Origin of the sequence: Rhizobium sp. BK602 (assembly GCF_014195095.1) — a bacterium.
Lineage (GTDB): Bacteria > Pseudomonadota > Alphaproteobacteria > Rhizobiales > Rhizobiaceae > Rhizobium.
In genome coordinates, this window is the sequence record NZ_JACIBC010000002.1 from 391612 (window position 1) to 445729 (window position 54118).

Annotated in this window: 61 protein-coding genes (2 of these 61 running past the window's edge); 36 read left to right on the plus strand and 25 right to left on the minus strand. The window is 62.4% G+C overall.

What is annotated here, in order from left to right; genetic code table 11:
* A protein-coding gene (locus FHX11_RS07275) for a winged helix-turn-helix domain-containing protein (protein WP_184356525.1) crosses the window boundary here: on the plus strand, positions 1 to 173 show its 3' portion. 1018 nt of this gene lie to the left of the window's left edge; the window shows 173 of its 1191 coding nt (coding positions 1019-1191); its start codon lies off the left edge, out of view; it ends in the stop codon at positions 171 to 173.
* Between the two features lie 234 nt (positions 174 to 407).
* On the opposite strand, the gene ribB is transcribed toward FHX11_RS07275, so the two are convergent.
* Together ribB and aroC are read right to left on the minus strand one after the other, a co-directional pair.
* A complete protein-coding gene (gene ribB / locus FHX11_RS07280; protein ID WP_184356527.1) occupies positions 408 to 1511 on the minus strand; it encodes a 3,4-dihydroxy-2-butanone-4-phosphate synthase in 1104 nt (367 codons plus the stop codon).
* A 10-nt stretch (positions 1512 to 1521) separates the two neighbouring features.
* Positions 1522 to 2619 carry a chorismate synthase gene (gene aroC / locus FHX11_RS07285; protein WP_184356529.1) on the minus strand — a complete coding sequence of 366 codons (1098 nt, stop codon included), beginning with the start codon at positions 2617 to 2619 and terminating at the stop codon, positions 1522 to 1524.
* Between the two features lie 307 nt (positions 2620 to 2926).
* Between aroC and FHX11_RS07290 the strand changes: the two genes are divergently transcribed.
* Complete coding sequence (locus FHX11_RS07290) at positions 2927 to 3187, plus strand: DUF1344 domain-containing protein (protein WP_184356531.1); 261 nt, start codon at positions 2927 to 2929, stop codon at positions 3185 to 3187.
* Between the two features lie 25 nt (positions 3188 to 3212).
* Here the strand turns inward: FHX11_RS07290 and FHX11_RS07295 are convergent, their stop codons facing one another.
* The 4 genes from FHX11_RS07295 to FHX11_RS07310 form a co-directional block, all read right to left on the minus strand.
* The gene (locus FHX11_RS07295; protein ID WP_184356533.1) at positions 3213 to 3809 is read right to left on the minus strand and encodes a histidine phosphatase family protein; all 597 of its coding nucleotides are present in this window, start codon (positions 3807 to 3809) and stop codon (positions 3213 to 3215) included.
* A gap of 19 nt (positions 3810 to 3828) precedes the next feature.
* Positions 3829 to 4647, minus strand: a complete 819-nt coding sequence (gene fabI / locus FHX11_RS07300; RefSeq protein WP_184356535.1) for an enoyl-ACP reductase FabI — start codon at positions 4645 to 4647, stop codon at positions 3829 to 3831.
* Positions 4648 to 4768: 121 nt separating this feature from the next.
* Entirely contained in the window at positions 4769 to 5899 is a 1131-nt protein-coding gene (locus tag FHX11_RS07305; RefSeq protein ID WP_184356537.1) for a DnaJ C-terminal domain-containing protein, read from the minus strand.
* A gap of 295 nt (positions 5900 to 6194) precedes the next feature.
* Positions 6195 to 6653 carry an RT0821/Lpp0805 family surface protein gene (locus FHX11_RS07310; protein ID WP_184356539.1) on the minus strand — a complete coding sequence of 153 codons (459 nt, stop codon included), beginning with the start codon at positions 6651 to 6653 and terminating at the stop codon, positions 6195 to 6197.
* A gap of 64 nt (positions 6654 to 6717) precedes the next feature.
* Between FHX11_RS07310 and pdxH the strand changes: the two genes are divergently transcribed.
* Positions 6718 to 7338 (plus strand): pyridoxamine 5'-phosphate oxidase, encoded by a 621-nt coding sequence (gene pdxH / locus FHX11_RS07315; protein WP_184356541.1) that lies wholly within the window; start codon positions 6718 to 6720, stop codon positions 7336 to 7338.
* A 12-nt stretch (positions 7339 to 7350) separates the two neighbouring features.
* On the opposite strand, the gene FHX11_RS07320 is transcribed toward pdxH, so the two are convergent.
* Entirely contained in the window at positions 7351 to 8403 is a 1053-nt protein-coding gene (locus tag FHX11_RS07320) for a polysaccharide deacetylase family protein (RefSeq protein ID WP_184356543.1), read from the minus strand.
* 225 nt (positions 8404 to 8628) lie between these two features.
* On the opposite strand from FHX11_RS07320, the gene FHX11_RS07325 reads away from it, so the two are divergent.
* Both FHX11_RS07325 and FHX11_RS07330 read left to right on the plus strand, forming a co-directional pair.
* A complete protein-coding gene (locus tag FHX11_RS07325) occupies positions 8629 to 9918 on the plus strand; it encodes a D-alanyl-D-alanine carboxypeptidase family protein (protein ID WP_184356546.1) in 1290 nt (429 codons plus the stop codon).
* 229 nt (positions 9919 to 10147) lie between these two features.
* The gene (locus tag FHX11_RS07330) at positions 10148 to 10456 is read left to right on the plus strand and encodes a pyrophosphatase (protein ID WP_184356548.1); all 309 of its coding nucleotides are present in this window, start codon (positions 10148 to 10150) and stop codon (positions 10454 to 10456) included.
* Between the two features lie 81 nt (positions 10457 to 10537).
* Here FHX11_RS07330 and tldD read toward each other — a convergent pair whose 3' ends face one another.
* Positions 10538 to 11953 carry a metalloprotease TldD gene (gene tldD, locus FHX11_RS07335; RefSeq protein ID WP_184356550.1) on the minus strand — a complete coding sequence of 472 codons (1416 nt, stop codon included), beginning with the start codon at positions 11951 to 11953 and terminating at the stop codon, positions 10538 to 10540.
* A gap of 66 nt (positions 11954 to 12019) precedes the next feature.
* A complete protein-coding gene (locus tag FHX11_RS07340; RefSeq protein ID WP_184356552.1) occupies positions 12020 to 12631 on the minus strand; it encodes an invasion associated locus B family protein in 612 nt (203 codons plus the stop codon).
* A 441-nt stretch (positions 12632 to 13072) separates the two neighbouring features.
* Here FHX11_RS07340 and coxB point away from each other — a divergent pair, with 441 nt between their 5' ends.
* The 8 genes from coxB (at position 13073) to FHX11_RS07380 (ending at position 19812) form a co-directional block, all read left to right on the plus strand.
* The gene (coxB, locus tag FHX11_RS07345) at positions 13073 to 13963 is read left to right on the plus strand and encodes a cytochrome c oxidase subunit II (RefSeq protein ID WP_184356554.1); all 891 of its coding nucleotides are present in this window, start codon (positions 13073 to 13075) and stop codon (positions 13961 to 13963) included.
* Positions 13964 to 13978: 15 nt separating this feature from the next.
* On the plus strand, positions 13979 to 15673 hold the full coding sequence (gene ctaD / locus FHX11_RS07350; protein ID WP_184356556.1) for a cytochrome c oxidase subunit I: 1695 nt from the start codon (positions 13979 to 13981) through the stop codon (positions 15671 to 15673).
* Positions 15674 to 15732: 59 nt separating this feature from the next.
* A complete protein-coding gene (locus FHX11_RS07355) occupies positions 15733 to 16692 on the plus strand; it encodes a heme o synthase (RefSeq protein ID WP_184356558.1) in 960 nt (319 codons plus the stop codon).
* A complete protein-coding gene (locus tag FHX11_RS07360; protein ID WP_184357549.1) occupies positions 16689 to 16829 on the plus strand; it encodes a hypothetical protein in 141 nt (46 codons plus the stop codon). The genes FHX11_RS07355 and FHX11_RS07360 overlap by 4 nt, the downstream gene beginning before the upstream one ends.
* A gap of 9 nt (positions 16830 to 16838) precedes the next feature.
* Positions 16839 to 17453: a cytochrome c oxidase assembly protein gene (locus FHX11_RS07365; RefSeq protein WP_184356560.1), complete on the plus strand. Its 615-nt coding sequence runs from the start codon at positions 16839 to 16841 to the stop codon at positions 17451 to 17453.
* A 63-nt stretch (positions 17454 to 17516) separates the two neighbouring features.
* A complete protein-coding gene (locus tag FHX11_RS07370) occupies positions 17517 to 18395 on the plus strand; it encodes a cytochrome c oxidase subunit 3 (RefSeq protein WP_184356562.1) in 879 nt (292 codons plus the stop codon).
* 149 nt (positions 18396 to 18544) lie between these two features.
* On the plus strand, positions 18545 to 19354 hold the full coding sequence (locus FHX11_RS07375) for a hypothetical protein (RefSeq protein ID WP_184356564.1): 810 nt from the start codon (positions 18545 to 18547) through the stop codon (positions 19352 to 19354).
* A gap of 74 nt (positions 19355 to 19428) precedes the next feature.
* The gene (locus FHX11_RS07380) at positions 19429 to 19812 is read left to right on the plus strand and encodes a DUF4440 domain-containing protein (RefSeq protein WP_184356566.1); all 384 of its coding nucleotides are present in this window, start codon (positions 19429 to 19431) and stop codon (positions 19810 to 19812) included.
* Positions 19813 to 19815: 3 nt separating this feature from the next.
* On the opposite strand, the gene FHX11_RS07385 is transcribed toward FHX11_RS07380, so the two are convergent.
* A complete protein-coding gene (locus FHX11_RS07385; protein ID WP_184356568.1) occupies positions 19816 to 20469 on the minus strand; it encodes a chloramphenicol phosphotransferase in 654 nt (217 codons plus the stop codon).
* 144 nt (positions 20470 to 20613) lie between these two features.
* On the opposite strand from FHX11_RS07385, the gene FHX11_RS07390 reads away from it, so the two are divergent.
* The 7 genes from FHX11_RS07390 (at position 20614) to FHX11_RS07420 (ending at position 25867) form a co-directional block, all read left to right on the plus strand.
* Entirely contained in the window at positions 20614 to 21033 is a 420-nt protein-coding gene (locus tag FHX11_RS07390; RefSeq protein WP_348649688.1) for a DUF983 domain-containing protein, read from the plus strand.
* Positions 21034 to 21040: 7 nt separating this feature from the next.
* Complete coding sequence (locus FHX11_RS07395) at positions 21041 to 21787, plus strand: SURF1 family protein (RefSeq protein ID WP_184357515.1); 747 nt, start codon at positions 21041 to 21043, stop codon at positions 21785 to 21787.
* A gap of 105 nt (positions 21788 to 21892) precedes the next feature.
* Positions 21893 to 22900: a 4-hydroxy-3-methylbut-2-enyl diphosphate reductase gene (ispH, locus tag FHX11_RS07400; RefSeq protein WP_184356570.1), complete on the plus strand. Its 1008-nt coding sequence runs from the start codon at positions 21893 to 21895 to the stop codon at positions 22898 to 22900.
* Between the two features lie 34 nt (positions 22901 to 22934).
* Complete coding sequence (locus FHX11_RS07405; protein WP_184356572.1) at positions 22935 to 23900, plus strand: homoserine kinase; 966 nt, start codon at positions 22935 to 22937, stop codon at positions 23898 to 23900.
* Positions 23897 to 24337, plus strand: coding sequence for a ribonuclease HI (rnhA, locus tag FHX11_RS07410; RefSeq protein WP_184356574.1), 441 nt, complete (start codon positions 23897 to 23899; stop codon positions 24335 to 24337). Before FHX11_RS07405 ends, rnhA begins: the two co-directional genes overlap by 4 nt.
* A gap of 185 nt (positions 24338 to 24522) precedes the next feature.
* A complete protein-coding gene (locus FHX11_RS07415; protein ID WP_184356575.1) occupies positions 24523 to 25410 on the plus strand; it encodes a hypothetical protein in 888 nt (295 codons plus the stop codon).
* Positions 25411 to 25558: 148 nt separating this feature from the next.
* A complete protein-coding gene (locus FHX11_RS07420; protein WP_007693893.1) occupies positions 25559 to 25867 on the plus strand; it encodes a Dabb family protein in 309 nt (102 codons plus the stop codon).
* 265 nt (positions 25868 to 26132) lie between these two features.
* Here FHX11_RS07420 and FHX11_RS07425 read toward each other — a convergent pair whose 3' ends face one another.
* From FHX11_RS07425 to FHX11_RS30040, 4 genes are read right to left on the minus strand one after another with little or no spacing between them, the layout of a single operon-like run.
* Complete coding sequence (locus FHX11_RS07425; protein WP_184356577.1) at positions 26133 to 27035, minus strand: zinc ABC transporter substrate-binding protein; 903 nt, start codon at positions 27033 to 27035, stop codon at positions 26133 to 26135.
* A 20-nt stretch (positions 27036 to 27055) separates the two neighbouring features.
* Entirely contained in the window at positions 27056 to 27928 is an 873-nt protein-coding gene (locus FHX11_RS07430) for a metal ABC transporter permease (RefSeq protein ID WP_184356579.1), read from the minus strand.
* Complete coding sequence (locus tag FHX11_RS07435; protein ID WP_184356581.1) at positions 27925 to 28707, minus strand: ABC transporter ATP-binding protein; 783 nt, start codon at positions 28705 to 28707, stop codon at positions 27925 to 27927. Before FHX11_RS07435 ends, FHX11_RS07430 begins: the two co-directional genes overlap by 4 nt.
* A complete protein-coding gene (locus FHX11_RS30040) occupies positions 28704 to 28832 on the minus strand; it encodes a hypothetical protein (protein ID WP_281411584.1) in 129 nt (42 codons plus the stop codon). The genes FHX11_RS07435 and FHX11_RS30040 overlap by 4 nt, the downstream gene beginning before the upstream one ends.
* A gap of 179 nt (positions 28833 to 29011) precedes the next feature.
* Between FHX11_RS30040 and FHX11_RS07440 the strand changes: the two genes are divergently transcribed.
* Positions 29012 to 29257 (plus strand): type II toxin-antitoxin system ParD family antitoxin, encoded by a 246-nt coding sequence (locus FHX11_RS07440; RefSeq protein ID WP_184357516.1) that lies wholly within the window; start codon positions 29012 to 29014, stop codon positions 29255 to 29257.
* Positions 29258 to 29408: 151 nt separating this feature from the next.
* On the plus strand, positions 29409 to 29561 hold the full coding sequence (locus FHX11_RS07445; protein ID WP_246780918.1) for a type II toxin-antitoxin system RelE/ParE family toxin: 153 nt from the start codon (positions 29409 to 29411) through the stop codon (positions 29559 to 29561).
* 60 nt (positions 29562 to 29621) lie between these two features.
* Here FHX11_RS07445 and FHX11_RS07450 read toward each other — a convergent pair whose 3' ends face one another.
* Together FHX11_RS07450 and FHX11_RS07455 are read right to left on the minus strand one after the other, a co-directional pair.
* Entirely contained in the window at positions 29622 to 30107 is a 486-nt protein-coding gene (locus FHX11_RS07450) for a peroxiredoxin (protein WP_184356583.1), read from the minus strand.
* Between the two features lie 74 nt (positions 30108 to 30181).
* The gene (locus FHX11_RS07455; RefSeq protein ID WP_184356585.1) at positions 30182 to 31021 is read right to left on the minus strand and encodes a protein-disulfide reductase DsbD domain-containing protein; all 840 of its coding nucleotides are present in this window, start codon (positions 31019 to 31021) and stop codon (positions 30182 to 30184) included.
* Between the two features lie 143 nt (positions 31022 to 31164).
* Between FHX11_RS07455 and FHX11_RS07460 the strand changes: the two genes are divergently transcribed.
* Both FHX11_RS07460 and FHX11_RS07465 read left to right on the plus strand, forming a co-directional pair.
* Positions 31165 to 31770, plus strand: coding sequence for a YqgE/AlgH family protein (locus tag FHX11_RS07460; RefSeq protein ID WP_184356587.1), 606 nt, complete (start codon positions 31165 to 31167; stop codon positions 31768 to 31770).
* Between the two features lie 177 nt (positions 31771 to 31947).
* A complete protein-coding gene (locus FHX11_RS07465; protein ID WP_184356589.1) occupies positions 31948 to 33003 on the plus strand; it encodes a putative zinc-binding metallopeptidase in 1056 nt (351 codons plus the stop codon).
* Between the two features lie 298 nt (positions 33004 to 33301).
* Here FHX11_RS07465 and FHX11_RS07470 read toward each other — a convergent pair whose 3' ends face one another.
* The 4 genes from FHX11_RS07470 to thrC are packed head-to-tail and all read right to left on the minus strand — an operon-like array spanning position 33302 to position 39593.
* Positions 33302 to 36214 (minus strand): sensor domain-containing phosphodiesterase, encoded by a 2913-nt coding sequence (locus tag FHX11_RS07470; RefSeq protein ID WP_184356591.1) that lies wholly within the window; start codon positions 36212 to 36214, stop codon positions 33302 to 33304.
* Positions 36211 to 36825: a GNAT family protein gene (locus tag FHX11_RS07475; RefSeq protein WP_184356593.1), complete on the minus strand. Its 615-nt coding sequence runs from the start codon at positions 36823 to 36825 to the stop codon at positions 36211 to 36213. The genes FHX11_RS07470 and FHX11_RS07475 overlap by 4 nt, the downstream gene beginning before the upstream one ends.
* 51 nt (positions 36826 to 36876) lie before the next feature.
* Positions 36877 to 38175 (minus strand): pitrilysin family protein, encoded by a 1299-nt coding sequence (locus FHX11_RS07480; protein ID WP_184356595.1) that lies wholly within the window; start codon positions 38173 to 38175, stop codon positions 36877 to 36879.
* Positions 38176 to 38195: 20 nt separating this feature from the next.
* Entirely contained in the window at positions 38196 to 39593 is a 1398-nt protein-coding gene (gene thrC / locus FHX11_RS07485; protein WP_184356597.1) for a threonine synthase, read from the minus strand.
* Positions 39594 to 39903: 310 nt separating this feature from the next.
* Between thrC and FHX11_RS07490 the strand changes: the two genes are divergently transcribed.
* Positions 39904 to 40533, plus strand: a complete 630-nt coding sequence (locus FHX11_RS07490; protein WP_184356599.1) for a hypothetical protein — start codon at positions 39904 to 39906, stop codon at positions 40531 to 40533.
* Positions 40534 to 40687: 154 nt separating this feature from the next.
* Here the strand turns inward: FHX11_RS07490 and FHX11_RS07495 are convergent, their stop codons facing one another.
* A complete protein-coding gene (locus FHX11_RS07495) occupies positions 40688 to 41380 on the minus strand; it encodes an HAD family phosphatase (RefSeq protein ID WP_184356601.1) in 693 nt (230 codons plus the stop codon).
* 234 nt (positions 41381 to 41614) lie between these two features.
* Between FHX11_RS07495 and FHX11_RS07500 the strand changes: the two genes are divergently transcribed.
* The 3 genes from FHX11_RS07500 (at position 41615) to FHX11_RS07510 (ending at position 43440) form a co-directional block, all read left to right on the plus strand.
* Positions 41615 to 42283 (plus strand): GntR family transcriptional regulator, encoded by a 669-nt coding sequence (locus tag FHX11_RS07500; RefSeq protein ID WP_184356603.1) that lies wholly within the window; start codon positions 41615 to 41617, stop codon positions 42281 to 42283.
* Positions 42284 to 42427: 144 nt separating this feature from the next.
* Positions 42428 to 43018: a biotin transporter BioY gene (locus tag FHX11_RS07505; protein WP_184356605.1), complete on the plus strand. Its 591-nt coding sequence runs from the start codon at positions 42428 to 42430 to the stop codon at positions 43016 to 43018.
* A complete protein-coding gene (locus tag FHX11_RS07510) occupies positions 43015 to 43440 on the plus strand; it encodes a DUF1284 domain-containing protein (RefSeq protein ID WP_184356607.1) in 426 nt (141 codons plus the stop codon). Before FHX11_RS07505 ends, FHX11_RS07510 begins: the two co-directional genes overlap by 4 nt.
* A gap of 47 nt (positions 43441 to 43487) precedes the next feature.
* Here the strand turns inward: FHX11_RS07510 and FHX11_RS07515 are convergent, their stop codons facing one another.
* Complete coding sequence (locus tag FHX11_RS07515; RefSeq protein WP_184356609.1) at positions 43488 to 44207, minus strand: helix-turn-helix transcriptional regulator; 720 nt, start codon at positions 44205 to 44207, stop codon at positions 43488 to 43490.
* Between the two features lie 71 nt (positions 44208 to 44278).
* Between FHX11_RS07515 and FHX11_RS07520 the strand changes: the two genes are divergently transcribed.
* The 3 genes from FHX11_RS07520 to FHX11_RS07530 all read left to right on the plus strand — a co-directional run bounded on the left by FHX11_RS07520 (position 44279) and on the right by FHX11_RS07530 (position 46227).
* Positions 44279 to 44608 carry an NIPSNAP family protein gene (locus tag FHX11_RS07520; RefSeq protein ID WP_184356611.1) on the plus strand — a complete coding sequence of 110 codons (330 nt, stop codon included), beginning with the start codon at positions 44279 to 44281 and terminating at the stop codon, positions 44606 to 44608.
* The gene (locus FHX11_RS07525) at positions 44605 to 44973 is read left to right on the plus strand and encodes an antibiotic biosynthesis monooxygenase (RefSeq protein ID WP_184356613.1); all 369 of its coding nucleotides are present in this window, start codon (positions 44605 to 44607) and stop codon (positions 44971 to 44973) included. The genes FHX11_RS07520 and FHX11_RS07525 overlap by 4 nt, the downstream gene beginning before the upstream one ends.
* 123 nt (positions 44974 to 45096) lie before the next feature.
* Positions 45097 to 46227 carry a site-specific DNA-methyltransferase gene (locus FHX11_RS07530; protein WP_184356615.1) on the plus strand — a complete coding sequence of 377 codons (1131 nt, stop codon included), beginning with the start codon at positions 45097 to 45099 and terminating at the stop codon, positions 46225 to 46227.
* 223 nt (positions 46228 to 46450) lie between these two features.
* Here the strand turns inward: FHX11_RS07530 and FHX11_RS07535 are convergent, their stop codons facing one another.
* From FHX11_RS07535 to mutY, 3 genes are read right to left on the minus strand one after another with little or no spacing between them, the layout of a single operon-like run.
* Positions 46451 to 46816: a nuclear transport factor 2 family protein gene (locus FHX11_RS07535; protein WP_184356617.1), complete on the minus strand. Its 366-nt coding sequence runs from the start codon at positions 46814 to 46816 to the stop codon at positions 46451 to 46453.
* Positions 46817 to 46820: 4 nt separating this feature from the next.
* Positions 46821 to 47435, minus strand: coding sequence for an HAD family phosphatase (locus FHX11_RS07540; RefSeq protein WP_184356619.1), 615 nt, complete (start codon positions 47433 to 47435; stop codon positions 46821 to 46823).
* Between the two features lie 18 nt (positions 47436 to 47453).
* A complete protein-coding gene (gene mutY / locus FHX11_RS07545) occupies positions 47454 to 48560 on the minus strand; it encodes an A/G-specific adenine glycosylase (protein ID WP_184356621.1) in 1107 nt (368 codons plus the stop codon).
* 99 nt (positions 48561 to 48659) lie between these two features.
* On the opposite strand from mutY, the gene FHX11_RS07550 reads away from it, so the two are divergent.
* The 5 genes from FHX11_RS07550 to FHX11_RS07570 form a co-directional block, all read left to right on the plus strand.
* On the plus strand, positions 48660 to 49160 hold the full coding sequence (locus tag FHX11_RS07550) for a DUF721 domain-containing protein (RefSeq protein ID WP_184356623.1): 501 nt from the start codon (positions 48660 to 48662) through the stop codon (positions 49158 to 49160).
* Positions 49161 to 49239: 79 nt separating this feature from the next.
* Positions 49240 to 49467 carry a DUF6290 family protein gene (locus tag FHX11_RS07555; RefSeq protein ID WP_184357518.1) on the plus strand — a complete coding sequence of 76 codons (228 nt, stop codon included), beginning with the start codon at positions 49240 to 49242 and terminating at the stop codon, positions 49465 to 49467.
* Entirely contained in the window at positions 49451 to 49723 is a 273-nt protein-coding gene (locus FHX11_RS07560; protein ID WP_184356626.1) for a type II toxin-antitoxin system RelE/ParE family toxin, read from the plus strand. Before FHX11_RS07555 ends, FHX11_RS07560 begins: the two co-directional genes overlap by 17 nt.
* A gap of 175 nt (positions 49724 to 49898) precedes the next feature.
* Entirely contained in the window at positions 49899 to 50639 is a 741-nt protein-coding gene (locus FHX11_RS07565; protein ID WP_184356628.1) for a DsbA family protein, read from the plus strand.
* 102 nt (positions 50640 to 50741) lie between these two features.
* On the plus strand, positions 50742 to 54118 hold the 5' portion of the coding sequence (locus FHX11_RS07570) for a chromosome segregation SMC family protein (RefSeq protein ID WP_184356630.1). The gene runs 85 nt beyond the window's last position; 3377 of the gene's 3462 nt are visible here — the first part of the coding sequence; the start codon lies at positions 50742 to 50744; its stop codon lies off the right edge, out of view.

Below are 54118 nucleotides of genomic sequence, written 5' to 3' on the forward strand. Positions count from 1 at the left end.
TCGACATGAAGGCCGACCGCAAGGCAGGCACGCTTGACGTCAAGCGCCTGTGGCTGGAGCCGGGCGTCAAGCCATCCGCCGGCCGGCTGGAGAAGCTGGAGGCGGAGCTGGAGCGCGTGGCGCGTTTTGCCGGGGTCGAGAAGGTGGTGTTTCTCGAGGGGTGGCGGAATTAATACCTTCTCTCCGGCGGAGAGAAGATGGACGCGAGCGATTGAGTGAAACGAAATCGCGAGAGGCCGGATGAGGGGGCCGCAGAGCGTTAGCGGAGCGGGCCTTGAGCGGTTAGCGAAAGGCAAATCTTCCGATACATGACCACCCCCTGAGCTTGTCCAAGGGCAGGCCACCAACCGGGGTCGAGCCACCGGTCTCGACCCGTCCTTCGGACCCCCGAGGAGAGAAGGCAGATTTCAACAAATCTCCGTCGCGGCGATCTTGATGCCGAAGCCTTCCAGGCCGACATAGTGGCGTTCGCGGCTGGTAAGCAGCTTGATCGAGCTGACGCCGAGATCCTTGAGGATCTGGGCACCGAGACCGATTTCCAGCCATTCGCTGTCGCGGGCCTGCGCCTCGGCATGGCTTTCGCGTTCGGCCTGGCGCGCTTTGCGGCCATTGTCGAAATGGCCGACGCCGACGGAGCCTTCGCGCAGGTAGACGATGATGCCGCGTCCTTCCTCGGCAATCTTCTTCATGTAGAAATCGACCGGGCGGCGTTTGCCGAACAGGTCCTCGGCGACATTTTCCGGATGCAGGCGCACCGGAATGTCGATGCCATCGCGGATATCGCCGAAGACGACGGCAAGGTGCTGCATCGGGTCCCAGGGCAGCGAGTAGCTATGGGCGCGCGCCTTGCCGAACGGCGTATCGATATCGAAGCTCGTGCCGAGTTCGATCAGCGTCTCCTTGCGCTGGCGATAGGCGATGAGATCGGCGACGGAGACGAGCTTCAAACCATGCTGCTCGGCGAACTCGACCACTTGCGGGCCGCGCGTCACCGTACCGTCGTCATTGACCAGTTCGCTGATGACGCCGATCAGCGGCAGGCCGGCGAGCTTGCAGAGATCGACGGCGGCTTCCGTATGGCCCGAGCGCATCAGCACGCCGCCTTCGCGCGCGACCAGCGGGAAGATATGGCCGGGGCGGACGAAATCGGTCGGGCCGACATTCGGATTGGCGAGATTGCGCACCGTCAGCGTGCGGTCGTCGGCGGAAATGCCCGTTGTCGTGCCGTGCTTGAAATCGACCGAGACGGTGAAGGCCGTCGTGTGCGCCGAATCATTTTCCGCCACCATGGCGTTGAGGTTCAGCCGCTTGGCCTCCTCGCGCGGCATCGGCGCACAGACGATGCCCGACGTATGGCGGACGATGAAAGCCATCTTCTCGGGCGTGCAATGAACGGCAGCGACGATCAGGTCGCCCTCGTTTTCGCGGTCGTTGTCGTCCATGACGACGACGATCTCGCCGGCTTCGAAAGCCCGGATGGCATCGACTACGCGCTTCTGGTCGTAAGGCATCTCGAAATTCCTATCTCTGCCGGCCCGTCTGGCCGCGATCTCTCAGATAATGGTCGGCAATGGCGCAGGCAACCATGGCCTCGCCGATCGGCACGGCGCGGATGCCGACGCAGGGGTCGTGCCGGCCCTTGGTGCGCACATCGACATTCTTGCCGTCGGCGTCGATCGATTGGCGTTCGGTCAGGATCGAGGAGGTCGGCTTGATGGCGAAGCGGGCGATGATGGGTTCGCCCGTGGAAATGCCGCCCAGGATGCCGCCGGCATGATTGGACAGGAAAATCCGGTTGCCGTCATTGCCCATGCGCATCTCGTCGGCATTCTCCTCGCCTGTGAGTTCGGCGGATGCGAAGCCTTCCCCGATCTCGACGCCCTTGACGGCATTGATCGACATCAGCAGCGAGGCGATGTCCTGATCGAGCTTGGCGTAGATCGGCGCGCCGAGGCCGGCGGGTACGCCTTCGGCTACGACTTCGACCACCGCGCCGACCGAGGAACCGGCCTTGCGGATGCCGTCGAGATACTCTTCCCAGACGGGGACGATCGCCGGATCGGGAGCGAAGAACGGATTCTGGTCGACCTGCGCCCAGTCCCAGTTGGCGCGGTTGATCTTGTGCTTGCCGATCTGGACGAGCGCGCCGCGCACGGTCACGCCGGGCACGACGAGGCGGGCGATACCGCCGGCGGCGACGCGCGCTGCCGTCTCGCGGGCCGAGGAACGGCCGCCGCCGCGATAGTCGCGGATGCCGTATTTGACGTCATAGGTATAGTCGGCATGGCCCGGACGATAACGGCGCGCGATCTCGCCATAATCCTTGGAGCGCTGGTCGGTATTCTCGATCAGCATCGAGATCGGCGTGCCGGTCGAGATCATCGTCTCGCCGTCCTCGTCCAGCATCACGCCGGAGAGCACCTTGACCAGATCGTCCTCGCGCCGCTGCGTGACGAAGCGCGACTGGCCGGGCTTGCGCTTGTCGAGCCAGGACTGGATGTCTTCGAGCTTGAAGCGCAGGCCGGGCGGGCAGCCGTCGACGACGCAGCCGAGCGCCGGCCCGTGGCTTTCGCCCCAGGTGGTGACGCGGAAGAGATGACCGAATGTATTATGCGACATGGAAACAACCGGATTGCGGCGGCCCGGCGTCGGGCCGCGTCTTGTCTCTTGGAATTGCGGCACACTCATAGGCCAAAAAGCCGCCGACGCAAATCCTTCTTTCCGCGAAACGGCCCCCGGCGCGAACCAAGTGGAAGCTTGCCGGGCCTCCGGTATGGTAAACGAAGATTAATCCACGCTGTGGATTGTGAAAATACATTTATGAATTGGGCGGCTCGCGCCATTGTTGCGGGCAACTTCCGCCATATTCAACGTGTTATCTCTCCGCATCAAGCTCATGCTTCGAGATCAGATAGAGGATACTCCGATGCGCTTTTTTGTTGCGACGCTCCTGGCTACGGCAAGCCTTCTTGCCCCGGTCGCCGGCTTTGCCGAAAGCGCCGATGTCGAGGCGACGATCCAGAAGGTCGATGCAAAGAACTCCAGCATCACGCTGGATGACGGCAAGAGCTACCAGGCGCCACAGGATTTCGATTTCACCGGGCTGAAGGCGGGCGTCAAGGTCGTGGTCTTCTATACCGAAGTCGACGGCAAGCGCGTCATCAACGATCTCGACATCGTTCAGTAGACGCCGGGAGACGGGCTGGCGGCTTTTACATCCAGCCGATGATCTTGAGTTCGGGATCGATCTTCAGAATGCGGTCCTGCGGTATCTCCGCCTCGGACGCGTCTTCCTTCGAAATATCCCCGATCAGCCGGAATAGCGAGCGGATGACGCCGCCATGGGTGACGCAAACTGTCGGACGGTCGACCGATGTCAGCCAGGAGCCAACGCGCCAGGAGAGGATTTCATAGCTTTCCGCATCCTCGCCGGGCGGAATGAAATCCCATTTGGCGGCCTTGCGCTCGGCGAGGCGTTCGCTCTCGGTCGCTTTCAATTCCTTGAGCGTGAAGCCTTCCCAGGCACCAAAGGAGACTTCGACCAGCCGTTCGTCGGTACGGTAGTCCTTCGGCGGCAGGCCCATGGCCTCGCGCGCAATCTCCATGGTCTCGCGCGTGCGCCTGAGCGGACTTGCGACGAAATCGAAGGGCTGGTTCTCGAAGGCGAGGATTTCGGCGAGATCGACGCCGTTCTGCCGCGCTTGCGCGCGGCCGATGGCGTTCAGATCAATATCCTTCTGTCCCTGCAGCCGGCGTTCGGCATTCCAGTCCGTCTGACCGTGGCGTATCACATAGATGATGGGCGGCACGGTTCAGACTTCCTGTTGCTCAGTCCTTGAGGACCGACATGTCGGGCGCATCCACGGCCTTCATGCCGACGGTGTGGTAACCGGAATCGACGTGATGCACTTCGCCGGTGACGGCGGTGGAGAGATCGGAGAGCAGGTAAAGCGCGGAATTGCCGACCTCGTCGATCGTGACGCCACGCTTCAGCGGCGCGTTGTATTCGTTCCACTTGAGGATATAGCGGAAATCGCCGATGCCGGAGGCGGCGAGCGTCTTGATCGGGCCTGCCGAGATCGCGTTGACGCGAATGCCGCGGCCGCCGAGGTCGACGGCGAGGTAACGCACGCTGGCTTCGAGAGCGGCCTTGGCGACGCCCATGACGTTGTAATGCGGCATGACCTTTTCCGCACCGTAATAGGTGAGGGTGATCAGCGAGCCGCCGTCATTCATGATTCGCTCGGCGCGCTGGGCGACGGCGGTGAAGGAATAGACCGAGATGTCCATCGTCTTGGCGAAGTTATCGCGGCTGGTATCGACGTAGCGGCCGGTCAGCTCGTCCTTGTCGGAGAAGGCGATGGCGTGCACGACGAAGTCGATCTTGCCCCACTTGGCTTCGAGCGTGTCGATGACGGCGTCGATGGTCGCGGGTTCGGTGACGTCGCAATGGCCGGCCATGAAGGCGCCGAGCTCCTGGGCAAGCGGTTCGACACGCTTCTTCAAAGCGTCGCCCTGCCATGTCAATGCGATTTCGGCACCGGCGTCCGAACAGGCCTTGGCAATGCCCCACGCTATGGAACGGTTGTTTGCAACGCCGAGGATGACGCCGCGCTTGCCTGCCATGAGGCCAGTGGCTTGAGCCATATTATGCTCCCTTGAACTTTCGATGAACCTGCCTATGGCATAGGCCGATCCCCTGTTCAAGCATTGGAAAGATCATCAACTGTTAGGGATCGTAACAAAGGGTGCGCTTGTCACTGAAATTTCACAGAAAAAGACCTTCCCGCATGCTGCGCATCAAATCGGTGACCTTATCATCCGGTTTTTCCCACAGCATCAGGCGCAGCTCCACCAGGAGATCGCCTTTTCCACCTTGTCCGTCCGGCAGACCCTCTCCGGGGATTCGGATGACCTGATCCGAGCCTGACCAAGCCGGCACCGTCAGCTGGACCGGGCCGTTCAATCCCTCCACCTGCGCCTGATAGCCGAGCACGGCATTTTCGATGGTGACTGGAAGCGTCGTGCGCACGTCGAAGCCATCGAGACTGAAACGGCTGTCGGTCGACAAATGAACCGTGATCGCCACGTCGCCGCGCAGCATGCCCGGCAGTTTCAGCCCCTGGCCCTTGAGATGCAGCACCTGGCCGTTGCCGATATCCGTCGTCGCCTGGAAGCGGGTTTCCCGCCCGTCGGAGAGAGGAACGCTGATCCAGCGTCCCTTCAGCATATCGTCGAGGGTGATGGTTGCCTCGGCGGCGATTTCCGGGGTTTTCTCCGATGGCTTGTCCTGGGCGGCACCGGTGATGCGGCGCACCAGCGAGCCGAATATGCCGAACGGAGAGCGTGAGGTGGTCGAGCCGGTGCCCGTGGCGAGCTGCTCTTCCTCGGCAAAGGTGTCGTCCGCGGCGGCGGCGCTTGAGGTTTGCTGCTTGTCGGCGGCGGCCGTTGCGGCATCGGCCGCGGTCTGGCCGGGCCGGGCATTTTTGACGCCGAAGATGCGCTCGATCACCTCTTCCGGCGTTTCGCCGGCGCCGGCGGCCTGCTGCGGATTGGCGGCCGCGGCCTTCTGGGCATTGGCGCGGGCGAGCTCTTCCATGATCTTTTCGGCATTCGCGCGAGCGGCCTTGGCACGCTCGGCGGCTTCACGCGCCGCCTGGCGCTGCTGCATGATGGTCTGCGCCTCGGCCATGCGCGCCACCTGATCGTAGCGGCTGCGCTTCTGCGGATCTTTCAATGTTTCGTATGCGCGGCCGACTTCGGCGAAGCGTTCCGTCGCCGAGGGATCGCCGCTATTGTGGTCGGGATGGACGGCCTTGGCCAGGTTGCGCCAGGCCGCCTTGATCTCGTCTGTCCCCGCATCCCTTTTTACGCCAAGCACCTTGTACGGATCGCGCATCGTCTCAATCACCGATTTGAAGGACGCGTCCGCCTCGTTGGAGCGCCCGAAAAGAAATAGGCCATGTCGCCTTCCTCCTTCGTTCCCCGAAACCAAGGAGTGGCGTGCATGTACTGCGATCCTGCGGGGGAGTTGCTAATCAGTTGTTACGCCGGACTGCTTCCATCCATCCGATTTGGCGTGATGGTTAGCCGATTGCTAAGCTTCGCGATCGTGCGTCCCTGAGAATGCTCATGCATGAGCATTCCTTGATTCCGAGGATGCTTACGGCGGGGGATGAAGGAGTGCGAGGCGATCAGCCGGCTTGCTGGAAACTCAGCAATTGCCACTCGCCCTGGCCGATGAGGCAGGTCTTGCCGAAGAAATTGGCTATCCCCTCATAGGAATGCCGGGTGGTGCGGAATTGCCGGCAGATCTGGCCGGACGCGTTGTTCTCGACGATCGTGTCGATGATACCGGCGCTGCCCGTCGAGGCGTTGGCCCAGGGCACGGGTTGGCTGCCGAGCTTGTGGAGGTCCGCCGAGGTCACGGCGTTGCGCACAGTGGTCTCGTCGGAAACGCTGTCCGCGGTCACGGGGGCCGTCGGCACCGTGCCGGTGGAAACGCTTCGGTCCACTTTCGCTGAACTCAGAATGTCCATGCCGCCGCCGACGCAGCCGCCAAGGGAGAAAAGGGAGAGAATGGCAACCGCCATCGCCGCGCCTTTTACAAGCTTGCGCTTTGTATGAACCGTCGACTTTGCTATGACTTCCACCCGAGTATCTTGGCCAGCGTCAGGGACTGGCGATTTTTAGGAATTGCGGAGCATTTTAGCTAATATGTCGGAAAACGAGTTAACAAGCGGTGACTTCACCGAACGGAATGAGCCCTTCGCGCTTTTCGCCGCCTGGCTGCGCGACGCGGAAGCCTCTGAACCGAATGACCCGAATGCGGTTGCCTTGGCAACGGTTGATGAAGATGGGCTGCCAAATGTCCGCATGGTCCTTCTGAAGGGTTTCGATAGTCAGGGATTCGTATTCTATACAAATTTCGAGAGCCAGAAAGGCCAAGAAATTCTTTCCCAGAAGAAAGCCGCCATGTGTTTCCACTGGAAGTCGCTGCGCCGCCAGGTGCGGCTGCGCGGCCTGGTTGAGGTGGTGAGCGACGCGGAAGCCGACGAATATTTCAAGACGAGACCGCGCGGCAGCCGCATCGGTGCCTGGGCGTCGAAGCAGTCGCGCCCGCTCGAGGGCCGTTTCGCGCTGGAGAAGGCGGTGGCCGAATATACCGCGCGCTACGCCATAGGCGACATTCCGCGCCCGCCCCATTGGTCCGGTTTCCGTATTCGGCCGCTGTCGATCGAATTCTGGCACGATCGCCAGTTCCGGCTGCATGATCGCATCGAGTTTCGCCGCAAGACGCCCGAGGGCGCCTGGGAGAAGGTGCGCATGTATCCGTGACCGCCTCTTCTTTTATAGAGAGAAGGGGTTGAGGCGCATGGGAATGCCGGAGGCGAGCGCTAAGGCATAGCGCGCCTTTTGATAATGGCCGTTCAGCGAAAGCCGCGGCAGGAGTGTGAAGGGATCGCCGCCCGTCGCGGCGATCGTGCCGGGCCGGGTCGTCACGCCGATAGAAAAGCCGAGCTCGGCGGCAAGCCGGGCCTCACGGCGGGAAACGGCGTCGGCCGTGCCATAGGGATAGGCGATGGCGCTTGGCCGCACGCCGGTGATGTCGGCGACATAATCCGCCGATAGCGCCATTTCCGCCGTCGCTTCCGCCTCCGGCAGCCGGGCGAGCGCGCGGTGGCTGACCGTATGGGCACCGAGCGAAGCAAGCGGATGCGCGGCCAGCTCCCGTAGTTCCTGCCGGTCCATGATGGCGGCCCGCACCAGATCGAGCGGTTCCAGGCCATTCTTACGCGCCAGTTCGTCGATCCGGCCGACGGCTTCGGCCTCGTCGCGGCCATGGACATAGGCGGCGAACCGGGCGAAAGCCGCGTGTCGCTGGCCCGTTTTCCGAAGATCGAAATGCTCCGCGCCGGTGCCGAAATCGAAGCTCAGGCGATTGAGCCTGCCGAGCAGCTCGGCCACTGTCTCCCACCATATGCTATGCGTCCGTTCCGACAGGCCCTGGGTGACGAAAACGGTGAAAGGCGCGCCGTGGCGGGCAAAGACCGGCAGCGCGTGCTGGAAATTGTCGCGATTGCCGTCGTCCAGGGTGAAGGCGGCGAAGAGCGGTTTGCTGCCGCCGCTTGCGATTCGCTCCGGCAAAGTGTCGAGGGCCACGAAATCGTAATCGTCGCGTTTCAGGCGAGCGAGGGTGCGGTCGAGGAATTCCGGCGAGATTTCCAGGTGAGCATTCGGCGCGAAGCGGCTGGGAAGGGGAGGGCGGACATGGTGCAGCGTGAAGATGGCGCCGAGCCCGGCAACCTCACGCATCAACCCGAATCCCTTCAGAATTGCGGCGACTTCAAGTCCGCCTGCAATCATGGCGCGTTTGAGGCGATCCTTGATGCCTTGTTCCATGGGAATGACCGGTTGAACACTGCCCCAGCTCTAACCCGCATGGCGTTAAGTCTTGCTGAATCCTTGCCATATTTTCAATATGTTAACCGTTATTTTACCAGCAAAGGCAAAATTGGAAATCTATAGAGGGTGTTGCCTCATTATCGCACAAATATCCGGCTTTTGTGGCAAGGCGCACAACGGGTTGCTGCGGTTAATTGGCGTTTGTTTCGTTTGGGGACGAATATGAGAAAAATTTTGATGGCCCTTTCCGCGGCCGTCGTGCTGTTGGGCGCACCGGTGGCGAGCTTCGCCGGCAGCGCTTATTTCATCATGGATGCGAAAAGCGGCGCGGTGCTGGCTTCGAGCAATGCCGATGATCTCAATCATCCCGCCTCGCTTACCAAGATGATGACGCTGTACATGACCTTCGAGGCGATCCATCGCGGCAAGCTCGGCTGGAACAGCAAGATTGCCGTGTCGCGCAACGCCGCGACCAAACCCCCGACGAAACTTGGCCTGAAGGCCGGCGGCACCGTCACCGTGCGCGAAGCCGTCGACGGCATGATCATCAAGTCCGCCAACGACGCCGCCGCCGCGATGGCGGAGGCGCTCGGCGGCAACGAAAGCAATTTCGCCCGCATGATGACGCAGAAGGCGCGCGAGATCGGCATGCGCCGCACCGTCTTCATGAATGCTTCCGGCCTCCCGAACATGCAGCAGGTCACGACCGCGCGCGACATGTCAACGCTGGCCGTGGCGCTCATCAACAACTATCCGATGGAATACCGGCTGTTCTCGCAGACGGACTTCAGCTATCGCGGCAGCCGCATTCGCGGCCACAATAATCTGATGTACCGCTATGAAGGCATGGACGGCATCAAGACCGGCTACACCAATGCCTCCGGCTTCAATCTCGTCAGCGCCGTGCGTCAGGGCAACCGGCGCGTCATTGGCGTCGTCATGGGCGGTGCGACCGCTCGCGGCCGCGATGCGCTGATGGCATCGCTGCTCGATCGCAACATGCCGAAGGCCACTTCCAGCTCGTCGTCGCGCCTTATCGCAAGCGTCGGCAGTGCCAAGACCAAGCAGGTAGAACTCGCATCCGCCGCCGACAATGTCGCTGTCGACGTCGACACCCAGACCACGGCGACGACACGCAAGCGCATCGAAACCGCTCCGGTGTCCGCGCCGCTGGCCTATGCCGCGGTCCCCAACGTTACCGTGCCGATGGATCGCCCGGTGGCGATGGATGAGATCCTCAATGCCGGCAAGCCGGCGACCGGCCGCTGGCAGGTGCAGATCGCCGCGACCCCGACGGCGCAGGCCGCCAAGGACCTGCTTTCGGCCGCCCAGTCCAAGGCCGGCAATGCGCTGGCCAATGCCTCCCCCTATACGGAAGCCGTCGGCACGGGCAGCAACACCGTCTATCGCGCCCGCTTCGTCGGCTTCGGTAGCCGTGACGACGCGAATTCCGCCTGTGCAGCGCTGAAGCGCAACGATTTCGACTGCATGTTGCTGCCGAGCAAGGGCTGAGCGGCTTTCCAGCGCAGCGCACCATTAGATTTGGAAACGGGCACGGGATGATCTCCGTGCCCGTTTGCTTTTGTCGGTGCTCGTTTCGCGGCCTCGTGCGCGCTTGTGAGGCGAACACCGACGACGAGTGTTGACGGCCGCCGACGATTATCGAATGCCGCTCTTTGCTGCCTCGACTTTCTCTCGGGAATCGCTCATTTTCCATAGGAACGTAACGGGAACAATGCCGATGCTCTCCGATCTGATCCAGCAATTCGAAAACGCGTCCGCCACCTATGCTGCCGCCAACAGCGTCGAGCGTGACGACGACTGGTTTGTGCTCAAGCTGCAGGAGGAGATGGGGGAGCTCACCCAGATATGGAACAGGACCACCGGCCGTGGCCGGCGCAAGGGCATGACGGACGCGGAGCTGGCGACCGCACTGGCGGACGAGACCGCCGATCTTCTCGGCCACGTCCTGCTCTTTGCGCATCGCAACGGTGTCGATCTCGCCGCCGCCGTGGAGCGCAAATGGCGCTTCCGGCCGCAGGAGAGCTGAGCCGGGAGAGGGAGACCCGCTAACTATTTGTTTTATGCAATTCCTGACGGAAAACCGCCGCGCACTTGTCCTGGAATGGCTCTAAGCCTTCGTCCCGCCGACCGTCACCTGATCCATCCTCAGATGCGGCTGGCCGACGCCGACCGGGACCCATTGGCCGGCCTTGCCGCAATTGCCGATGCCGGTGTCGAGCTTCATGTCGTTGCCGATCATCGAAACGCGCTTCATCGCCTCCGGGCCGTTGCCGATCAGCATCGCGCCCTTGATTGGCGCGCCGATCTTGCCGTTCTCGATCAGATAGGCCTCGGTGCAGCCGAAGACGAACTTGCCCGAAGTGATGTCCACCTGGCCGCCGCCGAAGGAGACGGCATAGATGCCCTTCTTCACCGAGGCGATGATCTCTTCCGGGGTCTTGTCGCCGCCAAGCATGTAGGTGTTGGTCATGCGCGGCATCGGTGTATGGGCATAGCCCTGGCGGCGGCCGTTGCCGGTCGCCTTCATGCCCATCAGCCGGGCATTCTGCCGGTCCTGCATATAGCCGACCAGCCGGCCGTCCTCGATCAGGACATTGTAGGCCGAAGGCGTGCCTTCGTCGTCGACCGTGATCGAGCCGCGACGGTTCTCGATCGTGCCGTCATCGACGACGGTGACGCCGGGTGCGGCGACCATCTGGCCCAGCAGCCCGGCAAAGGCCGAGGTCTTCTTGCGGTTGAAGTCGCCTTCCAGCCCGTGGCCCACGGCCTCGTGCAGCATGACCCCTGGCCAGCCCGCGCCCAGAACCACGTCCATCGTGCCGGCGGGAGCATCGATCGCCTCGAGATTGACCAGCGCCTGGCGCAAGGCCTCGTCGGCACCGCGCTGCCAGTTTTCCTGCGTGATGAAATCGCCGAAGCCGACCCGGCCGCCGGTGCCGAAGGAGCCCGATTCCTGCCGGTCGCCGTCGCCGACCATGACGGAGATGTTGATGCGCGTCATCGGCCTGACGTCACGGACGCGATGGCCGTCGGCGCGAAGAATGTCGACCACCTGCCAGCTTGCGGCGACGGAGGCCGTGACCTGACGCACCTTGCCGTCCTTGTCGCGCAGATAGCTGTCGATCTCCTGCAGCAGCTTCGCCTTGTCCTCGAAGCTCGGGCTGCCGATCGGGTTCTCGTCGCTATAGAGCACCTTGTTGGTGCGCTGGGGTGCCGCGGCATAGGAGCCGGCATAGCCCGAGGTGACGGCGCGCACCGCATCGGCGGCGCGCTTCAGCGCCGCTTCCGAAAGATCGCCCGCATGCGCATAGCCGACCGATTCGCCGGCCACGGCGCGCAGGCCGAAGCCCTGCTCGGTATTGAAGCTGCCGCCCTTCATGCGTCCATTGTCGAAGGACAGCGATTCCGCCTGGACGTGCTCGAGGAAAAGCTCGCCGTCGTCGGCGCCCGCAAGCGCGTCGGCGACGATGGCGCGCAGTTTGGTTTCGTCGGCGTCGAACAGGGTAAGGAGATCGGTATTCATGGTCAGGTGCTCCGTTCAGAGCCGATGTAGGCTTCGAGCGAGGCGAGAGCAAGCCCTGCCGATCAATTACGGAAGCGCGTCGTAGCCTTCGGCAAAGCCCTTGAGGTCGACCGGAATGCCGATGCCTTCTTCCGGCGACTGGAAGACGATGAAGGTCGCGGTGGCGCCGCTGCGCAGCGTCTTCAGGAGCTCGTCCTCAAGCACCACTTCGGCATAGCAGCCATCGGAGAAGCAGCGCACGAAATAGGCGCGGCCGATATCCTTGCCGTCGATATTGAGGCCGAGGCCGTTCGGCAGCAGCACGCCGAGCGGTGCGAGCACGCGCAGAATCTTCGACTTGCGGTCGGCGGTCTTCAGCACGACCACGGAGAGGCCGACTTCCGGCCGGTCCTCGGCGATGACGTTCTGCATCAGCGCGCATTGCTCGGTGGCGGCGCCGGCCGGCTTGTCGCAGACCACGGACCAGGCGCCGTGGCTCGAACGCACAGTGCCCGGCGGTTGCGGAACCTGGCTGGTCGGCACCTGCTGCGTATGTGTCGGCTGCTGCTGGGGTTGCAACTGCTGGGCCTGCGGCGCCGGCTGTGTTTGCTGTGCCTGCTGCGCCGAAACGGGCCCGGCGACCGCGGCAGCGATGCTGGCGGTGACAAGCCAAAGCCGGGCGAGGGAACGAAAACCCATGGAAACCTCTAGATTCGAATCAGTGCCGCTATTGTTGAAGCCCATGCCGGCAAATGAAAAGCCCCGCCCGCTGAATTCCAACCGACTGCGGCGGAAATACGACCTCTATCCCATTTTGCCCCTGCGAAGCGATGGACCGCCATGCAATTTTTCGTATGATGATGAAATGCTTGCCATGTTTCGGCGGGCGGGAGGCCGTTTCGCCGCGCATAGCAAGGGATGCGCGGGGGATGCAATAGAGTTTTTGAGTAAGCACATAATTCCTTTCTTTAAATCACTACCGATTTGAAGGCTTATGTGTCGGCGTTCGCGCAAAAATGCCGCACGGACAAATGGCTTGAGTTGTTGCGGAGTGCTGCAAACTGTGGTTTGAAGCGCAATGGACTGTAGGGATACTGCGTTTGAGATTGATCTGGATCAAACGCTGGAGGGAGAGACATCGTGATTAAAAGAGCTTACGCGGCTCTGACGGCTATCGTCTGTCTGCTTTTTGCGACCGGCGCCTTTGCCGATCAGCCGAAACCATGGGAAACCGGTCTGCAGGAGGCGGCAACCGGCAACATGCATGAAATCCGCTGGTTCGAAGCCTACACGCTTTGGTTTATCATTCCGATCACGCTTCTGGTGCTGGCCCTCCTGATCGTTGTCGTGGTCAAGTTCCGGGCGTCGAAGAACCCGGTGCCCTCCAAGACGAGCCATAACACGCTGATCGAAGTCATCTGGACCGTGGGGCCGGTGCTCATTCTCCTGTTCCTGGCCGTTCCGTCCTTCGATCTTTTGACCAAACAGCTCACATTCCCGCAGAACCCCGACGTGACCGTCAAGGCGACGGCGACGCAGTGGCAATGGAATTACGAGTACGAAAACAGCGGCGCAACGCCCCTGGCATTCGACTCCTTCATGCTGAAGGATCCGGATCGTGGCGCCGCCGGCAAGGAAGACAAGTCGAAATATCCGCGGCTTCTCGCCGTCGACAACGAATTGGTGCTGCCCGTCAACAAGGTGGTGCGCGTTCTCGTCACCGCCGCGCCGACGGACGTCATCCATTCCTTCGCGATGCCTTCCTTCGGCCTCAAGATCGACGCCGTTCCGGGCCGCCTGAACGAAACCTGGTTCAAGGCCGACCATGAGGGCCTGTTCTACGGCCAGTGTTCCGAGCTCTGCGGCAAGGACCACGCGTTCATGCCGATCGCCATCCGCATCGTCTCCCAGGATCAATACCAGCAGTGGCTGACCACCGCCGCCGGTGATCTGACCAAGGCGAACAAGGCCCTGATGGCCGCCGTCGATCTGCCGGCTACCGTCAATGTCGCTGAAAACGTCGCGAAGTAAGAGGGATTAGGGACAATGGCTGGATCCACGGCACACGACGATCACTCGCACGATCACCATGACACTCATGCGCATGACGATCACCATGCGCATAAGCCCAGTTTCGCCGACCGCTGGCTCTTTTCGACGAACCACAAGGACATCGGCACGCTCTATCTCATCTTCGCGATCTTTGCGGGCCTCATCGGCTTCCTGCTGTCGATCGCCATCCGCATGGAATTGCAGGAGCCGGGCATCCAGATCTTCAGCGGTCTGGCGTCCATGGTCTACGGCTATTCCGGCGATGCCTCCATCGATGGCGGCAAGCAGATGTATAACGTCTTCGTCACCGCCCACGCGCTGATCATGATCTTCTTCATGGTCATGCCGGCGATGATCGGCGGCTTTGCCAACTGGATGGTGCCGATCATGATCGGCGCGCCGGACATGGCGTTTCCGCGCCTGAACAACATCTCCTTCTGGCTGATCGTTCCGGCCTTCCTGCTGCTCATCCTGTCGATGTTCGTGGAAGGCCCGGCTGGCGCCTATGGCGCGGGCGGCGGCTGGACCATGTACCCGCCCTTGTCGGGCATAGGCGGGCATCCGGGACCGGCGGTCGATCTGGTGATCTTCGCGCTGCATATCGCCGGCGCATCCTCGATCCTCGGCGCGATCAACTTCATCACCACGATCCTCAACATGCGCGCTCCGGGCATGACGCTGCACAAGATGCCGCTCTTTGCCTGGTCGGTGCTGATCACCGCCTTCCTGCTGCTGCTGTCGCTGCCGGTTCTGGCGGGCGCCATCACCATGGTGCTGACCGACCGCAATTTCGGCACGACCTTCTTCGCGCCCGAAGGCGGCGGCGATCCGATCCTCTACCAGCACCTGTTCTGGTTCTTCGGCCATCCGGAAGTCTATATCCTGATCCTGCCCGGCTTCGGCATGGTCAGCCACATCATCTCGACCTTCTCGCGCAAGCCGGTCTTCGGCTATCTCGGCATGGCCTACGCCATGGTCGCGATCGGTGCCGTTGGCTTCGTCGTCTGGGCTCACCACATGTATACGGTCGGCCTGTCGCTCGACACCCAGCGCTACTTCGTCTTCGCCACCATGGTCATCGCCGTTCCGACGGGTGTGAAGATCTTCTCCTGGATTGCAACGATGTGGGGCGGCTCGATCGAGTTCCGCACGCCGATGATCTGGGCGATCGGCTTCATCTTCCTGTTCACGGTCGGCGGCGTTACCGGCGTCCAGCTCGCCAATGCCGGTCTCGACCGCGTATGGCACGATACCTATTACGTCGTGGCGCACTTCCACTACGTGCTGTCGCTTGGCGCCGTCTTCGCCATCTTCGCCGCCTGGTACTACTGGTTCCCGAAGATGACCGGCTATATGTATAGCGAGCGGATCGGCAACCTGCACTTCTGGGTCACCTTCATCGGCGTCAACATGGTGTTCTTCCCGCAGCACTTCCTCGGTCGTGCCGGCATGCCGCGCCGCTACATCGATTATCCGGATGCCTTCGCCGGCTGGAACTACGTGTCCTCCCTGGGGTCCTATGTCGCAGCCGTGGGTGTGGTCATCTTCCTCTATGGCGTTTATGACGCTTTCGCCAAGAAGCGTGTTGCGGGCAACAATCCCTGGGGCGAGGGGGCAACCACGCTGGAGTGGCAGCTCTCGTCGCCGCCGCCCTTCCATCAGTGGGAAGAGCTGCCGCGCATCAAATAATCCGTGTCCGGACGCCGCCGTCGGCGGCGTCCGGGCCAATTGATATTGGACATGAAAGAATGACGGTCATCGACAATCACGAAGCACTCGCAAAAGAAGGCGAAAGCGGCCTGTCGGAAGCGGGCGCGCGCGATTATTTCGAGCTTCTGAAGCCGCGCGTCATGTCGTTGGTCGTCTTCACCGCCTTTGCCGGCCTGGTTCTGGCGCCGGGCCATATCAATCCGGTTCTCGGCCTGATCGCCATTCTCTGCATCGCCGTCGGCGCCGGCGCGTCCGGCGCGCTGAACATGTGGTATGACGCCGATATCGACGCGATCATGACCCGCACGGCGAAACGTCCGATCCCGGCTGGCCGCGTGCGGCCCTCCGAAGCGCTGGCTTTCGGACTGGTGCTGTCGGGCTTCTCGGTGACGATCCTCGGCCTGGCCGTCAATTGGCTCTCCGCCGCGATCCTCGCCTTCACCATCTTCTTCTATGCCGTCATCTACACGATGTGGCTGAAGCGTTCGACGCCGCAGAACATCGTCATCGGCGGCGCTGCCGGCGCTTTTCCGCCGGTCATCGGCTGGGCCTGCGTCACCGGCAGCGTGACGGTCGAGAGCATCGTGCTCTTCCTGATCATCTTCCTCTGGACGCCGGCGCATTTCTGGGCGCTGGCTTTGTTCAAGATGGGCGACTACGAGGCCGTCGGCGTGCCGATGCTGCCGAATGTCGCGGGCGTGCCCACCACGAAGAACCAGATCGTCGCCTATGCGGTGCTGACTGCCATCATCGCCGTCGTGCCGTCCTTCATGGGCTTTGCGAGCCTCGGCTACGGCGTGGTCGCGACCGTGCTCGGCGTCATTTTCATTCACTGTTCCATCGCCGTCTGGCGCATGCCCGAGGGCGATGCGAAGATGGTGCCGGCGAAGAAGCTCTTCGCCTTCTCGATCTTCTATCTCTTCGCGATCTTCTCGGCGCTTTTGATCGACCGGCTCGTCGCCGTGCTGATGGCGGGCGGCGCGGGAGGCTGGCTATGATCGAACTGGTCAAGCTCACGGAAGCGCAAAAGAAATCGCGGCGAGGGCGCAACATCGCGCTCGGCCTGGTGCTCGCCGGTCTGGTGATCCTGTTCTACGCGATTACCATCATCAAGATCGGCACCGGACACGTTTGAGGAGGCGTGATGGAGGAGGGGACAACGAACAAGGCGAGGAAGCCCGGCCGTAACAACGGTCTGGTCGTCGCCATGTGCCTGAGCTTCGTCGTCGGCATGAGCGCCATGAGCGCCGCCGCCGTGCCGCTCTACCGTATCTTCTGCGAGGTGACGGGCTTCAACGGCACGACGCAGCGCGTCGATCAGGTTTCCAGCGTCATTCTCGACAAGCCGATCACCGTCACCTTCGACGCGAATGTCGCGCCCGGCGTGCCTTGGGACTTCAAGCCCATGCAGAAGTCGGTAACGCCGAAGATCGGCGAGACGATCGAGATCAAGTTCGTGGCCGAGAACAAGTCCGACCAGCCAACGCGCGGACAGGCCATTTTCAACGTCTCGCCGGTGGAAGCGGGCGCCTATTTCAACAAGGTGCAATGCTTCTGCTTCAACGAGACCGACCTCGCGCCGGGGGAAAAGCGCGAGATGCCGGTGGTTTTCTACGTCGATCCTGAGATCACCAAGGCGGAAGAGACCAAGACGATTACGGCGCTGACCCTGTCCTACACCTTCTACCCGCGCGACGGCGCAAAGCCGGTCGCGTCGAACGAGGGTGCTGCGGTCAAGGCGGCGGAAAAGAAACTTTGATGGAGAGTGCTTTTCGGCTTGGCCGGAAGCAATATGGGAAAAAGTCATTCGGGGATTGCTGACATGGCAGAGGCGCATCAGAAGAAACACGACTACCACATCATCGACCCGAGCCCCTGGCCGCTCACTGCCGCCATCGGTGCTTTCGTCATCACCTTCGGTGGTGTCGGCTTCATGCGTTATCTGAACGGCGGCTCGCTGCACCTGTTCGGTCTCGACTGGGCGCATCCCTGGCTGTTCTTCATCGGCCTGGCCATCATCCTCTACACCATGTACGGCTGGTGGTCGGACACGGTGAAGGAAGCGCATGAGGGCGCGCATACCCGCGTCGTCTCGCTGCATCTGCGCTACGGCATGATCATGTTCATCGCCTCGGAAGTGATGTTCTTCGTTGCCTGGTTCTGGGCCTATTTCGACGTCAGCCTCTTCCCGAACGAGGCGATCCAGGCATCGCGAACGGCTTTCCTCGGCGGCCAGTTCCCGCCCAAGGGCGTCGAAGTCCTCGATCCCTGGCATCTGCCGATCTACAACACCATCATCCTGCTGCTCTCCGGCACGACGGTCACCTGGGCGCACCACGCGCTGCTGCATGGGGATCGCAAGGGGCTGATCCAGGGCCTGGTCCTGACCGTGCTGCTCGGCGCGCTGTTCTCCTGCGTGCAGGCCTATGAATATGCCCACGCACCCTTCGAGTTCAAGAATTCGATCTATGGCGCGACCTTCTTCATGGCGACCGGCTTCCATGGCTTCCACGTTCTGGTCGGTACCATCTTCCTGCTGGTCTGCCTGATCCGGGCGATCAGGGGCGACTTCACGCCCAGGCAGCATTTCGGCTTCGAGGCCGCCGCCTGGTACTGGCACTTCGTCGACGTCGTCTGGCTGTTCCTGTTCTTCTGCATCTATATCTGGGGCAGCTGGGGCGCGCCGGTGGCGCACGGCTGACCGGCCTTCGGCTGATATGAACGATGCTTGCCGCCGCAAATCCGGCCTGATCCGGGACTTTGCGGCGGCATTGTTTTAAGACGGCATTGCGGCGCAATGTCCACCTGACATATCGAGGATCGGCCACCCGCGCATAAGGGATCGTTCCAGTGCCCATCTGGATCTGCAAGACATGCGGCGCCCATTCCGCGTTGAACGACGCGCCTCCGCCTCATTGCATCATCTGTGACGACGAACGGCAGTTCGTCCCCGAAGGTGGGCAGGCGTGGATTGCCCGCGAAGCCCTGATCTCCACGCATGTGAACGAATGGAGCGAGCTCGAGCCGAACTTGATCGCCATCGGCGTCTCCCCGGCCATCGGCATCGGCCAGCGCGCGCTGCTGGTGCTCTCCCCGCATGGCAATGTCCTATGGGACTGCACGCCCGTTCTGGATGGCAAGACGCGAGACCGGATTCTGGAGCTCGGCGGCATCAAAGCCATCTGTCCGTCTCATCCGCATTTCTATACCGGCATGGTGGAATGGAGCGAGGCGCTCGGCGGCGTGCCGATCCTGCTGCCCGAGGCCGATCTCGCCCATGTTATGCGCCCGAGCGAACATATCCAGCCTTGGCGGGGAGATCGCCATGAGGTGCTGCCCGGCATCGTCCTTCATCGGCTGGGCAGCCATTTCGAGGGAAGCAGCGTTCTGGAATGGCAGGCCGGCGCGGAGGGAAAAGGCGCGCTGCTCGTCGGCGACACCATGCAGGTGGTTCCGGCACGGGGATGGGTTTCCTTCATGTATTCCTTCCCCAACCTGATCCCTCTGCCGGCCCGCGAAGTCCGGCGCATCGCAGGCCGCGTCGCGGAGATACGCTTCGATCGGATCTACGGTGCCTGGAGCGACAAACTCATCGCAAGCGGGGCAGGGGAAAGCGTCGCTCGTTCGGCTGAACGCTACATCCGGCGGCTCGAAACATAGCAGTCAGGCCGCAAAGTCGCAGCCGAGGCGACTTTTACATTGCGACGGCAGGCCCGGCGCGCCATGTTGAAGACATGAGCGATTTGCAGCTAAACGACATTCTCGAAGAGCTCTCGGCCCGCGAGCCGATTTTCCACAGGCGCGAATTCGGAACCTCGCGTGCCGATCTCGAGTGCATGATCGATGCTGCCTTTTGGGAAATCGGTGCGAGCGGCAATGTCTATCGACGCGGTTATGTCATTGAAACGCTGCTGGAACGCTATGCCAAGGGGCCGGAGCCGCATCACTGGCCCTGCCGCGATTTCACGCTGACGTTTTTGGCGGAAGGAGTCTATCTCCTCTCCTATGTGCTGGAGGAGCCGGGGCGCATAACGCGCCGTTCGACCATCTGGCGCCGGAGTAAGGAAGGCTGGAAGATCGTCTTCCACCAGGGAACCTTGATGCAGTCGCCGCCGTGAAGCCTATGGCATGTCCGCCGCAAGCCGCTCGAATGCCGTTGGATGCTGTATGCCCGCGTCCAGGACGTGCCGGATTTGCTCGGCGCAGTCCCGCGAGCTGTTGATCGAGGTGTCCACCACCAGATCGTAAATGCCAGGCCGATGCACCTCCTCCTGCCAGGCCAGCACCGGCACCGGGATCGGCGCGTCGGCGGAAACATCGATATAGATGCCGCGCCGTTCAGGGCCTTCCGCCAGGCGCCGCCGCATGATGGTCTCGATTGGGCAATGCACCCCGACGAACAGAACGGGCAGGCCGCTCAGCTGCCGGGCGCAGTCCCGCAGGATGCCGAGCGGACGGGAATGGGCATCATGATGGCCGAATTCGGCGATGACATTGAGCCCCAGCCGGCTATGGGCGGCAATCGAGGCATAGAGCGCGGCATAAAAGCGCGGGACGAGCGGCTCCAGCTCCGGCCTTTCGCCGCCGGGGCGCAGGCCGATGCCCGGCCGGTAGCGCGGCGGCGTGACCTGCCGGACATAGGTATCGACCCCGAGATTCATCCACGGACCCTCGAAATCCGCCTGAATCGCCTCGACAATGCTGGATTTTCCGGAGCGCGGCGCACCATTGAGAATGACGATCCGGCCGGGTTTGCTGTCCTGAAAGGGGCTCATGAATTTCCTCCGATGCCGCCGCCATTCTAGCGGGATCGCGGCTCCCGCCCAAGCTTTTGGATTGCATGGAGGGCCGCATCGCGGTTACTGATGATGGAAGGGGACGAGAGGAGGACGCTCGTCCGGGATGATAGAGATCAAGCCGTGAATTCAGAGCAAGACAACAGACCAGATCAAGAGGCTAACGGCGACAGCGCGCTCTTCCCGCCGGTCGATCCGTTCAAGGTCGGCATCCAGGGATGTTGCCCGCGCTGCGGCAATGGCAAGCTCTTCGACGGGCTGCTGTCGCTGAAGCCGCGCTGCGCCGCCTGCGATCTCGACTATGGCTTCGCCGATGCCGGCGACGGACCGGCGGTCTTCGTCATCCTCATTGTCGGCTTCATCGTCATCGGGCTGGTGCTCTGGCTGCAGGTCAATTACGCGCCGCCGATCTGGGTGCATATCCTGCTGTTCGCGCCGCTGACCATCCTGCTCTCGCTCCTGTCGCTGCGCTGGTGCAAGGGCATCCTGATCGCCCTGCAATACCGCAACAATGCCAGCGAAGGGCGGCTTCATCGTGACTGAGGCCAGCATGCCGGCGCGCCGCGCCAACCCGTTCTGGCAGGTCGGCAAGGCGCTGATCCTGCTCGTGGCGCTTGCCATCCTGCTGGCGCTCGGCACCTGGCAGGTCGAGCGGCTGCACTGGAAGGAAGGCCTGCTGGCCGACATCGCCGAGCGTCAATCGGCGCCGCCGGTGCCATTGTCCGCGATCGAGACCATGGCCGCGTCCGGCGGCGATATCGAATATCGCGTGGTGACCGCGACCGGCCATTACCTCAACGACAAGGAGCGGTATTTCTTCACCACCCATGAAGGCGATGCCGGCTATCATGTCTATACGCCCCTGCAGCTTGCCGACGGGCGCTACCTCTTCGTCAACCGTGGCTTCGTGCCCGATGTCGACAAGGCGCCGGAAAAGCGCATGCAGGGGCAATTGACGGGCGAGCAGACCGTCACCGGCCTTGCCCGCGCCAAGCTCGCCGGCCAGCCCTCCGGCATACCGGACAACGATCTCGTCAAGGATATCTTCTACTGGAAGGATCTCGACGCCATGGCGTCAAGCGACGGATTGCCGAAGGACAAGGTGCTGCCCTTCTTCGTCGATGCCGGCAAGGCTCAAAACCCCGGCGGGCTGCCGATCGGCGGCGTCACCATCGTCGATCTGCCGAACAGCCATCTGCAATATGCCGTCACCTGGTATGGTCTGGCCGTGACGCTGGTCGTCATCGTCGCGATTTCCTGGTGGCGCAAACGCCATCCGGATGCGCCCCGGCAATAGAGGCATGCAATAGAATAGCTTCATTTCGATGGGATATTGGGCTAGAGCAAGCGGCAAGGCCGACCTATCTATGGCTTTGCCATTGTCCCGGATTTCGGAAGAGACATGAACATAGCAGTTTCCAAACCTGACCTGACCATCCGGCTCTGCGGCCCGCGCGGCTTCTGCGCCGGCGTCGATCGTGCCATCCAGATCGTCGTGCTGGCGCTGAAATCCTATGGCGCGCCGGTCTATGTCCGCCACGAGATCGTGCACAATCGCTATGTGGTCGAGGGGCTGGAAGCCAAGGGCGCCATCTTCGTCGAGGAGCTGGACGAGATCCCGGCCGAGCATCGCGCCCAGCCGGTGGTCTTCTCCGCCCATGGCGTGCCGAAATCGGTGCCGGCGGATGCGGATCAGCGCAATCTCTTCTATCTCGATGCCACTTGCCCGCTGGTCTCCAAGGTGCACAAGCAGGCCATGCGCCACAATCGCCTCGGCCGCCACGTCGTCCTCATCGGCCATGCCGGCCATCCGGAGGTGATCGGCACCATGGGCCAGCTGCCTGAAGGCACGGTGTCGCTGATCGAGACCGTCGAGGACGCCGATGTCTACGAGCCCGCCGATCCCGACAATCTCGGCTACGTCACCCAGACGACGCTCTCGGTCGACGACACCGCCGGCGTCATCGCGCGGCTGCAGGAGCGGTTTCCGAACCTGACGGCTCCTTCAGCCGATTCGATCTGTTACGCCACCACCAACCGCCAGGAAGTGGTGAAGCAGGCAGCGCCCGGCTGCGATCTCTTCATCGTCGTCGGCGCGCCGAATTCGTCCAACTCCAAGCGTCTCGTCGAAGTGGCGCTTCGGGCCGGGGCGACGAAATCCGTGCTCGTGCAGCGCGCCGCCGAGATCGACTGGGACGACATCGGCGATATCAGGACCGTCGGCCTCTCTGCCGGCGCGTCTGCGCCCGAGGTCATCGTCAACGAGATCATCGAGGCCTTCCGCGCCCGCTACAATGCGGTGGTGGAGCTGGCCGAGACGGTGAAGGAGACCGAGAATTTCCTCGTCAACCGCGAGCTGCGCAACATCGAGCTGACGACGGCCGACATGGCCTTCGTCAACGGCGAATAATCAAATCCGTTAAAGCCTTTTCCAGGAAGAATTCGTGGCCGTTTATACCGATATTACCGAAGACGATCTGAAGTGGTTCCTGACGGAATATGATGTCGGCACATTGCTCTCCTACAAGGGCATCGCCGAGGGCGTCGAAAACTCAAACTTCCTGCTGCACACCTCGCGCGATCCGTTGATCCTGACGCTCTATGAAAAGCGCGTGGAAAAGAGCGACCTGCCGTTCTTCCTCGGCCTGATGCAGCACCTGGCGAGCCGAGGGCTGTCCTGCCCGCTGCCGCTGCCGCGCAAGGATGGCGCGCTGCTCGGCCATCTCTCCGGCCGCCCGGCAGCGCTGATCTCCTTCCTCGAAGGCATGTGGCTGAGGAAGCCCGAGGCAAAGCATTGCCGCGAAGTCGGCAAGGCGCTGGCCGAGATGCATGTCGCCGGCGAGGGTTTCGCCATCAAGCGGCCGAACGCGCTGTCGCTTCAGGGCTGGCAGGGGCTTTGGGAAAAGTCCGAGGCCCGCGCCGACGAGGTCGAGCCCGGCCTGCAGGACGAAATCCGCAGCGAGCTCGATTTCTTGGGGAGCCATTGGCCGAAGGACCTGCCGGAGGGCGTCATCCATGCCGATCTCTTCCCGGACAATGTCTTCTTCCTCGGCGATCAGCTCTCCGGCCTGATCGACTTCTATTTCGCCTGCAACGATCAGCTCGCCTATGACGTCTCGATCTGCCTCAACGCCTGGTGCTTCGAGAAGGATCATGCCTACAACATCACCAAGGGCATGGCGCTGCTGGAGGGATACCAGAGCGTGCGGCCGCTGAGCGAGGCCGAAATCGCCGCCCTGCCGACGCTTTCGCGCGGCTCGGCGCTGCGCTTCTTCCTGACCCGCCTCTACGACTGGCTGACGACGCCGGCCGGCGCGATGGTCACCAAGAAGGACCCGATCGAATATCTGCGCAAGCTGCGCTTCCACCGCCAGATCGCCTCGGCTGCCGAATACGGGCTGAAGGCATGAAGCAGGTCGATATCTTCACCGACGGCGCCTGCTCCGGCAATCCCGGCCCCGGCGGCTGGGGCGCGGTGCTGCGCTATGGCGAGGCGGAAAAGGAACTCTTCGGCGGCGAGGCCGAGACGACCAACAACCGCATGGAACTGATGGCGGCGATCTCGGCGCTGAACGCGCTCAAGAGCCCCTGCGAGGTCAACCTCTACACCGACAGCGTTTACGTCAAGGACGGTATCTCCAAGTGGATTTTCGGCTGGAAGAAAAACGGCTGGAAGACGGCGGACAAGAAACCGGTGAAAAACGCCGAACTCTGGCAGGCGCTCGAAGAAGCCCGCAACCGGCACCAGGTGACGCTGCACTGGGTCAAGGGCCATGCCGGGCACCCGGAGAACGAGCGGGCCGATGAGCTGGCGCGCAAGGGGATGGAGCCGTTTAAGAAGAGGTAGGGGTGGGGCGCGTGCGTCGCACTTTGAGGGGAGCTTAGCAATGGCTTTGCGCCGATAGTGATCCCATGCTCGCGCTCTTTATGAAAACGGATATCCGGCGATTTGTTGATGCTCGCTGAATTAGAATATATTGACTTATTATTGCAACCTGTATTTGATGAGGAGGGCGCTTTGGGGAGGTAGTCATGGCGGTAAGCTTAAAGTTTGCGTTAAGTTTTGAGGGCAATGACGCTGATGACCATGTTCTTGATTTCTATGATGCGGCCGACGCACTAACAGGCTTTCAGCGCTCGCTCGCGCTGACGACGCATTTGGTATTGCATGGTGAAATAATCACGCAGGCACCAGCCCTTCGCGGCGCTCGGATTTTGATTAAGTCCCCTGAGCCTGGAAGTTGGAAGGTGATTACGGTTGTCACTCTGCTAGCGTCGGGTGCACACACGCTTGGAACTGCCCCTCGTGATACAGTTCTTGGACATCTAGTGGCCTCGACCTATGACTATATCGTGAACGAAACGCTTGGTTTTCATGTGGATTTCGACTCTACGCTTGGGAAGCAGTATGATGAACTCAATCAGCGAAATCGTATTGCGCCTCAGATTACGCAGTCGCAGGTAGATTCGCTTATGGAGAAGACTGAAAGTTCTATTAGGGAAATGCATCGGCCAATTGCGGCATCTCAAACTGCCAATTTGGCTAAAGTGAGTTCGATCATTGGACGTAACAGCACGCAGATTGCAACGCTCGACAGCACCACGTACGATTACGTAAATGTAACCAAACAAGTAGAGCAGCCAGTTCAGCTCGTGGGGCGAGTGAGTAGCTACAATATCAATACCTTCGGCGGGCGAATTTTTCTAGATACAGAAAATAGGCCGATTCCTTTTGATCTTGCTGAAGGCTCTAAAGATCCGCACACCATTGAATTGATAACTTCTAGTCTGAGAAATAATGCTCGTAACAGGATGGGAGCAGATGGAGCTCTAAACGTTAGTGCGTTTCTCTTCGAGAGCAGTACAGGCAGGCTCAAAAAGATTCTCATCACCCACGTTAGCGTCGTGCCCCAGACTTAAGCAATAGAGCCGCTAATGTATCGTTTTCTCTAGCGGTACACTCATGGTGGGTGATCACCTCCAAAAATCCAAAACATCACCACCACCCCACCTTGCCCCATCCCCCTTTCCCTCTATGCTGCCCCCAACATCCAGGGAGGCCGATTCCATGATCCTGCATTGCGTTTTCCTGCGGCTCAAATCCGCCATGACACAGGATGAGAAGAAAGCGCTGTTCGAATCCGTGGCCGCGTTGCAGCAGGTCATTCCCGGCATCGTCGATATCAAATACGGGCCGAATGTCTCGCCGGAGGGGCTGCATGGCGGCTTTGTCGATGGGTTTGCGGTGACGTTTGAAAGTGCCGAGGCGCGGGATGCCTATCTGGTGCATCCGGAGCATGTCGCCGTCGGCGAGCGCATTGTCTCGTCGACCGATGGCGGGCTTGCCGGGCTGCTGGTCTTCGATCTCAATCTCTGAATAGAACAGGCTGCGGGGAGGGTGTCCGCGGCTGTATGCAGGGCAATTGCATATGAGATGAGGTGGTTGCCGCTCGCCCTTCTCCCCAGCGGGGAGAAGGTGCCCAATAGGGCGGATGAGGGGGGCGAGAAGCAAAGCGACGAGAGCCTTGAGCGCAAGCGAAAGGCAATCCTTCCGATGCCGCACCCCCCCCTCATCCGACCCTTTGGGCCACCTTCTCCCCGCTGGGGAGAAGGAGTTTCCGGTGCTCATACGTCCGGCTGCCTCAGCTCGATTTCGCCATGGCGGCGGCGAGCTGGTCAACGTTATAACGGAACATTTTTTCATAGGTCGGAGCCGGGCCGTTGGCCTTGGAGAGGGATTCGACATAGAGCTCGCCGCCCGGCTCGGCGCCGGTGGCCTTGGCGACCTGCTTGACCAGGCGCGGATCGTTCGAGTTTTCGAAGAAATAGGTCTTCACATGCTCGGTCTTGATCTGCTCGATCAGCTGGGCGACCTTGGCGGCCGAGGCTTCGGTTTCCGTCGAAAAGCCGAGCGGGGCGAGGAAGTTCACCTTGTACTCGCGGCCGAAATAGCCGAAGGCGTCGTGGCTGGTCAGCACCTTGCGGCGGTCGTCGGCAATCTTGTCGAACTTGCCGTGGGCATAGGCGTCAAGCTCGGTCAGCACCTTGGTGTAGCGCTCGGCATTGGCCTTGAAATCGGCCGCGTCGGCCGGATCGGCCGCCGACAGCGCCTTTTCGATATTGGCGACCCAGATCTTCACATTGACCGGGCTGTTCCACACATGCGGATCGGTGATCGTCTTGCCATCGTCGACCATGGTGCGGGTGTCGATGCCTTCGGAGACGACGACCGGCGTGCCCTTGTAGCCCGAGGCGCTGATCAGCCGGTCCATCCAGCCTTCCAGGCCTTCGCCGCTGACGAAGGTGACCTTGGCGGCATTGAGCTTCTTGGCGTCGGCCGGCGACGGCTCGAATTCATGGGGGTCGCCGTTCGGGCCGACGAGGCTCGATACCTTCACATGGTCGCCGCCGACCTGCTTGACGACATCGGCCAGCACGGTGAAGGAGGCGACGACGTTGAGCGTCTCGGCGGATGCGGGCGCCGCGACGCCGAAGGCAACGAAGGCGGCGGCCGCGGTGGAGAGAAGCAGTCTGTGTTTGCTCATGAATGTCTCCTTGATAAAGATTAGCCCCTGAGATGGGGACGGGGGATGAACCGCCGGGCGATGCCCGAGGGCGAGAAGAGAATGGAAAAACCGTAGATCAGGCTCGCGGTGATGATGATGGTCGGGCCGGAGGCGAATTCGAGATGGTAGGAGGCGATGAGGCCGACATAGCCCGAGGCCGCCGCCGTTGCCGTCGCGATCGCCATCATGACGGGCAGGCTGCGCGACCAGAGCTGCGCGATCGCCGCCGGCAGCATCATCAGCCCCACGGCCATCAGCGTGCCGAGCGCCTGGAAGCTGGCGACGAGATTGAGCACGACGAGCAGCAGGAACAGGAAATGATAGACCGGCCCGCGCCCGCCGACCGCGCGGAGAAAACCGGGATCGAAGCATTCCATCACCAGCGGCCGGTAGATGACCGCGAGCATCAGCAGCGTCAGCGAGGTGATCGCGCCGATCTGGTAGAGGGCAGAGGCGTCGATGGCGAGGATGGTGCCGAACAGCACATGCAGCAGGTCGATATTGGAGCCGCGCAGCGACACGATGAGCACGCCGAGCGCCAGCGACGTCAGGTAGAAGCTGGCGAAACTCGCATCCTCCTGCAGTACCGTCATGCGGCTGACGAGGCCGGAGAGCAGCGCCACGGAGAGCCCCGCCACCAGCCCGCCAAGCCCCATGGCCGTCAGCGACAGCGAGCCGGCGATCAGGTAGCCGATCGCCGCTCCCGGCAGCACCGCATGGCTCATGGCATCGCCCATCAGGCTCATGCGCCTGAGCATCAGGAAAACGCCGATCGGGCCGGAGCCGAGGCCCAGGCACAGGCAGGCGACGAGCGCGCGCCGCATGAAGCCGTAATCCGCAAAGGGCGCGAGGAAGATATCGTAAGCGGTCATTCCGCCGGCTCCCGCTTTGCCAGTGCGTGGCCGGCATGATCCGGCTCGGGCGCGCAGTCCTCGGCCTCCTCGTCCCAGCTTTCGGCCATGGCCCGCGCCCGGATAAGGTTGGCGGGGCTCATGACATCTTGTGTCTTGCCCCATCCCACAAGCTCGCGGGCAATCAGCAGCGTCTCGGGGAAATGTGCGCGCACCTGCTCGAAATCATGCAGCACGGCAATGACGGTACGTCCGTCGTCATGCCAGCGCAGCACGATGTCGAGAAGGTCGCGCGTCGTGCGCTGGTCGATGGCGGTAAAGGGTTCGTCGAGCAGGATGACGCGGGCATCCTGCAGCAGCAGCCGGGCAAAGAGCACGCGCTGGAACTGCCCTGCTGAGAGCGAGCCGATATGCCGGCGCTCGAAGCCGGAAAGGCCGACGGCGGCCAGCGCATCGCGCGCCCGCTCGCCGTCCTCGCGCGAGAAACGGCCGAAGGCGCCGGACGTTTTCCAGGCGCCGAGCATCACCGTATCGGCGACCGAGATCGGGAAGCGGCGATTGATCTCCGCCGCCTGCGGCAGATAGCCGAAATCGTTGCGCGTCAGCTGGCCACGATCGATCGACCCTTCCGCGACCCTGAGTTCGCCGATGATCGCCTTCAGAAGTGTCGATTTTCCCGCCCCGTTCGGCCCGGCAATCGCCGTCAGGCTGCCGGGTGCGAAGGCGCCGGAGACATGATGCACGGCGGGATGGCGCTCATAGGTGACGGTGAGATTGTCGAGACGGATCAGCGCGCTCATGCCAGGGCCACCGCCCAGCCGATGGCCGCCCAGAGCACTGCAATGCCGACCGCGACAAAGATCAGGCGCGTCAACACGGAGCGCCCGATCAGGGAGGACGCGAAGGGATCGTTGCTGAAGGACATATGCGTTCTCTTAATGTAATAACGTTACGTGTAGTAGCGGGGAGAATGCGGCGAAAAAGAGGCGGGGTGTGGATTGAGGAGTGCTGGGCACCGGCAATTGGCGCTCTGTGCCAATAATGCTATATATGGCGCATTATCTGTTATTCGCCGACTTGGCCGGCTCTGCGGGAGTGAAGTTGATGAATGTCTCTATCGGTGAACGCTGGGAAAAATTCGTGGAGAAGACAGTGGAAGAGGGACGTTACAGCTCGGCCAGCGAGGTCGTGCGCGAAGGTCTGCGGCTCGTGGAGGAGCGTGAGGCGAAGATCATGGCCTTGCGGCGCACCCTGGAGGCGTCGATTGCCCGTGGGGGCGATATATCAGACGAGGAACTGGATGCTTCGTTAAACGCGGTAGAAATCGAGCTGCAAAAAGAAGGCTACTAATGCCGCGCATTCGTTATCTAGCGAGCGCCAGAACCGATTTCGATAATATCTATCGATACATCAGGCTAGAAGGCGGAAGTGCGGAGAGTGCGCGAAACTTATCGGCAGACTTCGTGGCAAATGTAGCGACCTGGCGGTATTGCCGGGTCAGATGGGTCGCGCAAGGCCCGAATTGCTTCCCGATGTACGCAGTTTTGCATTCCACGGATATGTGATCTTTTTCCGCTATGTCGATGATGTTTTCGAAGTCGTGAACATCATCGAAGGTCACCGTGACCTTGAAAGTCATTTCGCTAAGGGCTGACAAGATAAATGAGGGAATCCACAAGACACCCTCATTGCTTTTCTCAAAGCTCGAAAAGTCTCAAAGCTGCTCGATCATCGCAGCCGCGGCCGAAACCGTGGCCTGACCGGGGCTTTCCTCGATGTTGAGGGTCTTCACCACGCCGTCTTCCACCAGCATCGAGTAGCGCTTGGAGCGCACGCCGAGGCCGCCGGCAGAGAGGTCGATGTCGAGACCCAGCGCCTTGGCGAAGGAGCCGTCCCAGTCGGCGAGGAAATGGATCTTGCCGAGACCGCCGGAGGATTGCGCCCAGGCGCCCATCACATGCCAGTCGTTGACGGAAATCACGGCGATGTCGTCGACGCCCTTGGCGAGGATGGCGTCGCGGTTTTCCAGGTAGCCCGGCAGATGGTTCAGCGAGCAGGTGGGCGTGAAGGCGCCGGGCACGGCAAAGAGCACGACGCGCTTGCCGGCAAAAAGCTGCTCGGTGCTGATCTCGACCGGACCGTCGGCGGTCTTTTCCTTGAAGGTGGCGGCAGGCAGTTTGTCGCCGATAGCGATGGTCATGGCTCTCTCCTTGGTCGCGATAAAGGACGGCCGCGCCGCCCGGAATGAAGATGTCGGCGAACTATAGGGTCGCCCTAGTCGAACGCAAGCGTGGTTTCCATCGCGCGCTCGCCATCGATGACGAGAATGCCCCAGCTCTTGCCTCTGATGTCGTAATTTTTCGGCAGCTTGCCGACGGCGATATCCGTCGTGAAGGATTTGCCGTCGCGTTTGCCGTTGGCCTGTTTGAAAAAGACATAACCGGTCGGACCGGTGACGTAGATCAGCGGCGCATCTCCGATTGCATCCGGTAGCGTGAGGCGCAGCGACAATGTCTTCGCGTCGGCCGACAGCGTGTGGTTTTCAATCGCGAAATCCGGGGCAGCGGCCTGCGGCAGCGATGCCGCAGCGGCATCCAGCAGCGCCTGTTCGTGCGGGGTCGATTGGCCGGCGGCCGAAAGCGGCAGCGAAAGCTCCGCCTGGAAGGGGATGCAGATATCCTTGCAGACGCCGATAAAGGCCGTGAGCTCGAGCCTCGCCGGCGGTTTGCCGTCGATCCGCAGCTCCAGCGGCAATGTCACCGGCGCATCATAGCCGATCTCCTGGATCGCGCCGACGGTGATGGGCCTGGGCACGGGATAGCGCATGGTGACGATCGTCACGCCGCTTCCCGCCGCCGTGCTCACCTGCGGCGGAATACCGCTTTCGCCGGGTTCGCGCCAATAGGTGATCCAGCCGGGCGCCGGCTCGATCTGCAGGGCGGCGCGAACATGCCCTTCGGCATCCGGCGCCAGCGCCACCAGCCGCATGCGGCCGCCCATGTTGCTGGCCCAGTCGCTCATGGCCGCGTGCGCGCCGCTGCCGGCGGATATTGCGGCGGCAAGCGCTCCGGCCGCTATTGTCGTCAGGCAGGCAAGGCTGGGTATTTTGATCATGAGCAATGGGTTTATCGGATGGCGCCGTGCCGCGCCAGAACGGCTGAAAAAAGAAATGATCATTTTCAGTTGATTGATTTATGACATTGCCCCATCTTTCTATGTGTTGGGGGCGCAGTGACAGACTGCAGTCAGGAGGCGTGATGTCCCTATCGACACTGAAGAACAGACGCGAAAGAGGTTTTCTAGACGGTCAGTTCCTGATTGCCATGCCCGGCATGGAGGATCGGAATTTCAATCGCACGGTGATCTATATTTGTGCGCATTCCACTGCCGGCGCCATGGGCTTCGTCATCAACCGCGCACAGAGCCTGACCTTTACCGACGTGCTGCTGCATCTCGATATGATCAAGGATGATGACGCCATCGTTCTGCCGGCGGTTGCGCGGGATTTTCCGATCCAGACCGGCGGACCGGTCGAGAGCGGCCGTGGCTTCGTGCTCCATTCCGATGACTATCTCAGCGACAGCAGCATTCCGGTGAGCGATGACATCAGCCTGACCGCGACGCTGGATATCGTCAGGGCCATCTCCAAGGGCAGCGGACCGAAGCGGGCCACCATGCTGCTTGGCTATGCCGGCTGGGGTGCTGGTCAGCTCGAGGCGGAAATCGGCAATAACGGCTGGCTGAACTGCCCGGCCAACGAGGAGCTGATCTTCGACCGCAGCCTTGACGACAAGTACGAGCGCGCGCTTGCCCTGATGGGCATCAACGCCGCCATGCTGTCTCCGCATGCCGGTCATGGCTGAGCCGGTCGAGACGAATATGGCGGCCGTCAACGCGTCCGGCGACGGGTGATTAAGCATAACCTTATAAAGCGCCGCGCCATTTGATATATTGCCAGACGCGCGGCACGGCGAAAACGGGCCTGCCACGAATTCGTGGGCAGGCTCTTTTATGCCTGCTATTCCGATCGCGAGGGTTTCATGCGGCTTTTTGCCTGCGACCACTGTGGCCAGCCGGTGCATTTCGATAACAGGCAATGCATTCGTTGTGGCCATCAGCTCGGTTTCCTGCCGGAATTGGTGGCGATCTATGCCCTGGAAGCCGATGACGGACAGAACTGGCGTGTGGTGGCCGAGCCGGAACGCAGGGTGCGCTTCTGCGCCAATGCCGAACTCGATATCTGCAACTGGCTGGTGGCGGCTGGCGATCCCGAGCCGTTCTGCGTGGCCTGCCGTCACAATCGCCTGGTGCCGAACACCGATACGCAGCAGGGTGTCGAGCGCTGGCGGCGGATCGGCCAGGCGCAACGGCACCTCTTCTATTCGCTGCTGCGCTGGAACCTGCCGCACCCCGATCGCCGGCAGGACCCCCAGGGTGGATTGGTCTTCGATTTTCTCGAGGACGAGGTGCAGGGCGGCAATGTCGTGCCGGCCAGGACCGGACATGAGGAGGGGCTGATCGCCATTCGCGCCGCCGAGGCCGACGACGTCACGCGCGAGCAGGCGCGCACCCTGATGAACGAGCCATACCGCACGTTGCTCGGTCATTTCCGGCACGAGACGGGCCACTTCATCTGGAACAAGCTGATCCGCGATCGCAATCAGGTCGAAGCCTTCCGCGCCGTTTTCGGCGACGAGCGGCTGGATTACGGCGCAGCACTACAGCAGCATTACGACCATGGCCCGCCGCTGAACTGGCAGGACAGTTTCATCAGCGCCTATGCCAGCGCCCACCCCTGGGAAGATTTTGCCGAGTGTTTCGCGCATTATCTGCACATCGTCGATACGCTGGAAACTGCTCGCTCCTTTGGTCTCGCCATCGACCCTCTCGGTTATCGTGAAATGGCGGCGGAGGTGGATTTCAATCCTTACAAGGCTGAAAGCGCCGAACAGCTCGTCAGCGCCTGGATTCCCCTGAGCGTCGCCATCAATGCCATCCAGCGCAGCATGGGCCAGCCGGATTCCTATCCCTTCATCCTGTCGCCGCCGGTGGTAACGAAGCTGGATTATATCCGGCAGGTGATTGGCGGAGTGTAAGCGCAATATCTCGTAAAGATGGGATGGCGCGGCAGTTCCGGAGCCTATCTCGCCCTTGGCGGGCGAGATAGCAATTTCATTGGCTTAGGAATTGCGCAACAGGAGCCTCTATGCCTTCAAAAGCTGGGCGAAATTTCTAAGTCATTGAAATTGCAAGAGAGGGGGTTTTTCTTGCTCATACTATTCCTGGCAGGCAGGTGCGTCCCTGCCTACCCCTGCCCTTGCAAAATCTAGCACTTAGCCTAGCGGCTAAATGCTGATTTTGCTTTCCCGCCCGCAAGGGGCGGGATAGACCGGATCAAGCCCGCTTGGTTAGCGGAAAGCGTTCCTTCAGCAGCCGCAGCACCGAATCGGCACTCATGGGCGGGCCGAAGATGTAGCTTTGGCCATAGGCGCAGCCCATCTTGGCGAGATCGAGCGCATCCTCTTCCGACTCGATACCCTCGGCGACGACGCCCATGTCGAGTTCGCGCGCCATGGAAATGACGGAGCGCAGCAGCACCGTCTTCTTGTCGCTCTCGTCGCTGACCATTGCCTTGTCGAGCTTGATCGTGTCGAAGGGGAAGCGGGTGAGATAGGAGAGGGAAGAATAGCCGGTGCCGAAATCGTCGAGCGCCAGGCCGATGCCGGCCTCGCGCAGCTTGCCGAGCACGAGCCGGGCCTGCTCCGGATTTTCCATCACCTGCGATTCCGTCAGCTCCAGCTTGATGCGGTTCGGCTCGCAATGGGTCTTGGCGAGCAGGGCGCGGATATCCTCATACAGTTCGTTGTTGAGGAGCTGCACGCTGGACAGGTTGATGGAGACGAAAAGCGGCAGGTCGCCGGTCTGGCGCTGCCAGGCCATCAGGTCGTTGGTCGCCTGCTCGAGCGAGAACATGCCGAGCGGGCCGATGATATCGGAGGCCTCGGCAATCGGAATGAATTCGGACGGCGGGATATTGCCGCGCTTGGGATGCTCCCAGCGCATCAGCGCCTCGAAACCGGCGACCTCGGCATCCTCCAGCCGGACGATCGGCTGGTAGACCATCGAGAGTTCCTTGCGCTCGACAGCGCGGCGAAGGTCGGTTTCCAATTGCAGGCGGTCGGTGCCGAAGCTGCGGAAGGCCGGCTGGAAGGGTTCGACGCGATTGCCGCCGGCGCGCTTGGCGCGGTACATGGCAAGTTCGGCGTCGCTCAGCAGGCTGGACGCGTTCTCCTGCTGGTCGACCCAGGAGGTCAGGCCGATCGACGCGGTGAGGATGATCTCGCGATTGGCGAAATTGATCGGCACCATGATCGCCTTGCTGATCGCATCGGCGAAATCGGCGACCTTGGTCGGATCGCGCTCGGAGACGAGGATCAGGCCGAACTGGTCGCCGGCGAGCCGCGCCAGCGTGTCCTGCGGCTTCATCAGACGGCGCAGGCGGCGCGTCAGGGCGATCAGGATATTGTCCCCGGCGGCGACGCCGAGCGTGTCGTTGACCAGCTTGTAGCGGTCGATGTCGATCACCATCACGGTCGGCCGCAGCTGGTTGCCTTCCGGCGCCAGCGTCAGCACGGATTGCAGCCGGTCGAGGAAGACCTGGCGGTTGGGCAGGCCGGTCAGATTGTCGTGCAGCGCGTCGTGTAGCAGCCGCTCGACCGAGTTCTTCTGTTCGGTGATGTCGACGATGGTGCCGACGCAGCGGATGATCTCGCCATTCGAGCCGAGGACCGGCCGGGCGCGGATCGTCAGCCAATGGAAATGCCCATCCTCGGCGCGGATGCGGAATTCATGGTTCAGGCGGCCGCGGCGGTGTTCCAGCAGCACGTCGAGCGTGGCGCGGAAGCGGTCGCGGTCGTCGGGATGCAGCCGCGGCAGCCAGTTGCGCGCCGGCCCATGCATGGTGCCCGGTGAAAGGCCGAGCTTTGTCGAGATATCCGGCGTCGTCACCACGCGGTCGCGCGCCACGTCCCAGTCCCAGACCGTGTCGCCCGAACCGGTGAGCGCCAGGGATTGCCGCTCGAGGTCGGAGAACAGGCCCTGCTGAAAGGCGCCGCCGGCAAAGGCATGCTGCATCACCGTGAAGCCGATCAGCAGCACGATCAGAACGAGGCCGCCGCCGAGCGCGGGCTGGATGATGTCGTTGTCGAGCTTGCCGGTCACCGTCATCCAGGCGCCGAACAGCCAGACGAGCGTCAGCGCCCAGGCCGGCACGAGCAGGATGGCGCGGTCATAGCGGCTGAAACCGAGATAGATGATCAGCAGCAGCCCGGCCGTTGCCGTCAGCGCCAGCGACAGGCGCGCAATGCCGGCGGCAATCGACGGATCGTAGATCGCCACGCCGAAGAGCAAGGCGAGACCCAGCACCCAGGCGAGCGTGACATAGCCCAGATGCGCATGCCAGCGGTTGAGGTTCAGATAGGTGAAGAGGAAGATCACCAGGCTGGAGGCAAGCGCCACCTCGGCGCAGGCACGCCATATTCGCTGGTCACTGGACGTGATGCTGATGAGCTTGCCGAGGAAGCCGAAATCGACGCAGATATAGCCGAGCACCGCCCAGGCGAGCGCCGCCGTCGCCGGCAGCATCGAGGTGCCCTTGACGACGAAGAGAATGGTCAGGAACACCGCCAGCAGGCCGGCAATGCCGAGCACGATGCCGCGATAGAGCGTGAAGGCGTTGACCGTGTCCTTGTAGGCATTCGGCTCCCAGAGATAGAGCTGCGGCAGGCTTGGCGAGGACAGTTCGGCGACGAAGGTGACGACGGCGCCGGGGTTCAGCGTGATGCGGAAGACGTCGGCCTCGTCGCTCGGCTGCCGGTCAAGGGCGAAGCCTTCGCTTGGCGTGATCGCGATGATGCGCTGCGAGCCGAGATCCGGCCAGAACATCTTCGAATTCACCAGGCGGAAATGGGGCGCGACGATGACGCGCTCGAGCTGCTCTTCCGAGACGTTGGCAAGCGCGAAAACGGCCCAGTCGCCCTGATGATTGGGAGAGGAGGAGCGTACCTCAATACGGCGGCGGATACCATCGGCACCGGCGGCTGTGGAGACCTGAAACGCTTCACCCTGGTTGGTGTAGATCTCCGTCGTCGCCGTCAGGTCGAGCGCGGTGTCGTCGCGGGAGATCTTCACGGGTTCGGCCGCATGCGCCATGCCGGCAAGAAGCAACAGGATAATACCCGCAACCGCCGCGAGGATTGCGGACGGCCATCGGGTCACCGGCAGGGTCGGCTTGAGGGCGGCCGTCATCGCTTGTCGGATTTTCCGTTCGGGCCGGCGTCCGACGCCAGCCGGGAAAACATCACATGATCACGCCATTGACCGTTGATTTTAAGATAACCGCGCAAATGACCTTCCCGTTGGAAACCGGCTTTTTCCAGAAGCCGCATGCTACGCTCGTTATCCGGAATACAGGCTGCTTCAATACGGTGCAACTCGAGTCCGGAAAAGATATAGGGTATAACCAACTGAAGTGCGGCGAACATATGACCCTGACCGGAATGCCGCTCGCCCATCCAATATCCGATCATGCAGCTCTGCGCCGCGCCCCGGCGGATGTAGCCGATGGTGATGCCGCCAAGCAACGTCATGTTTTCCTTGTGGAAAATGAAAAGCGGAATGGCCTGGCCTGAGCTGTATTCCTGTTTTCCGCGGATGACTCGGGCCCGATAGGCACCCTCGGTGAGCTCGTCATGGCGCCAGGTCGGTTCCCAGGGCTCCAGGAACCGGCGGCTTTCGGCCCTTAGCCTGTGCCATTGGTTAAAATCGGAATAACGCGGCAGGCGCAGCAAATAGGTCTCGTTTTCGAGTTCAACCGCGTCCGGATGACGTGACAGAAACCGAAAGACCGATTTTTGCATTCCGCCCAATACTCCCCCGAGAATTGACCCCATCGGCGCGCGAGACGGGCCTTAGCCGCTCGCGCTCTTGGAGGCGGGGGTCGGCGACGACAGCGACGTGACGATGTCTTCCATCGGCGCCAGCTGCTCCAACGGCCCGATCGCCGAAAGAGTCGGCACTGTATCGAAGAACAGGCGGCCGGCAAGATCCGTCAGTCGATCGATGGTGATGCCTTCCAGCCGCTCCAGCATTTCCTGGTTCGGGATCGGCCGTCCGTAGAGCATCATCTGCCGGGCGATCTGTCCGGCGCGCGCCGCCGGGCTTTCCTGGCCCATCAGCAATTGCGCGCGGATCTGGGCGCGGGCGCGCTCGATCTCCTGCTGCTCGATGCTGTGCGAGGACTTATGCAGCTCGTCGATGATGACGGGCAAAAGCTCCGGCAGGTTCTCGCCGCCGGTCGCGGCATGGATGCCGAAAATGCCGGTGTCGGAAAAGCCCCAGTGGAAGGCATAGACGGAATAGCAAAGGCCGCGGAACTCGCGCACTTCCTGGAACAGCCGCGAGGACATGCCGCCGCCGAGGATATTGGCGAGGATCTGCGAACAGTAGAAGTCGCGCGTATGGTAGGCGCGGCCCTCGAAGCCCAGCAGGATTTGCGCGTCCATCAGGTCGCGCGTCTCGCGGATATTGCCGCCGATATAGCGGGCGGGCTCGATGACGGGCGGCGCCGACGGCTTGGTCGGCAGGCTGGAAAAGCGCTCTTCGACCTGGCGCACGAAGCTTTCGTGGTCGACGGCACCGGCGGCGACCACGAACATCCGATCGGTGGTGTAGTTGCGGCCGAGATAGCCGCGGATCTGGTCGGGCGAGAAGGAAACGACCGTCTCCGGCGTGCCGAGAATGGCGCGTCCGAGCGTCTGGCCGCGATAGGCGACCTCGGAGAACTTGTCGAAGACCACGTCGTCCGGCGTGTCGTTCGCCGCGTTGATCTCCTGCAGGATGACCTGCTTTTCGCGGGCCAGCTCCTCTTCGTCGAAGGCCGACTCGGTCAGGATATCGGCGAGGATATCGACGGCGAGGGGGACATGATCCTTCAGCACGCGGGCATAATAGGAGGTCGTTTCGGTGGAGGTGGCGGCGTTGACTTCGCCGCCGACATTCTCGATTTCCTCGGCGATCTCACGCGCCGTGCGGCGGGCGGTGCCCTTGAAGGCCATGTGTTCGAGCAGATGGGCGATGCCGTGCTCCGTCTCGGTTTCGTTACGCGAACCCGATTTGATCCAAACGCCGAGCGCCACGCTTTCCAGATGCGGCATCGTTTGGGTCGCTACTGTCAGCCCGGACGCAAGCCGGGTGCACTCCACTGTCATCGCCTGTCTTTCTGCGTCTGTCATTCCCCGGCCCGGGCGTGCTTGCCGATAAAGGCTTCAACGGCTTTCAGCTCGGGATCGAGGATATCGAAACGCTCCTCCCTGTTCATCAGTCCAGCAAGCCACGTCGGAAGCGCCGGGTCAATACCGGAAGCGGATTTTACTGCCGCGGGGAATTTCGCCGGGTGCGCAGTGGCAAGCGTCACCATCGGGCTGGTGGGCTTTTGATTTTTCTCCGCCACGAAGACGCCGATGGCCGTATGCGGATCGATGAGATAGCCGGTGTCGGCAAGGGTTTTGCGGATCGTCGCGACCACCTGCTTCTCGCTGGCGCGGCCGGCGCGGAAGTCCTTCTTGATGGCCTTCAGCGCATCCTCGCCGATGGAAAAGCCGTTCGATTGCTTCAGGCTTTCCATCGCCGCGCGCACCTTCGTCGCATCGCGGCCATAGGCTTCGAACAGCAGCCGCTCGAAGTTGGAGGATATCTGGATATCCATCGACGGCGCGGTGGTCGCCTTGACCTCGCGCATCTCGTAGCGCCCGGTTTTCAGGGTGCGGGCGAGGATGTCGTTCTCGTTGGTGGCGATCACCAGCCGGTCGATCGGCAGGCCCATGCGCTTGGCGACATAGCCGGCGAAGATATCGCCGAAATTGCCGGTGGGAACGGTGAAGGAAATCTTCCGGTCCGGTCCGCCGAGCGCGACGGCGGTGGTGAAGTAATAGACCACCTGCGCCATGATGCGCGCCCAGTTGATCGAATTGACGCCCGAGAGCTTGACCTTTTCGCGAAAGGCCGTGTCGTTGAACATGGCTTTGACGAGGTTCTGGCAATCGTCGAAATTGCCCTTGATCGCCAGCGCGTGCACGTTGGCCTCCGTCGAGGTCGTCATCTGTCGCTGCTGCACCGGCGAGACCTTGCCATGCGGGAAGAGGATGAAGATGTCGGTGCGTTCGCGCCCGGCAAAGGCGTCGATCGCGGCACCGCCCGTGTCGCCCGACGTGGCGCCGACGATCGTCGCCCGCTGGCCGCGCTTTTCCAGCGCGTAGTCCATCAGCCGCGCCAGCAGTTGCATGGCGACGTCCTTGAAGGCAAGCGTGGTGCCGTGGAACAGCTCCATGACGAAGCTGTTTGGGCCGGTCTGCACCAGGGGCGCGACGGCCGGGTGGCGGAAGGTGGCGTAGGCCGCATCGATCATGCCGCGGAAGACGTCATCGGGGATTTCGCCGTTGACGAAGGGCGAGAGCACCGCGAAAGCGACCTCCTGATAGCTCTTGCCACGGAAGGCGCGGATCTCCTTTTTGGTGAGGGTAGGCCATTCGCGGGGTACATAGAGGCCGCCGTCGCGGGCGAGACCGGCAAGAAGAGCGTCACAGAAGCCAAGGGCAGGGGCTTCTCCCCGCGTTGAGATATAGTCCACGGTCTAGAATTCCTTTGGTCGCAAAATTGCCTGAGTGATGAGTTGAGAGGATGGAGGAACGAGGCGGTGGCGATCCGTTTGGTGTCGGATCAGCCGCGTGGTTTTCGCGTTCGCGCAATGTCCGTCCGGTCGCTTCCGGCGGGCTGCGGCTTGCGCCAATCTGTCGACGTCGAAAAGTGAGCCAAAACGTGCCTACCCAATCGATTTTTCGCTGCGTCGCTGGTATAGACCATCGCCAAGTGTCATAAAAGGCCCGTCGAACAGGCTGCAGGCCGATAATGTAAATTATATGCAGAGGGTGGAATTAATAGTGTTTGGCAGGGTTTCGCGTCGTCTCTTCTCCGCTTCGCTTCTGGCATTGCTGGCCGGTTGCAGTTCTCTCGGCCTCGGTAGCAGCAGCGGCGACAAGGAGCCCGCGACGGATGTGACGGTGGCGCCGCAGGCGGCAGCCGCCCAGCCGGTTTCCGGTGGCCAGGCCTATGTCGCCGGCAAATGCCCGCAGGTCGTGATCCGCGACGAGGCCTCCACCTATCGCACCTACGCCAAGGGCGCCAAGGACGATCCGAACCAGCTGACCTATCAGGCATCGCTCGCCCAGGCGACGCGCCAGTGCACCAGCGACGGCACCAGCCTCGGCATCAATATCGCCGCGCAGGGCCGCCTGGTCGCCGGCCCGCAGGGCGGACCCGGCAAGGTGACCCTGCCGGTCCATGTCGCCGTGATGGACAACAACACGGCGCTCTACGACAAGACCATCAACTTCGTCGCCGAAATCCCGCCGGGCGAGACGACCACGCAGTTTCTCTTCACCGCGGATGACATCAAGGTCGCAGGCGGCTCCGGCGGCTTCACCATCGTTCAGCTCAGCTTCGATCAAGGGCCTCAGAAGCCCGTGAAGGGCGAAAAGCCGGCGCGCCGGAAGCATGCGGCGATAAACTAAGGATGTAGGCAGTAGGCAGTAGGCAGTAGTAAAAGGTCACCTTGTCCTTGCAATCGGGGCAACACAGCCGCAATTTCTATTGCCTATTGCCTATTGCCTATTGCCTATTGCCTATTGCCTATTGCCTATTGCCTATTGCCTACCGTTCGGCCGCTCACAAAACCCCTTCCCAGTCCGCCAATGCCATCACCACGCCGGGCAGGTCGCTCATCCTTGCGATGACCGTTTCCGCGCCGGCGTCCGTCAGGCGGTCGGCATGGGAGGGATAGGTGTGCGAGGCGCCGGTGAAGCCGATGACCCGCATGCCGGCGGCCCGCGCCGCCTGGACGCCGTGCACGGAATCCTCGACGACCACGGCCTTGGCCGGCGAGACGTTCATCTGCTTGGCGCCGTGCAGGAAGATATCCGGCTTCGGCTTGACGCGGTCGGCGCCGAGATCCTTGGCCGAATAGATGTGTGGCGCAAAGAGCTGCTTGTAGCCGACCTTGGAGAGCATCATGTCGAGCCGTGCCGAACTGGAATTCGAGCAGACGCAACGCGGCATCGGCAGGCGCGACAGGGCCAGCGGAACGCCGGGAATGGCCTTGACGTCGTTGGCGAGCCTCAAGTCGAGCAGCTTCTCGGACTTGTCGAGGAGGGATGCGGAGAGCGGGATGCTCGCCTCGCGCTCCACTTCGAACAGAATGTTCTGCCAGGTCATGCCCGCGAAGCGCTCGCCCATTTCCTCGACGCCGATCGGGTAGCCCGCATCCGTCAGCAGCTTGGATTCGACTTCCGCCGCGATGATTTCCGAATCGACCAAGACGCCGTCGCAGTCGAAGATGATGAGATCGAAGCCATTGCTCATGAGGATATGCTGCCTTTAAAGGACGTTCTTGAATTGGCATAGGCTTGCCCAAAGCCGTCTTGCGGCATCGAGGGCATGCTCTGAAAGGGATGATGCGGCTTTACACGATGTGCCGGCAAAGCTCAACCGATCGCCCGGCATGGCTGGACTGCGCTGGTGGAAAGGGTCGGTCCGGACGCGCACGGCCCGTCCTTGTCGCTCGACAATCCCGAAGCCCGCCTTTAAGGATCGCTCATGACCAAAGAGCGCGACGACACGATTGCCAGCCGTATCAGCCGGGTGCTTGCCGAGCGCATCATTCGCGGCGAAATCGCCCCCGATGCGCGGCTGCGGCAGGATCACATCGCCGAGGAGTTCGGCGTCAGCCATGTGCCGGTGCGCGAGGCCTTCCGGCGCCTGGAGGCGCAGGGGCTGGCCATCAGCGTGCCGCGCCGCGGCGTTCGCGTCGCCTCCTTCGATCTGAAGGAGGTGCGCGAAGTTGCCGAAATGCGCGCCGCACTGGAGGGGTTGGCGCTGAAGCATGCCGCCCAGCACCTGACGCCGGCCATCCTCGATGCCGCCGAGGAGGCGACGCGGGAAGGGGACGCGGCCGCCGATGTTCGCGCCTGGGAGGAGGCGAACCGCCGCTTCCATCGCCTGATCCTCGCTCCCTGCGACATGGCGCGTCTTCTCGCCTCGATCGACGACCTGCATGCCGCCAGCGCCCGTTTCCTCTTCTCCGCCTGGCAATCGGGCTGGGAAAAGCGCACCGACCACGACCATCGCGCCATTCTCGCCGCCCTGCGTCAGGGACGGGTGGACGAGGCCGCCGCCATCCTGCAGAAGCATGTGCAATGGATCGGCCGAGCGCCGGTGCGAACACCCTCCGGAGTGACACGCGAAGCCTTTGCGATCGTCGGATAATTCCCGGCGGCCGTCGCGGATTGGCTTCAGCGGTTCGCTTTCGCCCCCCTGTGCAGCAGCGATGACCGACACTTGCGCTCCCGGCGGTTCTCCGTCATGACATGCACGGAGTTCAAGCCGTCCATCATTCGGGAGGAGAGCCGGATGCCCTTGCTGCCTCATCATGAGCAGACCGTTTGCGATCCTCTGGGTCTCGGTGAACGGTCGCTGGCCGTCAAGGCGTCCTGCGTCATGGTCGGGACGCTCGCCCTGACGCTTGCCTCATGGGTATCCCTGCCGATGGTGCCAGTACCGGTTACCATGCAGAGCTTTGCAGTCACGATGATCGGCGCGCTCTACGGCTGGCGCCTCGGCGCACTGACCATTCTCGCCTGGCTGGGTGCCGCGCTGCTCGGCTTTCCCGTTCTGGCCGGCAGCGCCAGTGGTATCGCTCCCTTCATGGGCCTGACGGCTGGCTATCTCCTCTCCTTCCCCATCATGGCGGCGCTGGTCGGCTGGCTTGCGGAGCGTGGCTGGAGCGGCGACCGCATCGTGTATAGCTTCGCGGCGCATCTGGCCGGCAATGCGCTGGGTTTGACGCTCGGCGGTGCGTGGCTTGCGGTGCTGCTTGGTGCGCAAGAGGGCCTGTCGCTCGGTGTGGCACCCTTCATTCTCGGCGCTATCCTGAAGTCGGCGCTTGCCGCAGCCGTGCTCACAGGCGTAAAAATCTACGGCGACAAGGCGCGGCTGATTTGACTGTTCGGCTTCGCGCCCATCACCTGCTCTGCATGCTGACCTTCGTCGGCGAGGGCTATACGCCGGCCTTCACCGCCAATTACCGCCGCATCGCAGAACGTCTTTCGGCTGGGGAAGAGATCCAGCTCGTATCCGGTCCCGACGATATCTGCGCGCCGCTTCTCGAGGAGAAGGAGCCGCATTGCTTCAACGACTCGGTGCTGGAGCGCGATGCCGCAGCCCTGGCGGATGTCGCGGCTCTCCTGGGGATGGATGTCCGCCCCGGTTCCATCCTTGTTCCGGATGCCGGTCTGCTGACCAGATTGCGACAGAGCTTCGCCGGCGGCGAAATTCGCCAAGCCTGCATTCGTTGCGAGTGGAGCAATCTATGCGACCGTATCGCCGCAAACAATTTCGAGGGCATATTGGTCGGTGCGCGCTAAAGCCGGCCGGCGGTCGAGGCGCTCGGGAAAGATGCCCTCTTGCGCCGCTATTCGGCGCTTTCCCTCTCGCTGGCGCGGTTGTCGGCCTCGAGGGGAAACAGCGCCAGGAAGCGGCGCTCGCCCTCGGGCGTGAACTGGATCGAGCGGCTGTTTTCCGTTCGCCGCGCCCAGCCCCTGTCGAAGAAGCTGGACAGCAGTGCCTTGCCGAGCCCGCCGGCCAGATGCGTGCGCCGTTCGCTCCAGTCGAGGCAGGCGCGGCAGAGAGGACGACGGGTCGCGCGCAATCCGCCGACATCGATGCCGATCGCATGAAGATGCGCTTCGCCGCGCTCCGTCAGGTCCAGGCCCTCGCCGAGTGCCGAGATCGCGCCGGTCGCGATCAGGCTGTCGAGCATGCGCACGCCATAGTCGCCGGCGAGGTGGTCGTAGCAGATGCGTGCCTTGCGCAGGGCGGGTTCTTTTGGTCCGGGGCGATGGCGCAGATGTCCGCGGCTTGCGGCAAAGCCCATGATACCCTCAAGCAGCTTGCCGACGCCGTCGTCGGCCAGCGCGAAATAACGATGGCGGCCCTGCTTGCGCTGCGCCAGCAACCCGCCCGCTTCGAGCTTGGACAGATGCGTGCTCGCCGTCTGCAGCGTGATGCCGCCGGCGGCCGCCAGCTCCGTCGCCGTCAGCGCACGGCCGCCCATCAGCGCGGTCAGCATGTTCGCCCGCGCCGGATCGCCGATCAACGCGCCGATTTGCGCTATGTCAGGACCTTCCTTCATACTTCGATCCTAACCGAAGCATCGACGTCATGCAATGTGCGATACCAACTCCGTCAGCAAAGGAGAAAACCATGATCACCTGTTTCATCCGCTACGAGATTGACCCGTTCAAGAAGGATGCCTTCGCCGAATATGCCAAAGCCTGGGGGCAGGCCATCCCGCGCAACGGCGCCGACCTCATCGGCTATTTCGGCCCGCATGAAGGGTCTGCGACGACAGCCTACGGCGTCTACAACATCGAGAGCCTTGCGGCTTACGAAGCCTATCGCGCCCGTCTCGTCGCCGATCCGCTCGGCCGGGCGAATTATGATTTCGCTCGCCGCGAACGCTTCATTCTCCGGGAGGACCGCATCTTCCTGAAAAATGTCTCCCTGCCGCACGCGCCGAGGATATCGCCATGATCGTGGTCATCTTCGAAGTCACGCCGCAAGCGGGCGAACGCCATCATTATCTTGATATCGCCGGCAAGCTGCGCGCCGAACTCGACACGATAGACGGCTTCATCTCCGTCGAACGTTTCGAAAGTCTCACCCAGCCCGGCAAGGTCCTGTCACTGTCCTTCTGGCGCGACGAGGCGGCGGTTGCGGAGTGGCGCAACCGCGAGGCACATCGCGCCGCGCAGAAGGCCGGGCGCGGCGGCATTTTCGCGGATTACCGGCTGCGGATCGCGCATGTGTTGCGCGACTATGGCATGAACGAACGGGAGGAGGCGCCGGCCGACAGCCGGTCGAGGCATGACGGATCGGGGCCGGCGGAAGTTCCGTGACGACCGCAGTCTTTATTTCCGGGAAATCGTAAAATCTGCGGCTCGCTTTAGCCTTTGGTAACCAAGTTAGGTAACCATAACACTCAGTTAATCGTAACGTGTAAGTGTAACAGCGAGTATCACATGGCGTCAGTTTTCCCGCTTGCCGATCTCAGGACTTCCGCAACGCCGGGCTCTTGGGTCGACACGATCATCAAGGGCGATTGCGTAGCGGCTCTTGAAGCACTGCCCACCCATTCCGTCGACGTCATCTTCGCCGACCCGCCGTATAATCTGCAGCTCGGCGGCACGCTGCATCGCCCCGATCAGTCGCTGGTCGACGCCGTCGACGACGAGTGGGATCAATTCGCCTCCTTCGAGGCCTATGACGCCTTCACCCGCGCCTGGCTGCTCGCCTGCCGACGCGTGCTGAAGCCGACGGGCACGATCTGGGTCATCGGCTCCTATCACAACATCTTCCGCGTCGGTGCGACCTTGCAGGATCTGAACTTCTGGATCTTGAACGATATCGTCTGGCGCAAGACCAATCCCATGCCGAATTTCAAGGGCCGCCGTTTCCAGAACGCCCATGAGACGATGATCTGGGCGAGCCCGAACGCCAAGGCCAAGGGCTATACCTTCAACTACGACGCCATGAAGGCCGCCAATGACGATGTGCAGATGCGCTCCGACTGGCTGTTCCCGATCTGCAGCGGCAACGAACGGCTGAAGGGCGATGACGGCAAGAAGGTGCATCCGACGCAGAAGCCGGAAGCGCTGCTTGCCCGCGTCATCATGGCCTCGTCCAAGCCGGGCGACATCATCCTCGATCCCTTCTTCGGATCGGGCACGACCGGCGCCGTCGCCAAGCGTCTCGGCCGTCATTTTGTCGGCATCGAGCGCGAGCAGGATTACATCGATGCCGCCAGCGCCCGCATCGCTTCCGTCGAGCCGCTCGGCAAGGCGGAACTGACCGTCATGACCGGTAAAAAGGCCGAAGCGCGCGTCGCCTTCAACGTGCTCGTCGAAAGCGGCCTCATCAAGCCCGGCCAGGTGCTGACGGATGCGCGACGCCGCCATAGCGCCATCGTGCGCGCCGACGGCACGGTCGCCTCGGGCGGCGAGGCCGGCTCGATTCATCGTCTTGGTGCGAAAGTCCAGGGCCTCGATGCATGCAACGGATGGACGTTCTGGCACATCGACGACGGGCAGTCCCTGCGCCCGATCGACGAACTCCGGTCCATCGTCCGCAACGATCTGGCGAAGGTGGAGTAATCCCGACTATCCCATCGGCGCGAGCCCGTCCGAGAGCTGCCCCACGGCTTTCGGGCTCACGCCGCGGCCAGATCCGCATACCCGCCTTCTTCCGTCGAGTACCTCCAGTTAGGGAGGAAGGCGAGACGCCCAGGGCCACCGCATATCCTCGCGAATCCGCATGGCTTCAAGCAAGGATTATGCGAGCCCTGGGCGCCATTTTTTAAAGGCGTGGCCTCTCGGCTCAGAATTCCTGATAATCCGTCACATCGACGCGCACGACGCGGCCCTCTTCATCGAAGGTGATCGTTTCCTCGCCCTCGCGGACCAGCGGCTTGCCGGTCTTGCTGTTCGTCGCCCGGACGGACCAGACGGAGCGGCCCGAAAGCGGCGTCAGCGTTTCCACCAGTGAATTGACGGCAGTCTGATCCGGATAGGTGTCGAAATAGCCGCGGAATGCTTCCATGATCGCCTCGCGGCCGGCAAGGCTGCCGACGCCGTTCGAGACATAGGTGGCATCCTCGGCGAAGAAGTTCTCGATCGTCTCGTAGTCGAGCTGATTGATGGCGTCATGGAACAGGGTGATGCGTTCTGCCGGGTCAAATATCATCTCTTCAAACCTCGATGCCGTAGGTGGCTAGATCGCTTCTGAGCTTTTCCGCGTCGGTAAAATGGACCGCATGCCAGCCGGCGGCCCTGGCACCTTCGACGTTGATGAGCGTGTCGTCGATGAAGATGGTCGATGCCGGGTCGAGGCCGAAGCTCTTCGCATGGGTTTCGTAGATCGTGACGTCCGGTTTGATCAGGCCGATATCGCCCGATACGGTGACGCCGCGCGTCTTGGTGAGGAAGGGGAAGCGTGCCTGCGCCTCGCGGAACGTATCCGAGGCGAAATTGGTCAGCATGGTGACGTCACGCCCCTCCGCGATCAGCTTCTCCATGATCGCCACGCTGCCGTCATAGGCATGCGGCACCATCTCATACCAATATTTGCGGAAGGCGCGGATCTGTTCCTCGCGCTCGGGATGCTTTTCTATCAGCAGCGCTTCGGCGTCTTCCCAGGTGCGGCCACGATCCTGTTCGATGTTCCATTCATGGGTGCAGACATTGGCGAAAAACCAGGCGCGCTCGGCCTCGTCGGGAATGATGCGGCTATAGGGAAGGCTCGGATCGTAATGGAGAAGAACCTTGCCGATATCGAACACGATGTGGCGGATTTCTGTCGTCATGTATGCTTTCCTGATGTGTTAGGCGCTGGCCTCGATGAATGCGCCGGTCTTCGCGAACGCATTGGGAATAGCCTGAGCGATTGCTTTTTTCATGACTGTCGGCAGCGCCTGAGCTTCAAGATTTGTAACCGGCTCCCACCATCCGTCATTGCCGTCCCCGGTTGACGTCACCCGCGCGCGATAGATCGACAGTCGCAGCTCGAAATGGGTGAAAACATGCGTCACCGTTCCCGCCATTTGCCAATCGGCCGGGAAGGGAGCGGCGTCCATGCCGGTTTCGCCATCGATCCGCGCCGTCCAGCCGGTGGTCGGCACCTCCGTCATGCCGCCGAGCAGGCCGCTGGCGACGCGCCGGCGCAGATAGATCTCGCCGTCGCGATTGACCGCCACGAAGGCCGCGCCCTGCCGCACCGGCTTTTCCTTCTTCGCGGCCTTCACCGGAAACTGCTCCGGATCGTGGGCGGCAAGCGCCTCGCAGGCATCGTTGAAGGGACAGAGCGCGCAGGCCGGCCGCTTCGGCGTGCAGATTGTGGCGCCCAGATCCATCATTGCCTGCGCGAAATCGCCCGGCCGGTCGGCCGGGGTCAGCAATGCCACCTTCTGCTTCATCAGCGGTTTGGCGGCGGGCAGGGGGGCCGAGATGGCGTAAAGCCGGGAGATGACGCGCTCGACATTGCCGTCCATCACGGCCGCCTGCCGGTTGAAGGCGATCGCCGCAACCGCCGCGGCCGTATAGTCGCCGATCCCCGGCAGGGCTCGCAAGCCCTCCTCGGTGTCGGGGAAACGCCCACCATGCTCAGACGCCACGGCCTCCGCGCATTTCTTCAGGTTGCGGGCGCGGGCATAGTAGCCGAGCCCGGCCCAGGCGGCCATGACATCGTCGGTCGGTGCCGCCGCGAGGTCGCCGACCGTCGGCCAGCGCGCGAGGAACTTGGCGAAATAGGCCTTGACCGCCGGCACGGTGGTCTGCTGCAGCATCACCTCGGACAGCCAGATATGGTAGGGATCGGGCCGGATGCCGCGCGCGGCCATCGGCGGCGAAATGCGCCACGGCAGGTCGCGATGATGGCGGTCGTACCAGGCGAGCAGGGGCGCGGCCGTTGGGGATGCTGTTGTCGTCGTCATGATTTGCCGCATCGAGGAGAAGTGCTCTATACTTGGCCAAGCTGCGCCGGGCGATCAAGGTCCCGGAGGCGCAAACGAGGTTCCGGACCCTTTTATCAGATGAGTTATCCCCGAAAAGGCGAGAAGCAGATCTCCGAGTTGACCAACGGCATCATCGATCCCGTGCTGGCCAAGCGCGCCGGCATCAATACGGCGTTGCTCGGCTCCTGGGACGAGATCGCTGGTGAGGATTTTGCCGAATGCACCCGGCCGGAAAAGATCGCCTGGGCCAAGCGCGGCCATGCGGGTGACGATGGCGGCTATCAGCCCGGCGTGCTGACCATCGCCTGCGAGGGCGCCCGCGCCCTCTTCCTCACCCACGCGCAGGGCGAACTGATCCAGCGCATCAACGGCTTCTTCGGCTTCCACGCCGTCAATCAGATCCGCATCGTCCAAAAGCCGGTCTCGGTCGCCTCCAAACGCTCCCGTACCCCGCCGCCGCTGAAGGGCGAGGCGGCGCAAAAGCTGGAAGACATGATGGAGGGCATCGAGGACGACAAGCTGCGGGCGGCCGTGCAAAGACTGGGCACGGCGATGGTTTGGCGGCGGGGCAGGAGATAGAAATACCACGATGTCGGGAAATGCATGGCATGTTCATATCTACGATGCTATACATGTATAGCTATCGGGAGAAATGACGATGCTGGCTTTGAGACTGCCGCCGGAAATTGAAGCAAGGCTTGATGAGCTGGCCAAACGCACCGGGCGCAGCAAAAGCTTTTATGCTCGCGAAGCGATCCTGGAGCATCTGGACGATCTTGAGGATATCTATCTTGCGGAAAAGCGTCTGGAAGAGTTTCGCCGTGGCGAAGGCGACACTACTGTTTCCCTGGCTGAATTAATGGCACGCCATGGCGTGGAGGATTGAGTTCCTGCGGCCTGCGGAGCGGGAGCTTGAAAAACTCGGGCATGAGACATCGCGCCGGATATTGAAGTTCCTTCACGAACGTATAGCCAAGCTCGAAGACCCGCGCTCGGTCGGCGAGGCTTTGAAAGGCTCCGAACTGGGCGACTTCTGGAAATATCGTGTTGGCGACTATCGCATAATTGCTCATATCGAAGACAGCGCCATACGGATTTTGATCGTTCGGGTCGGAAATCGTCGCGAAGTTTATCGCAGATAGCATCGGCGGTGCATTCGCGGAACGATTCCCATGCAATCCTGACGATAATTTAATCCATCCGTCTTCTCCAGGTCACAATTCTTTGAAGAAAGTTGGTTGACCGTGCCTTGTTAGCGGCAATCAGCCGTTATATCGCAATGGACCATCAATGACCTCTTAACCCACGGGTGACTCTATGCCGATGTCCGACATGTTCTTGACCAAACGCCACCTGCTGGGCGGCACTGCCGCCGCAGCACTTTCCGTGGCGTTCGCGGCCGTTGCCGACACCGCCGCATTCGCCGCCAACGCCACGACGGCCGGCGGTGCGCAGGAGACCACCAGCACCGCCGCCACGCCGGAGGACGCAATCCCGACGGCCGACGGCAGCGTCGACATGAACGAAGTGCTGAAGCCCGGCGCCCTGCCGGAGATCGCGCTTGGCAAGGAAGACGCTCCGGTCAAGATCGTCGAATACATGTCGCTGACCTGCCCGCACTGCGCGCATTTCGCCGTGACGACCTTCGATGCGATCAAGCAGAAATATGTCGACACCGGCAAGGTTCGCTTCATCATCCGCGAATTCCCGTTCGATCCGCGCGCCGCGGCCGCCTTCATGCTGGCCCGTTGCGCGCCGCAGGAACAGTACGTGCCGATGGTGGAAATGCTGTTCAAGCAGCAGATCGCCTGGGCCTCGCCGGATGTCAACGGCCGCGATGCACTGCTGCAAATGTCGAAACTTGCCGGTTTTACTGAGGATAGCTTTACGAAGTGCTTGACGAACCAGAAGCTTCTGGATGATGTCAATTCAGTACGGGAACGCGCAGCCAAGGATTTCGGCGTCAATGCGACGCCGACCTTCCTGATCAACGGCAAGCGCTATGCGGGAGACATGTCGGTTGGTGCCATGTCGAAGCTCATCGACAGCCTTCTCTGATCCGCGCCTTTTGCAAAGGGCGGGCGGCGGGGAAACCCGCGCGCCCGCTTTTTTGCGACTACCTGTTACCTTCTCCCTGTGTGGGAGAAGGAGGTTTAGCCCATGAAGTTCAACAGGCTTCGTCTCGTCGGCTTCAAGTCCTTCGTGGAACCGGCGGAATTCGTCATCGAGCGTGGCCTGACCGGCGTCGTCGGCCCCAACGGCTGCGGCAAGTCCAACCTGGTCGAGGCGCTACGCTGGGTCATGGGCGAGAATTCCTACAAGAACATGCGCGCCTCCGGCATGGACGACGTCATCTTTTCCGGTTCCGGCAACCGCCCGGCGCGCAACACCGCCGAAGTCGGCCTCTATCTCGACAATAGCGACCGCACCGCGCCTGCCGCCTTCAACGACAGCGACGAAATCCAGGTCACCCGCCGTATCGAGCGCGAGCAGGGCTCGCTCTATCGTATCAACGGCAAGGAAGCCCGCGCCAAGGATGTGCAGCTTCTCTTCGCCGATGCGTCCACGGGCGCACGCTCGCCGTCGATGGTCGGCCAGGGGCGTATCGGTGAATTGATCCAGGCCAAGCCCCAGGCCCGCCGCCAGCTTCTTGAAGAGGCGGCCGGCATTTCCGGCCTGCATTCGCGCCGGCATGAGGCGGAACTGCGTCTGCGCGCCGCCGAAAGCAATCTCGAGCGCCTCGACGACGTGACCTCGCAGCTCGAAAGCCAGATCGAGAGCCTGAAGCGCCAGGCCCGGCAGGCCAATCGCTTCAAGATGTTGTCCGCCGATATCCGCGCTCGTGAGGCCATGCTTCTGCATATCCGCTGGGTGCAGGCGAAGGAAGCCGAGGCCGAGGCCGACAGCGCGCTCAATCAGGCCACCGTGCTGGTCGCCGAGAAGGCTCAGCTGCAGATGGAGGCGGCGAAGGCGCAGGGTATCGCCAGCTTCAAGCTGCCGGAACTGCGCGAAGACGAGGCGAAGGCCGCGGCCGCTTTGCAACGCTTGCAATTCGCCCGCAATCAGCTGGAAGAGGATGCCAATCGCATCCTGCGCCGCCGCGATGAGCTGACCCGGCGCCTGGCGCAATTGGCGGAAGACATCCGCCGCGAGGAGCGCCTTGTCGCCGACAATGCCGCCATCCTTGCCAAGCTTGATGCCGAAGAGGCCGATATCGCGGAAATCCTCGCCGATTCCGGTCGGCTTGCGGAAGAGACGCACGAGGCTTTCGAGAGCGCCGCCGCCAAGCTTGCCGACAGCGAACGCGTCTTTGCCGCGCTGACGGCGGAGCGGGCCGAGGCCGCTGCCGCCCGCAACCAGCTCGAACGCGCCATTCGCGATCTCGCCGACCGCAAGATGCGGCTGGAGCGGCAGATGGATGAGGCGAGCGGCGAGCTTGCCGCGATCGGCGAGAAGATCGCGACCCTGCCGGACCCCGGCGAGAAACGCGATATGGTCGAGGCGGCGGAGGCCGTGGTGGCCGACGCCGAGGCGGTAATCCAGAGCGTCGAAGCAGCGCTTGCCAGGGCGCGCGAGACCGAAGCGCTGTCGCGCACGCCGGTCGATCAGGCCCGCTCGCGGCTGAACGCCCTGGAAACGGAAGCCCGTACCATCTCCAAGATGCTGGCGGCCGGTGCCGCCTCCGGTGCATTTCCGCCGGTTGCCGAAGACCTGCGCGTCGATCGTGGTTTCGAGACCGCGCTTGGCGCCGCCCTTGGCGATGATCTGGAATCGCCTCTCGACCCGCAAGCGCCGGCTCATTGGTCGGACAATGGCAGCGGCAGCGCCGATCCCGCCTTACCGGAAGGCGTCACGCCGCTGATTTCGCATGTGCGGGCGCCGGCCGTGCTGACCCGGCGCCTGCGCCAGATCGGTCTGGCCGCTGCTGCCGATGCCCAGCGCCTGATGCCGTCGTTGAAACCCGGTCAGCGGCTGGTGACCAGGGATGGTGCCGTCTATCGCTGGGATGGCCATGTGACCGGGGCTGACGCGCCGAGCGCGGCGGCCCTGCGGCTGGCGCAGAAGAACCGCCTTGCCGAACTCGAGGCGGAAGTCGAGCTCGCCCGCGATGTCCTGACCGAGGCCGAAGAGCGTTTTGCCGCGGCCGGCGAGGCTATCCGGGCGGAAGAAGGGCAGCTGGTGATCGCGCGTGATGCCAGCCGGCTTGCAGCGCGTCATCTTGGCGAAGCCCGTGAGGCTCTGGCGGCGGCCGAGCGCGCCTCCGGCGATCTGATCCGCCGAAGGGATGTGATCACCGAGGCCGTCAGCCATCTGCAGACGCAGTTGGAAGACGTCGCCGTGCAGGATGAAAACGCCCGCATCGAGCTGGAAGACGCCCCCGATCTGAACGCGATCGACCTCAAGCTGCGCAATCAGCAGGCGGACGTGGCGACCGATCGTGGCGTGCTGGCCGAAGCCCGCGCCCGTCATGAGGGGCTGAACCGCGAAAATGAGGCCCGGCAGCGCCGCATCCTGGCGATCCGGCAGGAGCGCGACGGCTGGCGCCAGCGCGCCGCAAGCGCCGAGGAGCACATTCAGACCCTGCGCGATCGCGAGGAGGAAGCGCGCGACGAAGCCGCCGAGCTCGATCTTGCCCCCGACGAATTCGACGACAAGCGCCGCGCGCTGATGAACGAATTGCAGAAGGCCGAAGAGGCCCGCCGCGTCGCGGCCGATCGTCTCGCCGAGGCGGAAATCGTTCAGCGCGAGGCCGACCGCCAGGCGGCGACGGCCCTGTCGGAACTGGCCGAAAGCCGCGAAAAGCGCGGCCGCGTCGAGGAGCGGCTGGTATCCGCCCGCGAACGCCGCCAGGAAAGCGAGCTGCGCATCCGCCAGGCGCTGAATGTCGAGCCGCATGAGGCGCTGCGGCTGGCGGGCCTGTCGGCGACGCAGGCCATTCCCGATCTGCGGGAGGTCGAACGCGAAGTGGAGCGCTTGAAGATCGAGCGCGAACGCCTGGGTGCGGTCAATCTGCGCGCCGAGGAGGAAAGCAAGGAGCTGACCGAGCGGCTGCAGGCGCTGATCAAGGAACGCGACGATGTCATCGACGCGATCAGGAAGCTGCGCGGCGCGATCCAGAGCCTCAACCGCGAAGGCCGAGAACGGCTGATTGCCGCTTTCGACGTCGTCAACGCGCAGTTCCAGCGGCTGTTCACCCACCTCTTCGGCGGCGGTACGGCCGAACTGCAGCTGATCGAATCCGACGATCCGCTGGAGGCCGGCCTCGAAATCCTCGCCCGCCCGCCGGGCAAGAAGCCGCAGACCATGACGCTGCTCTCCGGCGGCGAGCAGGCGCTGACGGCGATGGCGCTGATCTTTGCCGTCTTCCTCACCAATCCCGCGCCGATCTGCGTGCTGGACGAAGTGGATGCGCCGCTCGACGATCACAATGTCGAGCGCTATTGCAACCTCATGGACGAGATGGCCGCCTCGACCGAGACGCGCTTCGTGGTCATCACTCACAATCCCATCACCATGGCGCGCATGGACCGCCTCTT

Bases quoted from the DNA above. Each gene is read 5' to 3' on its own strand.
- ribB (WP_184356527.1), bottom strand. From the start codon at position 1,511: ATGCCTTACGACCAGAAGCGCGTAGTCGATGCCATCCGGGCTTTCGAA.
- aroC (WP_184356529.1), bottom strand. From the start codon at position 2,619: ATGTCGCATAATACATTCGGTCATCTCTTCCGCGTCACCACCTGGGGC.
- FHX11_RS07290 (WP_184356531.1), top strand. From the start codon at position 2,927: ATGCGCTTTTTTGTTGCGACGCTCCTGGCTACGGCAAGCCTTCTTGCC.
- fabI (WP_184356535.1), bottom strand. From the start codon at position 4,647: ATGGCTCAAGCCACTGGCCTCATGGCAGGCAAGCGCGGCGTCATCCTC.
- FHX11_RS07305 (WP_184356537.1), bottom strand. From the start codon at position 5,899: ATGCGCGATCCGTACAAGGTGCTTGGCGTAAAAAGGGATGCGGGGACA.
- pdxH (WP_184356541.1), top strand. From the start codon at position 6,718: ATGTCGGAAAACGAGTTAACAAGCGGTGACTTCACCGAACGGAATGAG.
- FHX11_RS07320 (WP_184356543.1), bottom strand. From the start codon at position 8,403: ATGGAACAAGGCATCAAGGATCGCCTCAAACGCGCCATGATTGCAGGC.
- FHX11_RS07325 (WP_184356546.1), top strand. From the start codon at position 8,629: ATGAGAAAAATTTTGATGGCCCTTTCCGCGGCCGTCGTGCTGTTGGGC.
- FHX11_RS07330 (WP_184356548.1), top strand. From the start codon at position 10,148: ATGCTCTCCGATCTGATCCAGCAATTCGAAAACGCGTCCGCCACCTAT.
- tldD (WP_184356550.1), bottom strand. From the start codon at position 11,953: ATGAATACCGATCTCCTTACCCTGTTCGACGCCGACGAAACCAAACTG.
- FHX11_RS07340 (WP_184356552.1), bottom strand. From the start codon at position 12,631: ATGGGTTTTCGTTCCCTCGCCCGGCTTTGGCTTGTCACCGCCAGCATC.
- ctaD (WP_184356556.1), top strand. From the start codon at position 13,979: ATGGCTGGATCCACGGCACACGACGATCACTCGCACGATCACCATGAC.
- FHX11_RS07355 (WP_184356558.1), top strand. From the start codon at position 15,733: ATGACGGTCATCGACAATCACGAAGCACTCGCAAAAGAAGGCGAAAGC.
- FHX11_RS07360 (WP_184357549.1), top strand. From the start codon at position 16,689: ATGATCGAACTGGTCAAGCTCACGGAAGCGCAAAAGAAATCGCGGCGA.
- FHX11_RS07365 (WP_184356560.1), top strand. From the start codon at position 16,839: ATGGAGGAGGGGACAACGAACAAGGCGAGGAAGCCCGGCCGTAACAAC.
- FHX11_RS07370 (WP_184356562.1), top strand. From the start codon at position 17,517: ATGGCAGAGGCGCATCAGAAGAAACACGACTACCACATCATCGACCCG.
- FHX11_RS07380 (WP_184356566.1), top strand. From the start codon at position 19,429: ATGAGCGATTTGCAGCTAAACGACATTCTCGAAGAGCTCTCGGCCCGC.
- FHX11_RS07385 (WP_184356568.1), bottom strand. From the start codon at position 20,469: ATGAGCCCCTTTCAGGACAGCAAACCCGGCCGGATCGTCATTCTCAAT.
- FHX11_RS07395 (WP_184357515.1), top strand. From the start codon at position 21,041: ATGCCGGCGCGCCGCGCCAACCCGTTCTGGCAGGTCGGCAAGGCGCTG.
- ispH (WP_184356570.1), top strand. From the start codon at position 21,893: ATGAACATAGCAGTTTCCAAACCTGACCTGACCATCCGGCTCTGCGGC.
- rnhA (WP_184356574.1), top strand. From the start codon at position 23,897: ATGAAGCAGGTCGATATCTTCACCGACGGCGCCTGCTCCGGCAATCCC.
- FHX11_RS07415 (WP_184356575.1), top strand. From the start codon at position 24,523: ATGGCGGTAAGCTTAAAGTTTGCGTTAAGTTTTGAGGGCAATGACGCT.
- FHX11_RS07420 (WP_007693893.1), top strand. From the start codon at position 25,559: ATGATCCTGCATTGCGTTTTCCTGCGGCTCAAATCCGCCATGACACAG.
- FHX11_RS07425 (WP_184356577.1), bottom strand. From the start codon at position 27,035: ATGAGCAAACACAGACTGCTTCTCTCCACCGCGGCCGCCGCCTTCGTT.
- FHX11_RS07430 (WP_184356579.1), bottom strand. From the start codon at position 27,928: ATGACCGCTTACGATATCTTCCTCGCGCCCTTTGCGGATTACGGCTTC.
- FHX11_RS07435 (WP_184356581.1), bottom strand. From the start codon at position 28,707: ATGAGCGCGCTGATCCGTCTCGACAATCTCACCGTCACCTATGAGCGC.
- FHX11_RS30040 (WP_281411584.1), bottom strand. From the start codon at position 28,832: ATGTCCTTCAGCAACGATCCCTTCGCGTCCTCCCTGATCGGGCGCTCC.
- FHX11_RS07440 (WP_184357516.1), top strand. From the start codon at position 29,012: ATGAATGTCTCTATCGGTGAACGCTGGGAAAAATTCGTGGAGAAGACA.
- FHX11_RS07445 (WP_246780918.1), top strand. From the start codon at position 29,409: ATGGGTCGCGCAAGGCCCGAATTGCTTCCCGATGTACGCAGTTTTGCA.
- FHX11_RS07450 (WP_184356583.1), bottom strand. From the start codon at position 30,107: ATGACCATCGCTATCGGCGACAAACTGCCTGCCGCCACCTTCAAGGAA.
- FHX11_RS07455 (WP_184356585.1), bottom strand. From the start codon at position 31,021: ATGATCAAAATACCCAGCCTTGCCTGCCTGACGACAATAGCGGCCGGA.
- FHX11_RS07460 (WP_184356587.1), top strand. From the start codon at position 31,165: ATGTCCCTATCGACACTGAAGAACAGACGCGAAAGAGGTTTTCTAGAC.
- FHX11_RS07465 (WP_184356589.1), top strand. From the start codon at position 31,948: ATGCGGCTTTTTGCCTGCGACCACTGTGGCCAGCCGGTGCATTTCGAT.
- FHX11_RS07470 (WP_184356591.1), bottom strand. From the start codon at position 36,214: ATGACGGCCGCCCTCAAGCCGACCCTGCCGGTGACCCGATGGCCGTCC.
- FHX11_RS07475 (WP_184356593.1), bottom strand. From the start codon at position 36,825: ATGCAAAAATCGGTCTTTCGGTTTCTGTCACGTCATCCGGACGCGGTT.
- FHX11_RS07480 (WP_184356595.1), bottom strand. From the start codon at position 38,175: ATGACAGTGGAGTGCACCCGGCTTGCGTCCGGGCTGACAGTAGCGACC.
- FHX11_RS07495 (WP_184356601.1), bottom strand. From the start codon at position 41,380: ATGAGCAATGGCTTCGATCTCATCATCTTCGACTGCGACGGCGTCTTG.
- FHX11_RS07500 (WP_184356603.1), top strand. From the start codon at position 41,615: ATGACCAAAGAGCGCGACGACACGATTGCCAGCCGTATCAGCCGGGTG.
- FHX11_RS07505 (WP_184356605.1), top strand. From the start codon at position 42,428: ATGCCCTTGCTGCCTCATCATGAGCAGACCGTTTGCGATCCTCTGGGT.
- FHX11_RS07515 (WP_184356609.1), bottom strand. From the start codon at position 44,207: ATGAAGGAAGGTCCTGACATAGCGCAAATCGGCGCGTTGATCGGCGAT.
- FHX11_RS07520 (WP_184356611.1), top strand. From the start codon at position 44,279: ATGATCACCTGTTTCATCCGCTACGAGATTGACCCGTTCAAGAAGGAT.
- FHX11_RS07525 (WP_184356613.1), top strand. From the start codon at position 44,605: ATGATCGTGGTCATCTTCGAAGTCACGCCGCAAGCGGGCGAACGCCAT.
- FHX11_RS07530 (WP_184356615.1), top strand. From the start codon at position 45,097: ATGGCGTCAGTTTTCCCGCTTGCCGATCTCAGGACTTCCGCAACGCCG.
- FHX11_RS07535 (WP_184356617.1), bottom strand. From the start codon at position 46,816: ATGATATTTGACCCGGCAGAACGCATCACCCTGTTCCATGACGCCATC.
- FHX11_RS07540 (WP_184356619.1), bottom strand. From the start codon at position 47,435: ATGACGACAGAAATCCGCCACATCGTGTTCGATATCGGCAAGGTTCTT.
- mutY (WP_184356621.1), bottom strand. From the start codon at position 48,560: ATGACGACGACAACAGCATCCCCAACGGCCGCGCCCCTGCTCGCCTGG.
- FHX11_RS07550 (WP_184356623.1), top strand. From the start codon at position 48,660: ATGAGTTATCCCCGAAAAGGCGAGAAGCAGATCTCCGAGTTGACCAAC.
- FHX11_RS07555 (WP_184357518.1), top strand. From the start codon at position 49,240: ATGCTGGCTTTGAGACTGCCGCCGGAAATTGAAGCAAGGCTTGATGAG.
- FHX11_RS07560 (WP_184356626.1), top strand. From the start codon at position 49,451: ATGGCGTGGAGGATTGAGTTCCTGCGGCCTGCGGAGCGGGAGCTTGAA.
- FHX11_RS07565 (WP_184356628.1), top strand. From the start codon at position 49,899: ATGCCGATGTCCGACATGTTCTTGACCAAACGCCACCTGCTGGGCGGC.